This window comes from Enterobacter sp. Li2LvB3 (genome assembly GCF_056156645.1).
On record NZ_JBSICG010000010.1, the window covers coordinates 113,173 to 162,463 of the forward strand.

Below are 49,291 nucleotides of genomic sequence, written 5' to 3' on the forward strand. Positions count from 1 at the left end.
GCTCGGCTGTACCCAGAAAGCAGGGGCAAGTCAGGTGGTCGACGTGCTGCGCTATGGCGAACGCCTGAAAACCCACGGTCTGAACCTGCTTAGCGCACCGGGTAACGATGCGGTGGCAACCAGCGCGCTGGCCGGATCAGGCTGCCACATGGTGCTGTTCAGTACTGGCCGTGGTACACCGTACGGCGGTTTTGTGCCAACGGTGAAAATTGCCACCAACAGCGAGCTGGCGGCGAAGAAAAAACACTGGATCGACTTTGATGCCGGCCAGCTGATCCACGGCAAAGCGATGCCGCAGCTGCTGAATGAATTCGTTGATACCATCGTGGATTTCGCTAACGGCAAGCAGACCTGTAACGAGAAAAACGACTTCCGCGAGCTGGCTATCTTCAAAAGCGGCGTCACGTTGTAAGTCATCATGCTTTAAATCCGAAACGGCGTTTCATATAATGAAGCGCCGTTTCTTTTTGTTTGAACACAGGACTCCTTCATGAGCGCGTATTGGCTGGCCCAGGGTGTTGGCGTCATCGCCTTTCTGATTGGTATCACCACTTTTATCAATCGTGACGAGCGGAAATTCAAAATCCAGCTTTCGGTTTACAGCGCCGTTATTGGCGTGCACTTCTTCCTGATGGGCGCATTTCCGGCAGGCTCAAGCGCCATGCTCAACACTGTACGTACGCTCATTACTCTGCGTACCCGCAGCCTGTGGGTGATGGCGGTGTTTATTGTGCTGACGGGGGGAATTGGGCTGGCGAAGTTTCATCATCCGATCGAGTTGCTACCGGTAATTGGTACCATTGTCAGTACCTGGGCGTTGTTTCGCAGTAAGGGCCTGACGATGCGCTGCGTTATCTGGTGTTCAACCTGCTGCTGGGTGATCCACAATTTCTGGCTTGGGTCGATTGGCGGGACGTTAATCGAAGGCAGTTTTCTTATCATGAACGGGCTGAACATCATTCGTTTCTGGCGAATGCAGCAGCGCGGTATCGATCCGTTTAAAGTGGAAAACCAGGTGCAGGAAGATAGCCCCTCCGTCCGCTGACGGAAGGGCTGACAGATTAGCTACGCAGGGCGTTTTTCGCTAAGCGCGCGTCTTCCGCCTGACAGGCAGCTGCGGTGAACAGGACATCGGTTGATGAGTTCAGCGCAGTCTCGCAGGAGTCCTGCAACACGCCGATAATGAAGCCTACGGCGACGACCTGCATTGCAATTTCATTCGGGATACCGAACATATTACAGGCCAGTGGGATCAGCAGCAGTGAACCGCCAGCCACACCTGATGCGCCACATGCGCAAAGTGATGCCACCACGCTCAACAGCAGCGCCGTTGGCAGATCCACCGGAATACCCAGTGTATGCACCGCTGCCAGTGACAGTACGGTAATCGTAATCGCTGCGCCCGCCATATTCACGGTAGCGCCCAGCGGAATCGACACGGAATAGGTATCGCGGTCCAGGTTCAGCTTCTCAGCCAGCGCCATGTTAACCGGAATATTTGCCGCAGAGCTGCGGGTGAAGAAGGCGTACACGCCGCTCTCGCGCAGGCAGGTCAGCACCAGCGGGTATGGGTTACGACGGATCTGCCAGAATACCAGCAGCGGGTTAATCACCAGCGCCACCAGCAGCATACAGCCTACCAGGACGACCAGCAGCTGCGCGTAGCCCCACAACGCGTCAAAACCGGTGGTAGCCAGCGTGGAGGAGACCAGGCCGAAAATCCCGATAGGCGCAAAACGAATCACCAGTTTCACCATAAAGGTCACGGCATTGGACATATCGTTGACCAGGTTTTTCGTGGTGTCGTTACCGTGACGCAGCGCAAAGCCCAGACCAATCGCCCAGACCAGGATGCCAATGTAGTTTCCACCCATCAGCGCCGTGACAGGGTTAGAAACCATGCTCATCAGCAGACCGCGAAGCACTTCTACAATCCCGGATGGCGGTGTGATATCACCGGCGGCGCTGGTCAGATGCAGCGTGGACGGGAACAGGAAGCTAAACACAACGGCAGTTAATGCAGCAGAGAAGGTTCCCAGAAGATACAGGAACAGAATAGGGCGAATGTTGGTTTTTTGTCCGTGCTGGTGATTCGCGATGGAGGCCATGACCAGCATCAGAACCAGTACCGGGGCAACGGCTTTGAGTGCGCCCACGAAGAGGGTGCCGAGCAGCCCGGTGGCTTCAGCGGCGGGTTTGGATACCATTGCCAGCAGGATCCCCAAAACCAGACCAACCAGAATTTGCTTGACGAGGCTGCCTTGCATCAGACGTTGAAGCAGGCCAGATGATTGTGTAGTCATCGTTGTTCCTTAAGTGAAATTGCGTTCCATCCCAGATGTGCTCTAAGTCACATTTATGTCCGGATGTAAGTAAATGTTTGCCTGGTCGAGTATAGGGAAAGTGGCCGAGGAGGGAAGCGTAAAATGCTGGATTTTACGTGTTGCGTCATGTTTTTTAACTATTGATTAACGGGAGTGCCCGGTAAGCACAGCGCCACCGGGCAAAACGCACTACACCTGCTGCTTCTTATCGTGCTGGCGATTAACCCAGGTATTGATAATCAGCGTCACGAACAGAATGCCAAACACCACTCCGAGCGAAATGGCGATCGGGATATGGTAGAAATCGACAATCAGCATCTTGATACCGATAAACACCAGGATCACCGACAGGCCGTATTTCAGCATCGAGAAGCGCTCTGCCGCGCCCGCCAGCAGGAAGTACATCGCACGCAGGCCAAGGATCGCGAACAGGTTAGAGGTCAGCACAATGAACGGGTCAGTGGTCACCGCGAAGATAGCCGGAATACTGTCTACCGCGAAAATAACGTCGCTCAGCTCAACCAGAATCAGTACCAGCAGCAACGGTGTGGCAAACATCAGACCGTTTTTTCGCACGAAGAAGTGTTCGCTCTCGATCTTGTCCGTCATGCGCAGATGTCCACGGATCCACTTCACCAGCGGGCGATCGCCAATGGCGGAGCCGTCTTCTTTCGCCAGCGCCATTTTGATCCCGGTGAACAGCAGGAAGGCGCCGAAGACATACAGCAGCCATTCGAACTGGGTTATCAGCCAGCTGCCGGCAAAGATCATGATGGTACGCAGAACGATCGCCCCCAGCACGCCGTATACCAGTACGCGGCGTTGCAGTGCGGCAGGAACGGCGAAGTAACTGAATAGCATCAGCCAGACGAAGACGTTATCCACGGCCAGCGCTTTTTCAATCAAATAACCCGTGAGGAACGCCAGCGCCTGAGGATCGGCAACCGCGCGGCCTTCGGTTGAGGCCAGATACCACCAAAAGGCGGCACAAAAGAGAAGAGAGAGGGTAACCCATACCAGCGACCAAACGGCAGCCTGTTTCATGGTCATGCCATGTGCGCCACGACGTCCCTGCAAAAAGAGGTCTATCGCCAGCATGATAAGCACGACGATCGCGAATCCGCCCCACAACATTGGAGTGCCGACAGAATGCATACTATTTTCCTTACACATAAAAAACAAAAACGGCCATGGTCAGAAGACGATAGCCGTTAGCTTTTTATGCATAGACCTCGCCTTCCGGCAAGGTCTCACTTACAACTAAAAAGCCATGCTTTTCAGTTGCCCGGCGACCGGATGCGATTTTGCACGCATCGTAATGACGATCCACCGGCGAAGAAGTTACTCCCCTTTGCGGGTAACAAAATATGTCAGACCATCGGTTTCGTCAATGGTGTGCATGATTTCATTACACAGCTTTACGCGATCGCTTTTGCGCTCACTTCGTCTGCCGGGAACACCACGCCAGTCTGACGGCGGATCTCCGTTTGCAGCTTCGCCGTGGTGCGGCTTACCGAAAGCCCAGGGTGATTCACTTCATTATTTTCTACCAGCCGTGCAAAGACCTCTGCCTCATAGAGCATAGTGTTAATATGCTGTGGTTGCGTCAGCTCTTGCGCTTTCCCGCCGCGCGGCACGAAGCTCACTTTCTGACATTCAGAGATCTTCTCAATCACCAGCGATCCGGCTTCACCCTGAATTTCGCTCGGCAGCACCGAATCACTCACTTTAGAGTGTTGCAGCGTGACGCTGAAATCACCGTAGTCCAGCACCACGACACCGTGTGCATCTACGCCGCTTTCCAGCAGGCTGGCCGTGGCGGTTACGCTGTGCGGCTCACCCCACAGCGCCACTGCCGAGGCCAGACAGTAAAAGCCAATATCCATAATCGACCCGTTCGAGAAGGCCGGATTAAAGGTATTCGGGTTTTCGCCGTCCAGGTAGCGCTGGTAGCGCGACGAGTACTGGCAGTAGTTGATGAAAGCCTTACGCACGTTGCCAAGCTTCGGCAGGGACTGCTGCAACAGCAGGAAGTTCGGCAGGCTGGCGGTTTTGAACGCTTCGAACAGCACCACCTGATTTTCACGCGCCAGGGCGATAGCGGCTTCTACTTCCTGAATATTGGAGGCCAGCGGCTTCTCGCAAATCACATGTTTTTTATGGCTGAGGAACAGCTTCGTTTGCGGAAAGTGCAGGGAGTTAGGGCTGGCGATATAGACCGCATCAATGGCATCACTTTGGGCCATCTCATCAAGCGAAGTGAACAGGTGTTCGACCAGATAATCATTCGCGAAGATCTGCGCCTGCTCAAGGCTGCGGGAATAGACTGCGGTGAGCTTATATTTGCCGGTTTCGTGGGCGGCGTCGACGAACTGGCGTGTGATCCAGTTCGTACCAATGACTGCGAAACGTATCATAAACGTTTACGTACTCCGTAGCTGGGAACCTTTAGCCACTGTAGCACGGGATTATTGCAAAACCAGTGCGCTATTGCGCATTACCATTTAACGATAAATGCGTAAGCCACAGGCGGGTATCAAACTCGAACTGGTGGTACTGCGGCTCCATGTGGCAGCACAGGGAATAGAACGCCTTGTCGTGCTCTTTCTCCTTCAGGTGCGCCAGTTCATGCACTACGATCATCCGCAGAAATGCTTCTGGCGCGTTACGGAACACGGTCGCCACACGGATCTCGGCTTTCGCCTTCAGCTTGCCACCCTGTACGCGGGAGATGGCAGTATGCAGACCGAGCGCGTTTTTCAGCACGTGGATCTTGTTGTCGTACATCACCTTATTGATCGGCGGCGCACTCTTCAGGTACCGGTTTTTAAGATCCTGCGTATACTGCCAGAGCGCTTTATCGGTCGCGAAATCATGGGTGCCCGGGTAGCGTTTTTCCAGCACCGTGCCCAGCTTTTGCTCGGCAATCAGGCTGCGAACCTGAGAAAGTAAATGCTCCGGGTAGCCCTGGAGATAAGTAAGTTGGTTCATCAACGCCCCAAATCGATAATAAAACGTTATACTCACGCACCCTTTTTAGGGATACGCCGAAATTTTACCATTCAGGAGGGCCGATGAGCCACTTAGACAACGGTTTCCGTTCACTCAACCTTAAACGTTTCCCGGAAACGGACGACGTCAACCCGCTTATGGCGTGGGAAGCGGCGGATGAATATCTGCTGCAACAGTTGGATGATACTGAAATCAGCGGCCCGGTTCTGATCCTGAATGATGCGTTTGGCGCGCTGAGCTGTGCTCTGGCGGAACACACTCCTTACAGCATCGGTGATTCCTACTTAAGCGAGCTGGCGACGCGTGAAAACCTGCGCCACAACGACCTCGAAGAATCCAGCGTGAAGTTTCTCGACAGCACCGCGGATTACCCGCAGGCGCCGGGTGTGGTGCTGATCAAAGTGCCAAAAACCATGGCGTTGCTGGAACAACAGCTGCGCGCGTTGCGTACAGTTGTCACCCCAGAAACCCGTATTATCGCGGGTGCTAAAGCGCGTGATATTCACACCTCGACGCTGGAATTGTTCGAGAAAGTGCTCGGCCCAACCACCACCACGCTGGCGTGGAAAAAAGCGCGCCTGATCAACTGTACCTTCAGTGCGCCGGAACTGGCTGACGCACCAGAAACGCTGAGCTGGAAACTGGAAGGAACCGACTGGACCATCCACAACCACGCGAACGTTTTCTCCCGCACCGGTCTGGATATCGGCGCACGTTTCTTTATTGAAAATCTGCCGGAAAACCTGGAAGGTGAGATTGTTGACCTGGGTTGTGGTAACGGGGTGATTGGCCTGACGCTGCTGGCGAAGAACCCGGAAGCCAGCGTGGTGTTTAGCGATGAATCGCCAATGGCGGTGGCTTCCAGTCGTCTGAACGTGGAAACCAACATGCCAGAGGCGCTGGATCGCTGCGAGTTTATGATCAACAACGCACTGTCGGGCGTGGAGCCTTTCCGTTTCAACGCGGTACTGTGTAACCCACCGTTCCACCAGAAACACGCCCTGACGGATAACGTCGCCTGGGAGATGTTCCACCACGCGCGTCGTTGCCTGAAAATTAACGGCGAGCTGTATATTGTGGCTAACCGTCACCTGGACTACTTCCACAAGCTGAAGAAGATTTTCGGTAACTGCACCACGATTGCCACCAACAACAAGTTCGTGGTGCTGAAAGCGGTTAAGCTGGGGCGTCGTCGTTAAGATTGGGTATGTGCGGCCTGATGCCCTCACCCCAACCCTCTCCCACAGGGAGAGGGAGCAAACACTAAAAACGGCAACGGGGTTGCCGTTTTGCTTTTACCCTGGCCACCGGGCAAAAATCAAATCTCTAATGCCAACTTCGTCCCCTGTGCAATCGCACGTCGTGCATCCAGCTCCATCGCCACATCACACCCGCCAATCAGGTGCACCGTTTTACCTGCTTCACGCAGCGGATCGGCCAGATCGCGTTTCGGCTCCTGTCCGGCACATAAAATGATGTTGTCCACGCGCAGCAGTTGCGGTTCACCGCCGATCAGCACGTGCAGCCCCTCGTCGTCGATCTTCTGGTAACTGACCGCAGGGATCATCTTCACGCCGCGCGACAACAGCGTGGCACGGTGGATCCAGCCCGTCGTTTTGCCCAGTCCTTCGCCCGGCTTACTGGCTTTACGCTGCAACATCACAATCTGGCGCGGGCTTTTTGGCAGCTGTGGGTCTTCAGGCCGTAAACCGCCAGCCTGACTCAGGCTGGTGTCGATACCCCATTCCACACAAAACTCAGCAATATTCTGGCTGGTAGCTTCACCCGGCTGGCTTAAATACATCGCCGTATCAAAGCCGATCCCACCGCAGCCGATAATGGCAACGTTCTCCCCAACCGGGGTTTTATCGCGCAATACGTCGAGGTAGTTCAGCACTTTAGGGTGATCAATACCCTCGATAGCCGGCGTGCGCGGGGCGATCCCGCTTGCAAGGATGATCTCGTCGAAATCAGTCAGATCCGCTGCATTTACAAACTGATTTAACCGCAGATCCACACCCGTCAGTTCGAGCATCCGGCGGTAGTAACGCAGGGTTTCGTAGAACTCCTCTTTGCCGGGGATCTGTTTGGCGATATTAAACTGCCCGCCTATCTCACTTGCTGCATCAAATAGCGTTACGCTGTGCCCGCGTGAAGCGGCATTGACGGCAAATGCCAGCCCCGCAGGGCCCGCGCCAACCACCGCCAGACGCTTTGTATTGCTCGCCGGGATCACCGGCATTTTGGTTTCGTGGCAGGCGCGCGGGTTGACCAGGCAAGAGGTCACTTTGCCGACGAAGATCTGATCCAGGCAGGCCTGGTTGCAGCCGATGCAGGTATTGATCTCATCTGCGCGGCCACTTTGCGCTTTGGACAGTAGTTCGGCGTCGGCCAGGAACGGACGTGCCATCGATACCATATCGGCATCACCCCGGTTCAGAAGGTCGTCCGCCACCTGAGGATCGTTAATGCGGTTGGTGGTCACCAGTGGGATCGACACTTTGCCTTTCAGCTTGCGCGTCACCCAACTGAATGCCGCGCGGGGCACCGGTGTGGCGATGGTGGGAATACGCGCCTCGTGCCAGCCGATCCCTGTGTTGATGATGGTTGCGCCAGCCGCTTCAATGGCCTGGGCCAGCTGTACGGTTTCTTCGAAGGTGCCGCCACCTTCCACCAGGTCGAGCATCGACAGGCGGAAGACGATGATAAAATCAGCGCCTGCACGTTCGCGCACGGCGCGTACCACTTCGATGGCAAAACGCATCCGGCGTGCGTAATCGCCACCCCATTCGTCGTCCCGCTGGTTAGTACGGGCCGCCAGGAATTCGTTAATCAGATACCCTTCAGAGCCCATCACTTCTACGCCGTCGTAGCCCGCTTCCCGCGCCAGTGCGGCGCAGCGGGCGAAGTCGTCAATCAGCGTCAGGATCTCGTCGTGGCTAAGGGCGTGCGGTTTGAAACGGTTGATGGGGGCCTGAATGGCCGAGGGTGCCACCAGTTTCGGCTGGTAGCTGTAACGGCCCGTATGCAGAATTTGCAGGGCGATTTTCCCACCCTCTTTGTGCACCGCATCGGTCACAATGCGGTGATGCGGCAGCTGGCTGGCATCGTTCAGCACGGCCCCGCCTTCCATACCCACACCTGATGGGGCGGGTGCTACGCCACCGGTGACAATCAACGCCACACCATGACGCGCACGTTCGGCATAAAACGCAGCCAGACGCTCAGCGCCGTCGGGATGTTCTTCCAGACCGGTATGCATCGAGCCCATTAACACGCGGTTTTTGAGCGTTGTGAACCCCAGATCAAGGGGGGCGAATAACGACGGGTAGCGGCTCATACTCTCTTCCAGTGTAAAATTATTGTTATGTGGTCGGATGAGTTACTAATTTAGCCAGCGGAGAGTAAAAGGGAAAAGGGGAATGCAGTGATTGTGATGGGAATCAAATAATGCCCCTCACCCTAACCCTCTTCCCAAAGGGGAGAGGGGACTGGTCGGTGCTGTCTTAAAGTATTGGCTCGATCTGGTTTTCTCCCTCGCCCCTCTGGGGAGAGGGCCGGGGTGAGGGGGATGTCCGCACCAGCCCCGGAGCCTGCCACATGGACGTGGTCAGCCCGCTGTCGACCAGCCCAAGCTGGTCGGCGTAGACTGCCTGCCATTTTTGCATCATGCCGTCGTACAGCTCGCGGTGTTCCGGGTTTGGCGTAAATTCCCGGCTCCATTTCACCAGCCGTTCTCCGGTGGATGCCATATCCGCAAACAGGCCCGCGCCCGTTCCGGCGGCTATTGCGCAGCCCAGCGCCGTGGCCTCTTTGACCTCTGGCACACGCACCGGCAACCCGGTAACATCGCTTAAGATCTGGCTCCACAACGCACCTTTTGCACCACCGCCTGCAAAGACCAGGCTTTCAAATTTCACGCCGGAAAATTGCGAAATCTGCGCCAGGTTGCAGGCCGAGACAATCGCGGCGTTCTCTTCCAGGGCACGGAACAGCGTGGCTTTGTTGCACTTTTCCGGATCGATGGAGAGGTTAATAAACGACGGTGCAGCGTGATACCACTGCTTAAAATGCATCGCATCGGAGAAAATTGGCATCACGCCGTGCGAACCTGCCGGAACGCGAGCCGCCATCTCTTCCAGCAAAGAGTAAGTATCTATGCCCATTCGCCCGGCAATCAGTTTTTCTTCTGCGCAGAAGGCATCACGGAACCAGCGCATGGTTAATCCGGTGAAGAAACTGATGGATTCCGCCTGCGCCATGCCGGGGATTACGTGGGGGTTAACCCGGATATTCATATCGGGATCGGTGCGTACCTGCGGCAAATTCACCACTTGCTGCCAGAAGGTACCGCCCAGCACCGCCGTTTGCCCGGCGCGCACCACACCCAAACCCAGACACCCCAGCTGCACATCGCCACCGCCCATCACCACCGGGGTGCCTTCGCGCAGGCCACTTTGCTGAGCTGCTGCCCCGGTAACTGCGCCCAGCAGCGTGCCCGTCTCTTTCACCGGGGAGAGGATATCGGCGCGCAGCCCGGCCATATCCAGCAGTGTCGGACGCCAGTCGCGGCTGAAGAGATCGAGCATTCCGGTGGTGCCCGCATTGGAGGGATCTACCGCCAGTTCGCCGGATAGCTTCGCCGCCAGCCAGTCGCTGATCATGGTAATGGTGGCGGCCTTACGGTAAATATCCGGACGATGGTGGGCCAGCCACAGCAGGCGCGGCATGGCGCTGAGCGCCAGCGTCTGCCCGGAAACATCGTACACTTCGGATTCAAAGCGGTAGTCGTGGATCTCTTTGAGTTCGGCCACCTCGCGGCTGGCGCGGGCGTCGACGTTGGCGCAGGCCCAGATAGCCTCGCCGTTGCGGTCATACAACACAATGCCTTCACGCATTGAGCAGCAGGCGACCGACTGGATATCGGCGGCGCTCAGGTGCGCGCGCTCCAGCGCCTGATGGATACACTGGCAGGCCAGCCGCCAGTTGGTGTCGAGGTCAAACTCCATCGATCCCGGCACGTTCTCCACGCTCAGGTGTTTCCACTCGGCCTGGCCGACGGCAATCTGGTTGCCCTGCAAATCGAAAATAACGGCGCGAACGCTGCCTGTCCCTGCATCTAACGCTAAAAGGTAACTCATGAGTTTGCCTCGTTGTTAGCGCGGGAAAGGCAGGCTCTCAGTTCGCCAGAGCCAGCACCGCGCGGGCTGTCGTCTCTTCCGTCACCAGGCCATTGATACGGCGACCTTTGAGTGCGGCATAAATCGCATCGGCTTTCTCTTCACCTCCGGCCACGCCAACGATGGTGGGTAACTGCGCCAGCTCATCGAGCGTTACGCCCAGTAATTCACGGTGGATCTCCAGTTCGTCTACGCATTCCCCTTCGGCATTGAGGAAGTAACCCAGGATATCGCCCACGGCACCCTTGCGGGCATACATCAACTGTTCGCCTTCACTGATATAGCCGGAACGTAAAATAGTGGCATCGCGGCGCTGGTTCACCGCGCCAATTCCCACCACGGCAACATCGGCTGCGGTAGCGGCGAGGATCACATCCCGTACGCTGGTTTCGCGTTTTAAAATTCCGGCCACTTCGGCGGACGAAACGCGAAGCGGTGCCGGGATCATACTGACGCTACAGGCTGCATCCAGCTGACCGATGCCGGTCATATATGGACCCACGCCGCCCGAAAGCGTGACCAGGCGGATCTGCTGCGAGCTAATAAAACCGCTTAAGTGTTGCAGGCAGCTCATGGTGGTTTCACCAAACCCAACCGCCAGCAGCTGCCCAGGCTCCAGCACACCCATTAACGACTGCGCCGCGCCAATGCCTAACCGCACGTTCATTGGAGGGGTATTCAGGGCAGGTAACACCCGCACCAGCTTCAGGCCAAAGTGCCGCTGTAGCTCGGTTTCCAGTGCCAGACATCCTTCATAGCGGGAATTTATCTGGACGCGGATGACTCCCGACTGACGCCCTTTTTCCAGCAGGCGCGATATCTTCAGACGGGGCAGGCCAAGTCGCTCGCCAATATCGTTCTGGGTCAGGCCGTCGTGGTAATAGCACCAGGCGACGCGTGCCACCAGTTCTTCTTCCGCCAGTGCAAGCCCTGCAAACCGGCCTTCTTCAGCAATGCGTTTATCGCCCATATTTGAACTCTTATAAAAATTTAGATCATATGTTCGTGATGGCGCGGGCGGAAAGTGTGAGCCACGCGGCAAAACGGATCTTTTAGATTGTTTCTGGTTTATCTGGATCTTAATCGATAAAACTGTGATCCCTGCACGGTTGTAAATATAGTTCACCGTCTACGCTTTTGAACATTATTAATTCTAAAAATCATTTGTTCAATAGCGGAGTGATGATGACCCCACTTATCGAAGCACGTGATATCTGCAAACAGTTTTCCGGCGTGCCGGTGCTAAAAGGTATTGATTTCACGCTACTTGCGGGCCAGGTTCATGCTCTGATGGGGGGAAACGGCGCGGGAAAATCGACGCTGATGAAAATTATCGCCGGGGTAGAGACACCGGACAGCGGTGAACTTTCAGTCGCCGGGCAGTCATTTGCGCGCCTGAAGCCCGGGCAGGCGCACAAGCTCGGTATCTATCTTGTCCCCCAGGAGCCGATGCTGTTTCCGAATCTGACGGTACGGGAAAACATCCTTTTCCGTCTGCCCCGCGAAAACGATCTGGATAAAAAACTTACGGATAAACTCCGGCAGCTGCAGTGCCAGATCAACCTGGATACCACCGCCAGCACGCTGGAAGTGGCGGATCAACAGATGGTGGAGATCCTGCGCGGGTTAATGCGCAATGCGACGATCCTGATCCTTGATGAGCCAACGGCTTCGTTAACCCCAGGGGAAACCGACCGGCTGTTTCGCCAGATCCGTGCGTTGCAGGATCTGGGGGTTGGCATTGTGTTTATCTCGCATAAATTGCCAGAGATCCGCCAGCTGGCGAGCCATGTTTCAGTGATGCGCGACGGCGCCATTGTGCTCAGCGGTGAAACGTCGCACTACGACGATAACGCTCTCATTGGCGCGATGACGCCGGTCAGCCGCGATAAAGAATTAAGTGACACCCAAAAGCTGTGGCTGGCGCTGCCGGGGAACCGGCGCACCCAGGCGCAGGATTTTCCGGTTTTGCGGGTTGAAACGCTGACCGGGGAAGGGTTTATCGACCTCAGTCTTGAGATTTACGCTGGCGAAATTGTCGGCCTGGCCGGGCTGGTGGGCTCCGGGCGCACCGAGTTCGCCGAAACCCTCTATGGCCTTCGCCCGGTACGCGCGGGGCGCGTCTGGCTGGAAAACCAGGATATCAGCAGCGATTCAGTATTTTCGCGGCTGGATAAGGGGCTGGTGTATCTGCCGGAAGACCGACAGGTATCCGGGTTGTTCCTGGATGCACCCGTTCGCTGGAACACGGTCGCCCTGAATGAGCCGTCAATCTGGCAGCAGCGCAAGCGCGAAGCGGCGGTGGTGGAGCGTTATCACCGGGCGCTGGGGATCAAACTCAACGATGCGGATCAGACTGTGCGGATGCTCTCCGGTGGCAATCAGCAAAAGGTTTTGCTGGCGCGCTGTCTGGAGGCAAACCCGTTGCTGCTGATTGTGGATGAACCCACGCGCGGCGTGGATGTCTCGGCACGAGCTGACATCTATCAGCTGATTAAAAGCGTGGCGGCGCAAAACGTCGCGGTGCTGATGATCTCAAGCGATCTCGACGAATTCCCCGGGCTTGCTGACCGGGTGCTGGTGATGCATCAAGGGATGCTCAGCGGGGAGCTGCCACGTCACGCCGTCAGCCTCGACAAAATGATGTCGCTGGCCTTCGGAGGATAATCATGAAGATGTTACTGAGAAACCGTGAGCTTAGCGCGCTGCTGGCTATCCTGGCGCTGTTTGCCGTGCTGGTGGCCCTTAACCCGGCCTATTTCAGTTTTCAGACCCTGGGAATGATCTTCGCCAGCTCGCAAATTCTGATCCTGCTGGCGCTGGGCGCGGCGATGGTGATGCTGACCCGCAATATTGATGTCTCTGTGGGATCTACAGTGGGCTTGTGCGCCATTGCCGTGGGGGTCGCGCTCAACAGCGGTTACAGCCTGCCGGTAGCGATGCTGTTTGCGCTGATCATTGGCGCACTGGCAGGGGCATTTAACGGTTTTCTGGTTGTCGGGCTACGCATCCCGGCGATTGTCGCCACGCTCGGTACGCTGGGGTTATATCGCGGCGGAATGCTGCTGTGGACCGGCGGTAAGTGGATAGAAGGGTTGCCGTCGAGCCTGAAATCACTCTCCGAGCCTGTGGTTATCGGGATCTCACCGATAGGGTTTGGCGTGCTGATTCTGGCAGGCGTTGGGGCATGGATCTTCTCGCGCACCCTGTTTGGCCGGGATTTTTACGCCGTGGGCGATAACCTTGCTGCTGCGCGCCAGCTTGGCGTGGCGGTGAACCGCACCAGGATGATTGCCTTCACGCTGAACGGCGTACTGGCGGCCTGCGCGGGGATCGTCTTTGCCTCGCAGATTGGCTTTGTACCGAACCAGACCGGCAGTGGGCTGGAGATGAAAGCCATTGCCGCCTGCGTGCTTGGCGGGATTTCGCTGTTGGGCGGCACTGGCACGCTCCTTGGCGCATTCCTCGGTGCCTTCTTCCTGACCCAAATCGACACCGTGCTGGTGCTGTTTAAACTGCCCGCCTGGTGGAATGACTTTATCGCCGGGCTGGTGCTGCTGGGGGTGCTTGTGCTCGACGGGCGTCTGCGTCAGGCCCTGGCACGTCATCAGCGGGCGCTGAAATACAACCGCTTCCAGCCGGGTAACCGGGGGGGAAAGCACGTCGCTCCGTTCCCAAAACGCAAAAAAGAGGTGGCGTAGATGAAGCTTAACTGGGAAAACGCGCTGCTGATCCTGCTGGTGCTCGAAATCCTGCTTTTCGGTGCCATCAACCCACGGATGCTGGATATCAACATGCTGCTGTTCAGCACCAGCGATTTTATCTGCATCGGCATTGTGGCCCTGCCGCTGACGCTGGTGATTATCAGCGGCGGGATCGATATTTCGCTCGGCTCGATCATTGGGCTGTGCGCCATTGCGCTGGGGGTGATGATGCAGGCCGGCTGGCCAATGCCGGTGGCTATTCCGCTGACTCTGCTGCTGGGTCTGCTGTGCGGCCTGGTTAACGCCGCATTAATCCACTACACCGGCATCAGCCCGCTGGTGATCACCCTTGGCACACTGTACCTCTACGGCGGCGGGGCGCTGCTGCTTTCCGGTATGGCGGGGGCAACGGGTTATGAAGGGATTGGCGGTTTCCCGGACAGCTTTACCGCCTTCGCCAACCTTACGTTGTTAGGGTTACCGGTTCCGCTGGTGCTGTTCGCGCTGATTACGGTCTTTTTCTGGCTGATTACTCACCGGGGGCGCTTTGGCCGCCACCTGTTTCTGATTGGGCAGAACCCACGTGCGGCGCGTTATGCGGCGCTGTCAGTCAACGGGATGCCATACGCGCTTTATGGCCTGGTGGGTGTGGCCTCGGCAATCGCCGCCCTGGTGATGGTTTCTTACTTTGGCTCGGCGCGCTCGGATCTGGGGCGTGATTTGTTAATGCCTGCTCTCACTGCCGCGGTGCTCGGCGGAGCCAACATCTACGGGGGGTCAGGTTCGGTTTTGGGTACAGCACTGGCGGCGCTGCTGGTGGGGTATCTGCAACAGGGTTTACAGATGGTCGGCATCCCCAACCAGGTGTCGAGCGCGCTGTCAGGGGCGCTGTTGGTTGTGGTGGTGATGGGACGTTCGCTGAGTCTGCACCGTGAATGGGTGCGATCTCTCTTCACAAAACTACCCGGAGCGTAAGATGAAAACAAAACTGATAGTCCTGGCGATGGCGCTTAGCGTGGCGTCTGCGCAGGCGGCAGACCGCATTGCCTTTATTCCTAAGCTGGTGGGCGTTGGCTTCTTTACCAGCGGGGGTAACGGTGCAAAAGAGGCGGGCAAAGACCTCGGTGCAGAGGTCACATACGACGGCCCGACTGAGCCAAGCGTCTCCGGCCAGGTGCAGCTTATCAATAACTTCGTCAACCAGGGCTATAACGCCATTATCGTCTCCGCCGTGTCGCCAGACGGGCTTTGCCCGGCGCTCAAGCGCGCAATGCAGCGCGGCGTTAAGGTACTGACCTGGGATTCCGACACCAAACCTGAGTGCCGCAGTATCTACATCAACCAGGGAACCCCGGAACAGCTCGGCGGCCTGCTGGTAGAAATGGCTGGCAAGCAAGTGACCAAACCGAATGCCAAAGTGGCGTTCTTCTACTCAAGCCCGACCGTCACCGACCAGAACCAGTGGGTGAAAGAGGCCAAAGCCAAAATCGAGAAAGAGCACCCTCAGTGGCAAATTGTGACCACACAGTTTGGCTATAACGATGCCACTAAGTCCTTGCAAACTGCTGAGGGGATCTTAAAAGCCTACCCGGATCTGGATGCGATCATCGCCCCGGACGCCAACGCGCTGCCAGCGGCGGCACAGGCGGCGGAAAACCTCAAGCGTGAAGGGGTGGCCATTGTCGGGTTCAGCACCCCGAACGTGATGCGTCCGTACGTGGAGCGTGGCACGGTGAAAGCCTTCGGTCTGTGGGATGTGGTTCAGCAGGGCAAAATTGCGGTCAATGTCGCCGATCATTTGCTGAAAAAAGGCGATCTTAACGTTGGCGACAGCGTGGATGTAAAAGACATCGGGGCGCTGAAGGTCGAGCCCAACAGCGTGCAGGGTTATCAGTATGAGGCGAAAGGCAACGGTATCGTGCTGCTGCCAGAGCGCGTGGTATTCACCAAAGAGAACATCAACAAATACGATTTCTGACGGGGGAGCACATGGCTGATTTAGACGACATCAAAGACGGCAAGGATTTTGGCATCGGCACACCGCAGCAGAACGTGCCATTCACCCTGAAGGGTTGCGGCTCGCTGGACTGGGGAATGCAGTCGAGGCTGGCGCGGATCTTTAACCCGAAAAGCAACCGCACGGTGATGCTGGCCTTTGACCACGGCTATTTCCAGGGGCCGACCACCGGCCTTGAGCGTATCGATCTCTCTATTGCGCCGTTGTTTGGCGAAACTGACGTGCTGATGTGTACTCGCGGCATTCTGCGCAGTCAGGTGCCTGCTGCCACTAACAAGCCGGTTGTGCTGCGCGCTTCTGGCGGTAACTCGATTCTGGGTGAGTTGTCCAACGAGTGTGTGGCAGTGGCGATGGAAGATGCCCTGCGCCTGAACGTCTGCGCGGTGGCGGCGCAGGTATACATCGGCAGTGAGTTTGAGCATCAGTCGATCAACAACATCATCAGGCTGGTGGACGCGGGTGCGCGCTACGGCGTGCCTACGCTGGCGGTGACGGGAGTCGGCAAAGAGATGGCGCGCGACGCGCGTTATTTCTCGCTCGCCAGCCGTATCGCCGCCGAAATGGGGGCGCAGTTCGTCAAAACCTATTATGTGGATGAAGGCTTTGAAAAAGTGACCGCCAGCTGCCCTGTGCCGATCGTCATCGCCGGGGGCAAAAAGCTGCCGGAGCACGAGGCGCTGGAGATGTGCTGGCGGGCAATCGACCAGGGCGCATCTGGCGTGGATATGGGGCGCAATATCTTCCAGTCCAGCGCGCCGCTGGCAATGCTGAAAGCGGTGAAGAAAGTGGTTCACGAGAACATGAACGCGCGGGAAGCGTTCCAGTTCTGGCAGGAAGAGAAACAGGGAGAAGCAAAATGAACGTGACGTTAGTGGAGATCAACATCAAGCCTGAACGGGTGGACGAATTTCTGGAGGTGTTTCGCGCCAACCACGAAGGCGCGATTCAGGAGCCGGGGAACCTGCGTTTTGATGTACTGCAGGACCCACGCGTGAAAACCCGGTTCTTTATCTATGAGGCCTACAAGGACGAAGAGGCGGTGTTGGCCCATAAGAAAACGCCGCACTACCTGGCGTGCGTGGATAAGCTTGAGGCGTTGATGTCAGAGCCGCGTAAGAAACGCAGTTTTGTGGGGTTGTTACCGGCGTAATGCTTTTTGTAGACCGGGTAAGCGCAAGCGATTCAGGAATAAAATAACAACGCCCCCTCCCAGGAGAGGGCGTTGCGTTTACGCCTCTTCCACACTGACCCGCATCGCGGCCAGCGCTTTACGCGCCGCTTTCAGCACCAGCTCACACTGTTCAATGGTGAGCGTCAGCGGCGGTTCAACACGGATGGTTTTTGAGTTGTTGAGCGTACCAGCCACCAGTACCCGCTGGCGGAACATCTCGCTTGCGAAGCTGTAGCCGGTTTCGTTATCGACAAACTCAATTGCCATCAGCATCCCTTTGCCGCGTGCTTCCTGCACCAGGTCAGGATATTCACGACCCAGCTGGCGGAAGCCATCCAGCAGCATGTCGCCTTTCTGCTCCGCCTGCGCAGGCAGGTTTTGCTCAAGCAGCACGTTGATGGTGGCCAGTGCTGCCGCACAGGAGAGCGGGTTACCGCCGAAGGTGGTGGTGTGCAGGAATGGGTTATCAAACAACACCGAGAACACCTCTTCGGTAGCAACTGTGGCACCAATCGGCATCACACCGCCGCCGAGCGCTTTCGCAAGGCACAGGATGTCTGGCTGCACGTTTTCATGCTCGCAGGCAAACATCTTGCCAGTGCGGCCCATGCCGGTCTGCACTTCGTCAAGAATAAGCAGAGCACCAAACTCATCGCACAGCTGACGCACGGCAGGCAGATAGCCCGGCGGTGGCAGGATCACGCCGCCTTCACCCTGAATTGGCTCCAGGATCACCGCCGCTACGTCGTCGCCGGTTTTACGGCACTCGCTTAGCATGGTGCGCATAGCGTTAATGTCGCCAAATGGCACATGGCGGAAGCCAGGCAGCAGCGGCATGAACGGTTTGCGGAAGGTGGATTTCGCGGTCGCGGACAGTGAGCCTAACGACTTACCGTGGAATGCGCCACTGGTGGCAATAAAGGTGAATTTGCCGCGCGGCGACTGGTACGCTTTGGCGAGTTTCAGCGCCGCTTCGACCGATTCCGTGCCGCTATTACTAAAGAAGCTGTATTTCAGTTTGCCGGGCGTTAAGGCCGCCAGCGTTTTCGCCAGCATGGCGCGAAGTGGGTCGAGCAGTTCCTGGCTATGAAGAGGTTGTTTCGCGAGTTGATTCTGTACGGCGGAAACCACAACTGGATTACGGTGCCCCACGTTGAAAATGCCAAAACCACCCAGGCAATCTATAAATTCCTGTCCCTGGGTGTCGACAAGCGTGTTCAGACTTCCCGCTTGCCACTCTACGGCTCCGTAATCCCCGCCGGCGGTAACAGATTTGCGATACTCCAAAAACCCAGGATTTACATGCTCTTTAAAGTAATCGATGACCTCTCGGTTAAGTTGTTTCATCTCCTCATGATCAAGCGTTCGCTTCTCAATGAGATTCAATGCGTGCGCGGTACAGGCAAGAGCCGAGGCGCTGGAAGGTAACCTGTTCAAAATGTGCTCCCGGGGATCGCGTATCACATGATACTGCGTTAAGTATTGCAGGGATTACGCCACTTCAGCTGACTTAACGAAAATCGGGATAAACGCCAGGTTAAATTTATGTTGCGCAATATTTAATCATGCCGAAATAAGCGAGACGGGATTAAGCGACAGAGAGAAGGCCGATGTTTTAGCGACCTGTTTTGTCAATTGCACCTGGGTGGTGCATGGCGTGCTTCTTTAGTGGGCATTAACAGGTCATGCTTCAGGAGTAATTTCCTGACGAAAGTATTTTAAATCAATTAATTAGAAAAACGTACAGAAAGTGCGGTTTAACCTGGATTTGCGATCTCAATCAAATTTAACAACTAAAGATAAACTGTTTACCGCCGAAAAAAGATTAAGCCACAAAATTAACATTCAAATAACCTGCAAGGGATGCTCATAATGTCCTCTCCATCCTATGTCACCCAGAACGAATATCCTCTGGACGATGACACCACCTTAATGTCGACCACCGACCTGCACAGCTACATGACCCATACCAACGACACCTTTGTTCAGGTGAGTGGGTATTCACTCAAGGAACTGCTGGCACAGCCACATAATCTGGTGCGCCACCCGGACATGCCAAAAGCGGCCTTTGCCGATATGTGGTACACGCTACAAAAGGGTGAGCCGTGGAGCGGGATTGTCAAAAACCGCCGTAAAAATGGCGACCACTATTGGGTGCGCGCAAACGCGGTGCCGATGGTGCGTCACGGCCAGGTCACAGGGTATATGTCGATTCGCACCAAAGCGACGGCTGAAGAGATTGCCACCGTGGAGCCTTTATATCAGGCACTGAATGACGGGCGCTGCAACAAGCGGATCCACAAAGGGCTGGTGGTACGCAAAAGCTGGCTTGGCAAACTGCCTGCAATGCCGCTGCGCTGGCGGGTACGCAGTGTGATGGCGGTGCTGTTTGCGGTAATGGCGGCAACACTTTGGGCAACATCCGCAGGCTGGGCATCCTTCGTGGCGGCGGCTGTCGTAATGCTGCTGGGGACCCTGCTGTTTGAGCAGCAAATTGTCCGCCCGGTAGAAAACGTGGCGCGTCAGGCTTTGAAGGTCGCAACCGGGGATCGCAACACCGTGCAGCACCTTAATCGCAGCGATGAGCTGGGGCTGACTTTACGGGCGGTGGGGCAACTTGGGTTGATGTGCCGCTGGTTGATTAATGACGTATCAAGCCAGGTGGTCAGCGTGCGCAATGGCAGCGACAGGCTGGCGCAGGGCAATGAGGATCTCAACGACCGCACGCGCCAGACCGTCACCAACGTGCAGCAGACGGTGGCGACAATGAACCAGATGGCGGCCTCGGTACAAAGCAATTCTGAAACGGCCGCCGAAGTGGATAAGCTTTCCATGGCCGCCAGCAGTGCGGCAACCGAAGGCGGAAATGCGATGCAGACTGTGGTGAAAACCATGGACGATATCGCTGACAGCACTCAGCGGATCGGCTCGATTACCTCGCTTATCAACGACATTGCGTTCCAGACTAATATTCTGGCGTTGAACGCGGCGGTAGAGGCAGCAAGAGCGGGCGAGCAGGGTAAAGGCTTTGCGGTGGTGGCAGGCGAAGTTCGCCACCTGGCCAGCCGAAGCGCCAATGCGGCCAACGATATTCGTAAGCTTATTGATGCCAGCGCCAGCAAGGTACAGTCGGGCTCCGACCAGGTTCACGCCGCAGGCCGCACGATGGACGATATCGTGGAGCAGGTGAAGAACGTGACTCAGCTAATCGCGCAGATTAGCCATTCGACCTCTGAGCAGGCAACCGGGCTATCGGAGCTGACCCGCGCAGTGGCTGAGCTGGACAGTATTACCCAGAAAAATGCCGACCTGGTAGAAGAGAGCGCGCAGATCTCCGCCATGGTTAAACACCGTGCCGGGCGCCTGGAAGACGCGGTGACTGTGCTGCATTGAGTCAGTAATGTTCCAGAAAAGCCGTTTATTTCGTCCGGGATAAACGGCTTTATTATTTCCGTTATTTGTAATTACTATTACGAATTAATGTTAAATATATATTAAATAACTAAATAAATTATCTCAGCTATTTATCCCTGCCTAAGTCAGTTTTCCACGATACTGTTTCAGAAATCGTCCTTGTGTTGGTTGTATAACGATCAATGCGCCAATATTAATAGTTAACGCCTATCCATCATGTCGGTTATTGAATAAAAAAACGATCAAAGTCATAAAGTTAGGTGATTAGTTACCGATAACGGAGAACGTCTGAGAAATAATCACATCGATGGAGTAAATATGTTCTTACATGACGTAAAGATCGGCACGAAATTATTTCTGGCGTTTGGATTCTTTATTGTGTTGATGGTGGTAAGTGCAACCTTGTCTCTGCTGAGCCTGAACCGGGCCAACAACGGGATGCACACCATCATCACCAATGATTATCCGACCACGGTAAAAGCAAACGAGTTAATCGATAACTTCCAGGAATTTATTAGCACTCAGCAGCTCATGTTGCTGGATGAGCAGGGCAAGTACACCGCGCAGTCCCAGCAGCGCCTGAAAGAGATCAGTGAACATATCACGGTTATCCTGGGCGACCTGAATAACGAACTGCACGATCGAAAATCTCAGCAGGTTCTGGCCGATATTCGCGGGGTGCGCCAACAGTATCTCGACTCCCGCTACCGCATTTTGCAGGCCGTACAGAACAACGATCGCGCAGGTGCCATTCAGGAGATGATGACCAACACCATCAACCTGCAAAAGGCCTACAAGGATAAAGTGAAGGAGCTTATCAGCGTTCAAAACGGCCAGATGCAAAGCGCCGGCGCGCAGGTGAATAGTGATTTCAGAAGCAACCGTCTGTGGCTGATTATTATCACACTGTTCAGCGTGGGCGCTGGCAGCCTGATTGGCTGGTACATTGTCCGCTCGATTACCCGTCCACTGGGTACCGCGGTAGCATTTGCCGAAGCGATTGCACAAGGTGACCTGACGCGCAATATCACCTCTCACGGTAACGATGAAACCGGCCATCTGCTCAATGCGCTGATGGAGATGAAAACCCGCTTGCAGGAGATAGTGCAGCAGGTGCAGACCGGCTCAGAAAACATTTCCAGCGCTGCCGCGCAGATTGTCGCCGGTAACCAGGATTTAGCCGCACGCACAGAAGAGCAGGCCAGCTCTGTAGAACAGACTGCGGCATCGATGGAGCAAATCACGGCAACGGTAAAAAATACCGCATCACATACCGGGGAAGCGACCAACCTCTCTGCCGATGCGGCCATGGTGGTAAAAAACAACGGCGAGATGATGAAGCAGGTGACCAGCAAAATGCGCCTGATTAACGAAACGTCGAACCGGATGTCCGACATTATCGACCTGATCGACGCCATTGCCTTCCAGACCAATATTCTGGCGCTGAATGCAGCAGTGGAAGCAGCGCGTGCGGGTGAGCACGGTCGTGGCTTTGCTGTGGTCGCCGGTGAAGTGCGCCAGCTGGCACAGAAGAGCGCCTCTTCTGCCAGTGAGATCCGCCAGCTGATTGAGAGCTCAACCAGCCAGACGCAGGACGGGATGAACCTGGTAGAGAAAGCCAGTGGGCTTATCAACGGCATGGTCGGCAACGTGGAAGAGATGGACGTCATCCTGCGGGAGATCCGTCAGGCAAGCCATGAGCAGACTGAAGGTATTTCGCAGATTAACAGTGCGATTGGCCTGATTGACGCCACCACTCAGCAGAACTCGGCGCTGGTGGAGGAGTCTGTCGCGGCGGCTGCATCGCTTAACGAGCAAGCGACGCAACTGAAAGAGTTGGTAAAAGTCTTCCGCGTGAACGAGTACGCACCGGCTTAATCCAGCTGGGAGATCTCCAGCGCCGCGCGGTCGATAACGCCGATGATCTGCTTAAGCTGCGCGTCGCTGAGCTCTCCCTGATTGACCCTGAGGTCCAGCACGGCCTTGAAGTTATCCAGAGCCCGCTTCATCTGCGGGTTTTTTCGCAACTGGAAGCCAACACAGCGGGCTTTGATCCGCAGCTGAATGTTCTCCAGATGTTCCAGATTTTCATCCAGCCAGTGTTGCCCGGTCAGGGTAATGGCAATCTTTTTGCGCCCGGTTTCTTCTTCCGTAATGGTGATAAAGGTCTGATCCTGCAAGAAATCGAGGGTCGGGTAGATGACGCCTGGACTCGGGGTATAGTTCCCCTGAGTCATGTTCTCAATCTCTTTTATCAGCTCGTAACCGTGGCTCGCATTGCGGGTCAGAATATCCAGAATCACCAACCGCAGTTCGCCGTGGCCGAAAAATCGCTGGCGGCGTCCACCGCCTTCATGTGCGTGTCGCATCGTATCTCCTTAAATTGATATATCTAATTTATATCTAAGTATATCTTAATAGCAATGTCGTCATCATAATGTTTGTTAATGTATTGATTGTATTGGCATTTTAATTGTACTTCTTGTCTGGTGTTAACTATATCAAAAAATATCTTGCAATCCTGATTGTTAGCAATCATTATCATTTGCAGTTTAATTTAGATATATCGTATTCACATCAGGAAGGCATAAAAATGGCATCTACCCGCTACCCACAACGCGTCCGTAACGACCTGCGCTTTCGCGAGCTGACTGTGCTCCGCGTTGAGCGTGTCGCGGCTGGCTTCCAGCGCATCGTCTTAGGCGGAGACGCCCTGGAGGGCTTTAGCTCCAGAGGTTTCGACGATCACAGCAAAGTCTTTTTCCCTGAGCCTGGGGCGACGTTTGTTCCACCAGTAGTGACCGAAGAAGGGATCGACTGGGGCGAAGGCGTGCGCCCGCAGGCGCGTGACTACACACCGCTGTACGATGAAGCGCGTCATGAACTGGTTTACGATTTCTTTATTCATGATGGCGGGGTTGCCAGCAACTGGGCGCTACAGGCGAAAGTGGGCGACAAACTCACTATTGGCGGCCCTCGCGGTTCACTGGTGGTCGCGGAGGATTACGCCTGGCAGTTGTATGTGTGCGATGAATCCGGGATGCCTGCGTTGCGTCGCCGTTTAGAAGCGATAGCCAGACTGCCGGTGCGCCCAGACGTTCATGCCGTTGTGACCATTGGCGATGCGTCTTACAAGGATTATCTGGCGCATCTGAGTGAGTTCAACATCACCTGGGTCGTCGGGCATAGCGAGCAGGCGGTGGCAGACCAGCTGGCGGCGATTAACGTGCCCGCAGAGGATTACTTTATCTGGTTAACCGGGGAAGGGAAGGTGGTGAAAAGCCTGAGTCGCCAGTTTGAAAATGACGAGATTGATCAGCAATTAGTGCGTGCCAGCGCGTACTGGCACGCCAAATAATTACGCGGCGGTATCCAGCTGCGCTTCGCTTACCTGATGTTCGAGCGAGGCGCGAACATCATGCAGGGCTTTCTCCTGCTGGATAAAGTAAGCTTCCATATTGTTCAGGGACGAGACCAGCAGCCAGGACTCTTCTTTTTCCAGCTCGGCCAACTCGTTCACTAAGGTGTCGATTTGCTCGCGTACCTGCGCCATTTTTTTGCGGATACGCTCCAGATCGTTCAGACGGTCGCTTGCCATCAGCGGCTCAAAGCCCTGTTGCAGGCGAGCAACCAGAGAGCGAATGGCTTTCACGTCTCCACGTTGTTTGGCCTGATTCAGCTGCACCATCATGGTGTTGGCTTCTTCTTTCAGATCGTCTGCTACCAGATCCGGGTGGCACAGCTTGCTTGCCTGACGCCAGAGCCGTTTTAGCTCGTTCTGATCTTCTTCGGAGAGGTTTTTCCCTTTCCGCAGACGTACCTCGGCATCATGGTGTTGTTCACGGTATTTTTCATACTCGTTATTGGCATTATCCCGCGCCTGACGTGCGGGCTCCTCTTCACGCGTTAACCCGCTTTCCAGCTCCAGTGCTTCGGCCAGCAGATTTGCAATCAGGTTGCTTTGCTGCTGAAGATGTTTGCGTGCTTCCGCAGCCTGCACGGAATCCGCAGGCAGATCGCGCCAGCGCTGAGTCAGTGTTGCTAACACCTCTACTGCCTGCGCCATATACTGCTGGCAACGGCGGTAGTCCTCTTCGCGGCGACGTGCCTCCGCCTGTTGACGACGCAGATTCAACTCGGCAAGTGTTTTACGCAGGGCGAGGATCTGCTGCATCAAAGGCCCGAGGCGGGAGAAATAGAGATCGTTGAACTCATCAAGCTGCTGCACGCGCGCGTTGCGACGATCAATAAGATCACGCAGACGTTCTTCCAGTGCTTTTAGCTCCAGCTTGCTGGCCGCCACTTGCGGATCGCGCCACTGGGTGATCGCCCGCTGGTTTTGTAACCAGGTGGTGATAGCCGCGATGGCGGCGGTGTAATTCTTCTGCTCAAGCGCCACGACGATTGCCTGTAGCTCATCGCCAAACGCTTCATTTTTCAGGCGTGCCAGCTGACTAAAGATGATGTCGTCATCTTCCAGTTCAATGGCATTTTTAATGATTTCTAGCCGTTTGATCGGTGTGCTCATGATGCCTTTCGCTTTGGGGCTTAAGTATTTGAGTTAAGGTTAGTTGTTGTAAACGCTACAGGAAATAATACACACGGATGATGATCGGCGCGATGGGGGATTTCTTTAGTTTTTAGGGTTTTTGACGGTGAGTGAGAGGTTTGTTGTTTTTCTGGTACGGGGCACACTGTTTGTAGGATCAGCAATAGGGCTGTCCAACCGTTTGATAACTAAAAACTAACCGCAGATAAACGCTTTATCCGAACGTAACGCATCTGGCGCTCTGGAAAGCACTGTTGCTGCCTGTGAGCAATACCTCCAGAAAAACAAAGGGCCGGAGATTTCTCTCCAGCCCTTGCTGTATCTGGTGGCCCCTGCTGGACTTGAACCAGCGACCAAGCGATTATGAGTTTTAGGTGATATATATCACTATTATTACTTTTCCTTGAAAAACATGCATTTAACTCCCTCCAAAAAATCACATATTGACCTATTTTTAACCATTATTCACTATCTCAGGTATCCCCGGGGTATCCCCGGATTTTTAGGCAAGGAAAAATGCGTACATTCAGGTTCACCAAATCGGCATTGCTCGATCTGGAAACGCCAGAAGAGGGTAAGCGCGCCGAATACTCCGACAGCATGATTAACGGGCTAAGACTGCGTATCACCTCCGGCGGTAAAAAAAGCTTTTGTGTGGTCAGAAAGCGGGACGGAAAATTTTTCCGGGTGACGCTGGGTAAATTTCCTGATCTCACCGTTGACCAGGCGAGGGAACTGGCAGCCAGAACGCTGGGCGAGGTGGCGATAACCAGAAACAACCCGAACGAACAGCGGAGAGAGGAAAAGAATAAATCCATCACGTTCGGGGAGGCACTGGCGGAGTACATTAAATCCCGCGCCCAGCGTATAAAGAAAACGACGGCCGGCCAGTACCAGGGGATACTCACCAACTTTTCCGGAGACTGGCTTAAAACGCCGCTGGCGGCGATTGACCGCGAACGGGTAGAGGCCAGGCACAAAGCAATCACCGATGGTGGCGTCTGGTTCGGTGATAAGCCTCAGCGCGCCGGCGTGGCGACTGGCAGCAAAGCGCAGGCTGATTTGTGGGCGCGGGTTTTGCGGGCGGTGTACCGGTATTCACACGATCACTACCGTGATGGTGACGGCAATCGTCTGCTGCCCGACCCGCCAACCATGGTGCTGAGCACGAAACGGAAATGGCACGGTACGACGCGAAAGACTACCCGCATACGTAATAACGAGCTGTCACGCTGGCTGGCCGCCGTGGACACCGTTCGCCAGCACTCCACCAGCATAAGGGATGATTTTGCCGTATCGGTCTGTGACGCGCTCGACGTTGCGTTATTTACGGGGTTACGCCGCTCAGAGGTTTTCGGCCTGGAGTGGCCGCGCGTAAATATGTCCGGTCGCTATTTCTGGATAGACGAAACGAAGAACGGCGACCCACTGGAGCTGCCGATCACTGACACTCTTTACGCCATCTTTGAGAGACGAGCTGCAGCTCGCAGCGACAATAACCCGTATGTGTTCCCATCATCGCAAGGCGGTATTATTTCCGACCCTCGCAGGGTGATAGAGCAGATAAGCCAGGCGACCGCGCAGAACGGCGCACAGACACCAATATCATTCACCTGCCACGACGCGCGGCGCACGTTCGGCAGCGTGGCGGAGCTGGTGGGCGTCGGATCGTACATCCTCAAGCGACTGATGAACCATAAGACCATGCGCAGCGCCGACGTCACGCAGGGATATTTGCATTTCTCCGCCGACGAGCTGCAGGAACCGGCCAAAAAGATAGAGCGCGCCATCCTGGAACACGCCGGGTTAGTACAAAAGTCTGGTGGGCTGGATAACCAGCTGTTAGCGGTAATGGGAACAATGTCCGAAGAAGAAAAGCGCAGGATGCTTTTTGATATCCTCAACCTTCAGACTAATGAGAAAAAAGCATGAAGAAAAAATTACCTGAACGTCTTTATTATCCGATACCTGAAGCCGCTCAATATCTTGGTTGTTCAGTGCGTGATGTGTTCCATCTTTGTGCAACCGGTTCTTTGAATTTATCTGTTTACATTCGAGATATTTCGGCAAAGAACGTTGGTCAAATGGTATTTAATCCTGATGGGTTTATCGAAACAGAGTATTTTGAAGGTTTTATTGAGCGTTTTAAAACTCGTAGATGGCAGGATTTGAGTTTTGAAGGGACAATGATTAATGGCATTCATCATGAAATGATTAAGCATGACGACTTAGAGTTTTTTGAGCGTGCTGAAGGTTATGAGTTTGACAGTCAGTGTTTAGTGGTCGACAGTCTCGAAGGTTTTTTTTGGGTTAATTGGTATGACTGTTTTTCTTTGGAGTTATCGAGTGATGATTTCATAAATGTATCTTCATTACAGACCCCAAGCTACATTTCTGACAGTGTAGATATCTATTTTACTCAAGGGTTGAAAATAAATAAAGGGGCGCTACTTATAATGTCTAGGGATATTAATAATATACATAATGATGAAATAATTAATCTTGGTGAAAAAATTGAGCACCCAAGAACACTAAATAGAAAGGGCCAGATTATCCCGGCACTATTAAAGATGATTCCTGAATTTAATGGCTTTGATATAGATAAAGAATCAGTAAGCAGGATAACTGATATTTTAGAGGCTACCGCGTCGGAAAAAGGTATCGTGTTAAATTTGCCTGATAAAAATACAATGGCTCGGTATTTGGGTAGGAGGTGAATTCACTTCTTAGGTATTGTGAATTCACCCACAAAGAGTTAAAGACCCGCAATAATCCTCACTGTTGTTACCTATAAACCACGGTGAGGCATCATGACTACCAATACCACGCAAGACCAGAAAACCCCGCAGGACCAAAAGTTTACCCGCCCAGAAGCTGCGGATTACCTCGGCGTAGCGCCGCGAACCCTGGCGAACTGGCACTGCTCAGGCCGGGTAAAAATTCCCTTCTACAAGGTCGGACGTAAAAAAACCATCTACCTGAAATCGGATCTGGATGCGTACCTGGCATCGGTTCGCCAGTCGGTTTAACGGGGGGGCGTATGACGAAAAGAAAAAGCGCCCCGTTTCCGGAGCGCTCTAATGGGGACGGTGGATACTGCGCCAACGAAACCACCAGCACCGATATTATCCTTGCTGGTGGGGCTATGCAATCCGTAGACACGATGTCCACCAGCGGATCATTGCCGGTGATTGAATGGTGTGGCGTTCGCGTGGTGACGACCGACACCCTGGCTCAGGGCTACGGCGTACCAGAAGTAAATATTCGCAACAACCTCACCAGGAACCGTGATCGCTTTATCGAGGATGTGCATATTTTCACCCTTAGCGGCGTACCGCTAAAGGCTTTCATGAACCAGGTAACCGAAAGTTACTCGGTTAATAAACACACAACATCACTTACCCTCTGGACGGAACGCGGCGCGGCCCGTATGTCGAAAATTATCGACAGCGATCAGGCGTGGGAATTTTTTGAAAAGATGGAAGAAAGCTATTTTGCCCACCGGCGCAACGCTTTACCGGGTACGCCTGATTTTTCCGATCCGGTGGCGGCTGCCAGAGCATGGGCCGACGCTTACGAGGAGCAGAGGCGATTAACTGGTTACGCCCAGCGTCAGGCGAAATATATCGACCATCTGGAGAACCTGTTTAGTGAAGGGCTGACGCCGGTACAGTTTTGCAAACGCCTGAATGGCGTTAACACCAGCAAGGTAAACTCCTGGCTGATGGAAAAAAACTGGTTGTATGACGACACGCCAAATGGCCATCGCGCAACGTGGCGGGTGTTGTCTTATGCGCGCGACATGTACCTCACTGAAGCGTCAAGAACCATCACGCCAAACCAGGGCGCCACCTTTGAGACATTCAGGCCGGTGCTACTGAAAAAGGGCGCTGTGTGGATTTACCGGCATTACCTCAAAGGCGATCTACCCATGAAAACGGACTGGAACGGGGAATACACCCACGATAAAGAGCTTGCGGAGCTGGCATCCTTCAGGGCGTCAGCATAACGGGGTGGTAAGCAATGCGCTTGATTTATTTGGTTTCGTCCATTTTGCGGGAGTGCCTGAGGCAGGCGGCGCTGTGGAGATGATTTTTAAAAATCAGTTCGGGAACAGCGTTTACTGCAGATCGCGATTTCGTTGTGGGTGGTTGGTGTATCGGGAAGTGTTGGCTAAAACGCGCTCAAAACTGATTTTCAATAATCAATCAGCGCTGTGCAGACGTGATAGTTTTCACGTACTCGATAACATATTGAATTTGATGGGTTGCCGGAAACAGCGGTAAGCGCTGCCACGTCAAAAAATCTGACGGAGTAAAAAAAAATGACCAGAAAAAATAATGCCCCTTGCGGGGAGGGATTCGCTCAACCTGAAAACGAGCAGCAGCTTAATTTTGCCGATTTAATCCCGGTTATTTCCGGCGCTATCGGTCGCCAGCCTACCAGCACAGTAGATGCTAAAGCGCTGCATGAAGCATTAGGTGCGAGGCGTGTCTTTGCTAGCTGGTTTAATGCCCGCGTTGCCCAGTTTGGATTTGTCAAAGGCACTGATTTTGAGCAATTAACACCGGAACGGGTGGAAATCATCAAAGCTGGCCGCCCGGAAATTGATTATGCAGTCTCTGTGGATATGGCTAAGCATCTGGCAATGGTGGAACGAACCGCGCAGGGCCGCGCCGTTCGCCGTTACTTCATCCAGTGCGAAGAGCAGTTACAGAGAGAATTACCAGAAAAGGCGGCGGCATTGCGCCGGGATCTGAAAGCCCGATTAACTGCTGCCAATTACTTTAAGCCGATGTGCGCAGCGCTGGAGGCTTATCGAACCGACCAGGGAAAAACCACACAGCACCACCATTACACCACTGAAAGCAACATGCTGGCGCGTATCGTTCTGGATGGAATGACCGCTAAGCAGTGGGCGCAGGCGAACTGGATCACAGGAGATCCCCGCGACCATATGAGCGTGGAACAGCTCGATCATCTGTCTTACCTGGAACTGACGAATATCACGCTGATTGAGCTGGCGCAGGACTACCACCAGCGTAAAGCTGAATTAGTGCGCCTGTCACAGCGCTGTTTAGCCCGTCAGCGAGGGTGTGAGTATGCGTAACCATGTTTCAGTGCATAACAGCAGAATGCCGCTGGTGGAGTGTCAGGGGCGGCGTGCTGTCACGTTCTCTAATGTGGGCGTGGTCCACCAGCACGGCTGGAAGGGTGGCGCGGCAAAAAACGGCTGTACACCGACACCGGAGAGAACGCCTATTCAGCGGAATATTTCACTGAAAAATGAGGGTGGCGCCTGTGTACGGAAAGCACAATATAGCGGCGTTTTTCTTATCCCGGATGAATCAGGATGTTTGCTGGTGGTATGCGGGAAGTGCGGCGAACCGCCAAATAAAAAGGGCGCGGTTTCTGGCCACGCCCTTTGGTTATGTGCCAGTGCGGATCACTCCTCTGGCGTTTCTGCTTTTGGCTTACGGCGCTGTATTTCAGATCGCGCCACGTCTACCAGGCGCTTAATCTCCTCTCCGGCGCTGGTACCAATTGCCTCTACCTGTTCAAGAGCATCGAGGGAGGACAGCAGCGGGTTTTCCGTTGCGCCGTCTGTCTGCCGTCTGGCTATCTCGCTACGCATAGCGGTAACGATGAATCCGGCGTTGCTTTCGTCGGGATGCTTAACGGATTCCATACCCTCCATTACATCATGGGGGACTCGGACAGTGGTTAACTGTGATTTGGCATTTTTGCGGTTCGCCATCGTTGTACACCTATTCGGGAAAACTGTATTTCACTATACAGGAATTAATGAGGTACACAATATCTTGACCTGTACCTCATTTAATTTTAATGTGTACCTCATTATGTTTTTTAGTGTACCTCAGAATCATAAAAGACAACGCCCCGCCAGTGCTGGAACACGGGAAGGGCGTCTAACCACAAACGCAATGGAGAGTAACTCAATGGCTGCAGCCAATATTAACACAGAGCGACGCCCGGCATTCACCTGGCTATTCCTGGGGCAGCCGAAGGGCGAGGAGAGGACGGGGCAACCTGTCACCCTGCGCACTCTGGCAGATACCGAAGAGGCAGCGCGTGACGCGTTTCCGTCGTGGGATCTGACGTTCGCCGCGAAGATTCGCACCGATTGTCCGTTAACCCGTCATTGGGTTGACCGGGATAACTGCATTCTCTGGTCTGTCATGGGGACTGGCGGCCACCAGCAAGAAAACAGCCATGGTGATCGCGCCAATCTCACACAGGAGCAGCGCCATGAATGGATTAAATGAATTAGAAGCACTTGAAGCAATCCGCTCTTTCGGGCGCTGTGAAGTCGTTTTTATTGGCCCGTATTCTTATCTGGTAACACCAATTCCGGAAGGTGCGATCCTGGTGACGAAAGAGGCGCACGAAGAAAATAAAGCCTTTTTTTCAGGTGAAAAAACTTTTCAGTAAGGAATAAACATCATGGCAATGAAAATTAATCAGGCTAAGCCTGAGGGCCGCTCTCAGCCAAAAATCGAGACTCACAGCCGCTGGAAAGACAACTACGGCGAAAAAATCACGGTTAAACGTGTGGAATTTGGCCGTATTACTTACGTCAGGGACGGTTATGACCGTGAATGCGTCTGCTCTGAGTATCGTTTCCGATCTGAATTTCGCCACCTGGCTGAAGAGACGAAAAAAAGCCGGGAGGAGGCCAGGGAAAAGGCGCGAATTCGCATTGCGGATATTCGCCACACGCTGCCGCTGAGCGTTGGTTCTGACGGATGGGATAAGGGGCTGAAATGAAAAACGCACCGAACGTTAAAGCACTGCCGAAAGAAAAATACACCGAAGCGATTATTTTCGCCGGGTCAGATGCATTTTCCCACGCCAAAGGCTGGGAGGAGGGGTTGGGTAAAGCGATTGCGGAAGACCGGACGCCGCCGATTTACCTCGGGTCAAAGCAACTGGCTGAGCTGGAAAAGCTGCGCATCGTTGACGACGGGCGGCGTGCGGCGCGTGTTTACCTGGCCGGTGCTATCGAACAGGCACAGATTAATGCTATTGCCGGAAAGCTGGCGCTGGCCGGTGTGCAGGACGCGAAGCTGTATAAGGGCATCCCCGACCAGCAGCCGGAGGACTGGCGGGAGTATCTGGAGCGGATCAGACGCGGGGAAAGTGTAGTGGTTAATCTGCCCGTGGTTAACCGACAGTCTGGTGTGTCACCGGCACTGAACCAGATGGGGCCCAGCCAGCGCGGGGACGTTCTGGCGGCGCACTACGGTAACGATCTGGCGATTGACAGCGATTCTGACACCGTTCACCACTATAACGGCGTGGTCTGGCAGCCGGTGCAGGATAAAGAGCTGCAACGGGTGATGGCGCGGATTTTTATTGATTCGGAGATCGCCTATTCACCGGCCAGCGTAAAAAACGCCGTGGATGCTATGAAACTGAGTCTGCCGCAGATGGAAGCGGCGGCGCGTCACCTGATTGGTTTCCGTAACGGCGTGTTTGACTCCCGCGCCGGTGCATTCCGGGCGCATGACAAAAATGACTGGCTGCTGGTCGCCAGTGAGGTGGATTTCTGCCAGGCGGCAGCGGGTGAAACGCTCGGGACCCACGCGCCGAACTTCTGGAGCTGGCTGCAGCATTCCACGGCCCGAAATACCAGAAAGGCGGATCGTCTTCTGGCGGCGCTGTTTATGGTGCTGGCGAACCGGTACGACTGGCAGCTTTTTCTGGAGGTCTCCGGGCCGGGCGGCAGCGGTAAGAGCGTGATGGCGGAAATCTGTACCATGCTGGCAGGGAAAGGTAACACGGTATCGGCGAGCATGGCCGCGCTGGAAAACCCGCGAGAGCGGGCGCTGGTGGTTGGCTATTCTCTGATTATCCTCCCGGATATGACCCGTTACGCTGGGGATGGGGCGGGCATCAAAGCGATAACGGGCGGTGACCGGGTATCAATTGACCCGAAGCACAAAGCCCCGTATTCGATCCGCATCCCCGCGGTGGTGCTGGCCGTCAATAACAACGCTATGACGTTCAGCGACCGCAGCGGGGGGATCTCCCGCCGTCGGGTAATTTTCAATTTCTCTGAGGTGGTGAGTGAGGAACAGCGCGATCCAATGCTGGTGGAAAAAATTGAAGGTGAATTGCCGGTGATTATCCGCTACCTGTTGACCCGATTCGCAGACCAGAACGCCGCGCGGCAACTGCTGGCCGAACAGCGCAAATCAGAGGAGGCTTTAGCCATTAAGCGTGAGGGTGATTCGCTGGTGGACTTCTGCGGCTACCTGATGGCGTCGATGGGGTGTAACGGGATGTTCGTTGGTAGCGCCAACGTTGCACCGTTTAACCCCCGTTATTTCCTGTATCACGCATATCTGGCTTACATGCAGGGCAATGGCCTGTCCAAACCCGTCTCCTTGAGCCGGTTCGGTTCCGATATGCCTGGCGCAATGTCTGAGTACGGCAGGCTGTACGAGAAGAAAAAAACAAAGAAGGGCATACAGACCAACGTGACGTTACATGATGATGCCGAAGAGTGGTTACCCAGAGCGACGGGTGGAGCGCAGGATTAACACTGCCATTTTTTAAAATCCACCAGCTAAAGAAAAATTATCTTAATGGTAAAAGTGTTCACCAGTATTCACCTTGTTAAAAAGTATATGTAAATCATAAGGTAAAGTGGTGAACACTTATCTTTAAAGTATTCACCAAGTATTCACCAGTATTCACCTTTGTATGTTTTTTGTTCTGAGGTGAACAGTCAGGGTGAACAGTGGTGATTACTTTTTATGGTCAGTGTTTACCGCCTAACGTAATGATATTTAATGTGAAAATGGCAGTGGTGAACAGGGTGAACACTTTTTTATATAAAGTAATTTTTCTGGCAGAGAAAACGGCATGTTAAGCGCGCCGACATTGAACCAACATAATTGCGACAAAAGAAGGATTTCAGAGGATGAATGAAAGCGTATCTATCAACGAAGCCAGAAAGCTAACAGACGACCTGGCGGAAGAACTGGAAAGAAAGGGCCTCTGGCGTCGCGCAGGGACACGCTGGCTTGAGGTTATGTTCTGCCTAACCAGAGCGACAAAGCGCGCGCAGCGGCAGCGATACGCCGGAATAATTGCCAGAGAATGCTTAACGGCATAAAACCTCCTGAGCGCCAGGTGGAGGGCTAACACCAGCTCAGGTGGGGGCTATACCGAAATCATGCAACAACACAACAACACAGAAGGGTAAACATCATGCTGATGAGCAAAGCAGCTTATGCAAAACACCGTGGCGTAAGCCGCCAGACGGTTTATGACTGGATAGCTAAGGGTGAGCTGGTTATGTCGGGTGGTAAAGTTGATGTGGACGCTACAAAGCAGAAACAGGCCGCAGGGAAGGAAGGTAAGAGAGAATATGATGAAGAATCTCCCATAAGGATATCGGAAAAATGTGCGGTGATTAGTCAGGGTGATAGTTCTGCATTAGAAATCAAATATGAGCCATTTTCTGCTACTGCAGAAGAAGCAAAGGCCATTGTGCTGGCGCTGGATGATATATACCCACCGGCAGAAAGCTATGCAGAATTACAGGGACGTATCCACGATGCGGCAGACGCTTTAGGTCTGGAACTAAGACTGATGGAAACAGAAGATGGTGAGCATGTTTGCGGGCTGGAGTTTTATGATCCGGAGCGGGATTGCATCGCATGTAAATTTAATTCGCCATTTTATGAGCTGGAGACCTTAACGTTTTTTCGCTGGCTGATCACTGAGAAACAACTAGGTGATTTGGATAATGCCACAAAAGCGGGACTGGCTGCATTATCAGAGCCATTCGTTTATGAGGTGAAAGCTATCTACGAAGAGCGGGCCGCACAGGACGACGAGTAACATCGCAGCCAGTATTTGAAAACGTCAACCAACCTCCGAAACGAAACGGAAAGGTTGACACTTTACACTCTGGGATCCGGAAAGTGTCAACCACCCCAAAACCCTTGCTATCACTAGGTTTCATAGGGTAGGTGTGGGCGGGTTGATAACATTTGATAAGGTTTTCGGCGTGAATTCCGCAAAACTGTCAGGTGAGGTGTATAGGAATGTCAAGGTTAGGCGTCAGGCCGATATACAGATTTATACAGGGGGTGCGCTCAGAACTGTCAACCCGCTTCCTAAGTTTTCCTAAGATTTTCGCGCCAGAGTGTAAACCCCGATGTTAAGTTTTGTTAAGGTTTGACCGTGAGAGTGTCAACCTGGCGAATTCAAAGAATGGCGGTGAGGTTCGATATCCACTACGCCAGCCAGAGCAAATAACCCCATCGCGGAGAAAGCGAATATGAAACCTGAATACCTGGCTGAAATTGCTGCAGCGTGCATAAGGGCAGACGGCGGCACTGTGTCACACTTCCAGACCCGGGAACTGGAGCGCATGATTGCCAGCCGGCAGGCGAGCCGTGAGCGGTTTATTCAGAAGGTCAGATCGCCGACGTTTGAATGGAAAAAGCCAGCGCCGCGGCGATAGTGTTATGCATGCATGAATTAACCCCGACTCCTGCACCCTTCTGAGGTCAAAAATAATGGAAAGAGAAAGTATCTGGGCCCGGCGCCAGAAACTGGCGAATGTGGCCGCTGATAAATATTACGCAGAAACCACCAGCGCAGAGCGCTGGGCTGCCCGGATCGGTCTTCTGAAAACCTTTGTCACCAGCGAGACGGTGCCGCCGGATACGCAGGGCGCTATTTTTGATGAACTGGCGCAGCTGGAAGAGCAGTTACCCTCCGTCAGTGGCGCGGGTTTTATGGCGGTACAACGTCAGCTTAAGCGCATTGAGGACAGGATTTATCCGGTCATACGCAAGGAGGCGTTCGATCTGTTCGACGAGCAGAGAAAGAACCATCCTGATTTGTCACTGGTCGATATCATACGTTCACTGGCCGCCGATGAAATACGAGATTACCGGGAGCGCCATCCGGAAATTACAGGCAGTCAGATGGTTAAGCAGCTGAATGTGTACTCTCCGCGTTTTGAGGTGCTGAACTGCTATGCGCAGCAGCTGAAGCAGGGTGGCGGTTGGGGAATAAATTTTAGCTGGAAGCCGTCTCTGCTTCCTGGTGGCCTGTAAATGGCGGGGATCCGCGAAACCGGCACCGGCAGCCGGTTAAGATACGTGGTCAGCTTCCAGGACGAGGCGACAGGGCGAAACGCTGCCTCCCGGTTTCGCACCCTGGACGCCGCCGCGCTGTTTTTCTGGCAGGTGGAAACGTCCGCCCACCAGCTTATACCTGTGGTTACGGGAATGGAGAGGGTAAGCCGGTGGCCCCTGAAAAAAGTGATCTGGTACTGGCTCGGGTATCAGTATCACCGGGTGGAAAACAACCGTCTGTCACTGGCGAGTTATCTCCAGTATCGCCAGCACCTCACCGGGATGCCGGAAGAACTGCTCCAGGTGACGGCCTGCGGGCTGACGCCACGCCACCTGGCAGAGCTCACGGCGACGCAGAAAAAATACCTTCGCTTTGCGTTTGGCCTGCTGGTGGAAAATCACTGGCTAACGGTGAATCCGGTAGGAAAGCTTCCCGGTCGCGCCCGTCGCTGGATCGAACTGCCTGAACGGGAAATGCTTCTCAGAATGCTTGATGAAGCCAGACACCGCGAAAAACTGGCCGTGTTGCTGGGGGCGGTGTGTGGTCTGAGACCCGGTGAGCTGGTGTCACTGCGTTACAGTGATGTGAGCCTGGAAAAAATCATCATCAGGCGGCACCTTACACCGCAGGGAGAGCGAGAAGGGACTAAGCGCGGGCCAGGGCGGGAAATGGATATGCCGGCAGAGGTGTGGGCGCTGCTGGATAAAAGCCTGCTGGGAACGCAGCGACCGGTCATTGCCGGCAGGAATGGCAGGAGGCTGAGCCTGAACTACAGCAAGCAGGGAAATATTCGCCAGCTGTTGAGGCGTCATAACATCCGGCGCTATTACGATTTGCGCCATTTTGCCATAACCAACCTGTTAAGACGCGGGGCAACAATGGCTGACGCGGCGGAATTTGCCGGCCACTCCGATCCCTCCGTGACCGCGAGAGTGTACACGCATTTTATGAGGCAGAGACGACCGCTTACAGGCAGTCTTGGCGATGAGTAAGCTTAAATAAGCCTAAAAGGATTAAAGTCAGTAACCATGCGGGTTTGTGACGGGAAAAATTCAAACTCCCGATTTCTGGATAATGCCGCATTTTTTCAGTGTTTTTTTAGTGTTTTTGGCAGAGTGCGGAGAAATGAGGCGTGGTGCGGGGTACAGCGCATTTTTCTGCGGCATATCCCGGGTTGGAACCCGCATTCTACCGTGATTATTATGTCGCGTACTTTTTGCGAAAGCGTGACACCCTGCCAGATTTTTTCTGGCGCTGATTTTGACAGGGGAATTTGTATGGCTGAAACGGCGTTCAGACTGAAGGGGATATGGTGGAGTGCAGAGGCATTTACGGCTGCATTGCGGGAAATTGCCGGACTGCACCGGACGTTAACCGGCAGGCGAGTGGCGTTTCATTTCGGCGTGACGGAAAAAGCGGTGCGTGACCTGCAAAAACGCAGTCCGCTGGCCGCCGGCATTATCCGGACGGTGACGGCAGAGTGCGGCAGGCAGCAGGGCAGGCCGGCGCGGTACAGGGCCTTTTTACCCCGGCAGGAATTACCCTCCGGAGAAATGGCCGACCTGTTTAACGCCGCCAGCAAGGAACGGGATCGGCAGCGGGAGATCCGGCGGACAAAATCCAGACGGCAGAAAGCGGCCGCCAGACATTTCAGGGCCAGCATGCGTGTGCAGCGGCACCGGGCCGTTCAGGCCTGCCGTACGGCGTCCATGACCCAGGCAGAAGCCGCCGCGCAGCTGGTGGTATCGCTCAGCACGGTAAAGCGGTACTGGCCCCGGGAACTGCCGGGAAGGCAGGACAGGCGCACAGGGAGGCCGCCCCTGAGCAGCACGGAAAAGATGATCCGCAGTATTAAAGCGCTGAATCCACGCTGCAGGACGCCCGCCCTGCACGCCGCCAAGCTTCTGGAGGCGGAAGGAAAACGCGTTCCTGATGCGTTGCGCCTGCTGCTGCAGAAAGAGCTGCAGAGCCCCTGAAGCCGCGATGAACCAACATTTACCCGCCTGAACCAACCTTTTGCGAGCAGTTGGACCTTGAACGAACACGCATATCTTTGCAGGTAGTAGATGCCAACTCTAATGAGGCTATCGCCCGTAACAGACGATGTATCGATGTTCGAACGGAGAGCCCCACAGATGCTGGTGAGCTATTGCAGAAAAAAATAGTAACCAATGTTACCTGTAGCGCATTTTAAGGTGTGGCGTCGGAATGTTTTTTTAGTACTATAACTAAGGTTATTGAACCACTTGTTCGAACGTTATGGGTAAGGGAGGCGAAATGCTTACTTGTTATGACGTCGCCAACTACTTTCTGACTAAAGGCGAAGAAGCTGGCGATCCTATCTCGAATCTTAAACTCCAAAAACTGGCTTACTACGCCCAGGGATTTTCCTTGGCTCTTCTTCAAAAACCACTGTTTGAAGAAAAAATTGAAGCCTGGATGCATGGTCCTGTTGTTCCGGATCTCTATCATGCGTTCAAAGAGTACGGGACAAACAATCTGCCGGTCCCGGGTGAGGTAGATTACTCCCGCTATTCTGCCGATGAGCTTGAATTGCTGGGTGAGGTCTTTAATGTCTATGGGCAGTTCTCAGCGTGGAAATTGCGTAACATGAGTCACGAAGAAGCACCATGGCAGAGCGTCTATGTGGAAGGGGAAGCCAGCAGGGAAATTCCTCACGGTGTTATGGCGGAGTTTTTTAAAACGCTGGTGCATTAATCCATGGGAAAAATTCAGGGGCGGCTTAAGCAGCGAGATCGTGACGCTTCTGCGACTGTGGGGATGTCTCCTGAAGACAAAGCAAAGGCCATTGATCGCAGCCCTCCTGAATTTTCGTTCCGTTATCTTCAAAAAGGTTTTTGTGTTGATTGCTGTGAGCAAAAGGAAAAGGCTGCGTTAACTGACAAGCTTTTCCGGTTGAGCCAACTTTCATGGGCGGATATCCGTCAGCAGGACCGGCATAAGCTCGGATACGAAAAAATCTCCCGTAACTCAATCAAGGCGGCCATCCCCGCGCATGTTACCGAAGACGTGGAACTTATTGCATTCCGCTTCTGTAGTAAGGCACCCATGGTAGGTTACAAGCGCGATGCTACGTTTTACGTTCTGTGGCTGGACAGGGCATTTACGCTTTATAACCATTCCTGACACGTTCCCATACTGACTATCTGAAACCTCGCTATAGGACTACCACCAGTATCAGACTCGTAACAGATTGCCGAATTATACAGGTGTAAAATTGGCTTTTCTGTATCGGTTCATTTTGTTGCATACCAATGGACAGGAGGGCGAGGATCAATCCCTGAGCCTTTCGTTTTGCGGTACGGCCCGCTTCATCGAATTTTTACACCCGCGAAAATAAAAAATTGGGGTGAGGTGGTGTGAACGGTCATAAATTAACCATAAGTCACTATGTTTACCGTTTGAAAGTATCCCCGAAGTATCCCCGGAAAAAACAAAGGGCCAGCGCATTTAGCGCCAGCCCTTGCGGTGTCTGGTGGCCCCTGCTGGACTTGAACCAGCGACCAAGCGATTATGAGTCGCCTGCTCTAACCACTGAGCTAAGGGGCCGTGGCGGTGAATTATAAAGTAACTCCCCGCAGCAATCCAGCCATTCGCACCTGCCTGCTGTTTTTATAAACAACGCATAATCAATCCTTTATACTTCCACGATGATGTATCGATCGGGAGTAAATATGATCAACGATATTCTTGCCCCTGGCCTGCGGGTGGTGTTCTGCGGTATTAACCCCGGTAAGTCCTCGGCGCACACCGGTTTTCACTTTGCCCATCCGGGCAATCGCTTCTGGAAGGTTATCCATCAGGCGGGGTTTACCGACAGGTTGCTGAAGCCTGAAGAGGAACAGCATCTGCTGGATACGCGTTGCGGGATAACCATGCTGGTCGAGCGGCCAACAGTACAGGCAACCGAAGTGAATCTGCACGAACTGCGCAGTGGCGGGCGTGAACTGATTAAAAAGATTGAAGACTACCAGCCAGCGGCGCTGGCGATCCTCGGTAAGCAGGCTTATGAGCAGGCATTTAGCCAGCGCGGAACACAGTGGGGTAAACAACGCATCACTATCGGCGTTACGCAGGTGTGGGTGTTGCCAAACCCGAGTGGGTTGAACAGGGCGACGCTGGATAAGTTGGTTGAGGCGTATCGCGAACTTGATGAAGCGTTGGTTGTGCGCGGACTGTAACTGCCGGAGCCTCAGGCTCCGGCGTCACTATCAGAACTCGAATCGAGCGCCCATGTTGTAGCGGCGTCCTTCCAGGATGGAAGACTGGTTATAGGACGTTTTGTAAATCGGGTTCACGTCGAACAGGTTATAAACCCCGGCCATCAGCGTGATGCTCTTACTGAGATGGTAGCGGGCACCTAAATCGACCAGCGCATAGGCCTCGGTTGAGGTTGATTTACCGGTGTTTGGCGTATTACTGCGCCAACTGCTGGTGGTCCACAGCTCCAGGTCATTGAGCGCATTCCACGTCAGTGACAAGTTGGCCATACTGCCTGGGAATTCGTTCAGCGCTTCTCCCTTATACTGACCGCTTTTTTGCTCGCTGTGGGTGTACGTATAGTTTGCGTTAGCCTTCAGCCCAGGCGTGACCTGCCAGTCGGCGTTCAGCTCCAGACCATAGATTTCCGCATCGCTGACGTTGAAATACTGGGACACTTCTTCAGCTTCATAACCGTTGTAAATACACTTCTGCGTGGCGGTTGCGGTACAGATGGTGTAGTCGCTGATCTTGTCTTTAAATTTGGTGAAGAACACGGTGGCATCCAGCGCCAGCGTATCCTGCTGCCAGTAGACGCCCAGCTCGGTGTTAACGCTTTGCTCTGGCTTCAGGTCATCGTTACCGATCCCAATGTACGAGTAAGGATAAGAGCCATAGACGCTGGTGAAGCCTTCGTTGTTCTCACGCAGGTCAGGTTTTTTATACCCCGCCGATACACCACCTTTCAGCGCCCAGCTTTCATCAATGGTCCAGTTCCCGTAGAGCTTAGGCGTCACGTGGTAACCAAAGTAGCTGTCGTGATCGAGACGCGCCGAGGTGGTCAGAGTGAAGTCTGGCACCATCATCCACGCGTCTTCGGCAAACACGGCCCAGCCGTTGCGGCTGATCTCGCTGACCGGCGTGATCCCCGGAACCTCTTTGTCGGCGATGCCGAACGTATCATCCAGCTCGTTGCGGGTGAAGTTGATCCCAAGCGTCAGCTTATGATCGCCGAGATTAAAGGTGTTTGCGCTGTTGGCTTCATAGTTTTTCTGTTTGATAAACTGCGAGCTCATTCCCGGGACGCGGTATTCGGTTTTGGCGCTCTCGTAGCTGATGAAGTTCTTCACTTCCACCAGGTCGTCGCCGTACCACGCGTGCTGGGATAACGACGCGGCATCTCGGTCGAAGTCCCATTGCCAGGCTTTATCGTTGTGTGATTTTACCTGATGCCCTTTGACGACGTTCAAATCCCACAGCTGGGTGTCGGTCGGGGCCATATTAATGGTGGCGTCCAGGTTGCCAGCCTGGTGCTTAACGAAGCGCTCATCGTTCTGGCTGTCATCGTCACGGCGATCAAGATAATCCGCCGCCACGCTCACGCCGAGTTTGCCAGGAATGACCGGCCCCATCAAAAAGGCATTGGTCTGGTTGGTGTTGCCGTACTCGCTTTTCTCCTGAAGGAAGTAGTTATCCTCCAGCACCCCGGTCCATTTATCCAGGTTGTAGCCTTTTTTGGTGATGACGTTCACCACGCCGCCAATGGAGTCTGAACCATACAGGGAGGACATTGGCCCACGGATCACCTCTATGCGTTCGATAGCCGCAAGCGGTGGCAGGAATGCTGCTTCGGTACCGATATGGTGGCCGTAAGGGCGGGACTCGCGGGTTCCTTGTTTGATGCCGTTGACCATATAGGAGGTATACGTGGAGTCCATGCCGCGCATCTGCACATCGCCGGTGGCAAGGCTCCCGTTACCGTTCCCAACTAATACACCGGGCATCTCACGCAACGCTTCAGTCACATTCTGGTTCGAACGGGTGTTCAGCTCTTTCTCGCCGACAACGGAGATGGTCGCCGGTGCTTCGCGGCGCTCCTGAGCGAAACCGGTGGCGGTGACCACCATCTGATCTTCATTAGCGGGTGTTGTCTCTTCGGCGAAAACGGCCGCAGGAAGGCTGGCGAGGGCGAGCGAAATCGCCAGCGCCGTACGTGTCTGGTTAATCACAAAGCAATCCTCAGAATTGGGTTAAATCGAGTTTGAGCACATAGTCAGCCTGGGTGGCTTTTTCATCCTGCTTCACGCTGACAAACAGCGTTTTGCCGTCAGGAGAAAGCGCCATGCTGTTTGGCATGGCGGCCGTTTTGACGGTGTGTTTCAGGCTGTAGGTGTCGGCATCGATAACGCTAATCTGACGTGCATTGCGATGGGTGACGTACACTTCGTTGCGCGCCGGGTTGTAGACGGCGGCAATGGAGTTCGGCGTTGGAACCCGGTGAAGGATCTTGCCGGAATCGAGCTGAACAACCAATACGTCCCTGGTGTTGCTATCGGTGATAAAACCCACCCCTTTGGCGGCGTTCAGCGCGATGTTGAGGAAGTAATGGTTAGGCTCAGACGGATCGACCTTCACGCGGGAGATTGCCTGAGAGGTTTTGCCATCCAGGGTGATCAGCTCGCCTTTTCCGGTCACGGCGTAAACCTTGTTGCCTGCCTCATCAACGGCAAAGCCGACCGGATCCATCCCTTTCAGGGTATGCGCAAGCTTCTGGTTTTGCGTGTCGACAACCCACAGCGTGCCTTTGCCTTCACTGCCAATACCAGAGACGTAGAGCCGCTGATGTTTCTTGTCGAGAACCACTTCACGGACATGGGCCTGATTCTCTGAATCGGCGAGCTGGAGGGTTTTCAGTTCTTTGTGGGTGCGGGTGTCCAGCAGGGAAACGGAGCCATCCAGCGCATTACCCAACCAGAGAATATGATTTTGCTCATCCAGCGAGACGGCAAAAGGGCGGCGCTGGGTGGCGATCCGCGTGTTCATTTTCAGGGAGTCAGCGGCGAGCTGAAAAACGTCCCCGGTCGTTTTGTCCTTATCGAAAGAGGGGGCGGACGCGGCATAAACTGCTTTTTGACCAGCATCATAAGCCAGCTCGTAAACGCCGTGCCCCAGCGGTTGGGAGGCGAACCGATCCTCTGAGAAGTCCTTTGCAAAGGCGGGGCCCGCCTGAAGTGCCAGAGAAATGAAGAGCGCACAGAGAGATTGATTTTTTAATGTTTTGAAATTCATGTAATTTTTCTTTACAGTAGTTTACGAAAAGAAAAATGATAATGAAAATAAATATCATTTACAATTTCATCTGTGATTTTGGCCCCTACCAATTTTTGTACTCTGAGCGGAAAACCCCAAAAAAAAAGCTCCCCGGAGGGAGCTTTTTCATCGAGGACCGATTAGTCGTCCAGGAAGCTACGCAGCACTTCAGAGCGGCTCGGATGGCGCAGTTTACGCAGCGCCTTCGCTTCGATCTGACGGATACGTTCACGGGTAACGTCGAACTGTTTACCCACTTCTTCCAGCGTGTGGTCGGTGTTCATGTCGATACCGAAACGCATACGCAGAACTTTTGCTTCACGGGCGGTCAGGCCAGCCAGAACATCGTGCGTTGCGGCACGCAGGCTCTCGGTGGTCGCAGAGTCCAGTGGCAGCTCGAGGGTGGTATCCTCGATGAAATCACCCAGATGCGAATCTTCATCGTCGCCGATTGGCGTTTCCATGGAGATAGGCTCTTTGGCAATCTTCAGCACTTTACGGATCTTGTCTTCCGGCATCAGCATACGTTCAGCCAGCTCTTCTGGCGATGGCTCGCGGCCCATCTCTTGCAGCATCTGGCGGGAGATACGGTTGAGTTTGTTAATCGTCTCAATCATATGCACCGGAATACGGATGGTGCGCGCCTGATCCGCGATAGAGCGGGTGATAGCCTGACGGATCCACCAGGTTGCGTAGGTGGAGAACTTGTAACCACGACGGTATTCAAATTTATCTACCGCTTTCATCAGACCGATGTTGCCTTCCTGAATAAGATCCAGGAATTGCAGACCACGGTTGGTGTATTTCTTAGCGATAGAGATAACCAGACGTAAGTTTGCTTCAACCATCTCTTTTTTCGCACGACGGGCTTTCGCTTCACCGATAGACATACGACGGTTGATATCTTTCACCTGCTCGATGGTCAGGCCGGTTTCTTCTTCAATTTGCTGCAGTTTCTGAAGCCCGCGATGCACGTCTTCTTTCACGTCATGCAGTTTTTCAGACCACGGCTTGTTCATCGCGATAGCGGCGTTGAACCAGGTTTCGCTGGTTTCGTTGCCGGTGAAGAGCGTGATGAAGTTCTTCTTCGGCATCTTGCACTGTTCAACACACAGTTTCATGATGATACGTTCCTGGGTACGCACGCGGTCCATCATGACGCGCATACTGTTTACCAGGTAGTCGAACTGTTTTGGCACCAGACGGAACTGTTTGAATACTTCAGACAGTTTCAGGATCTCTTCCTGAGCAGCGGCGTGGCTACGGCCTTTTGCTTTGATGGTGTCACGGGTCAGTTCGTACTGGGTACGCAGTTCACCGAACTTCTCACGAGCCAGCTCAGGGTCGATGCTGTTGTCGTCATCGCTGCTGTCGTCGTCTTCCTCTTCATCTTCGTCTTCGTCGTCATCCATCTCTTCCTGAGACAGTTCAGAACCGACGTGTGTAGCGGTTGGCGCCAGATCTTCTTCAGCGTTCGGGTCAACAAAACCGGTGATCAGATCAGACAGGCGCGCTTCTTCAGCTTCAACGCGGTCATACTGTTCCAGCAGATACGTGATCGCTTCCGGGTATTCGGCAACGGAACACTGAACCTGGTTGATCCCGTCTTCGATGCGCTTAGCGATGTCGATTTCGCCTTCGCGGGTCAGCAGTTCAACGGTGCCCATTTCGCGCATGTACATGCGGACCGGGTCAGTGGTGCGCCCGATTTCAGATTCCACGCTGGACAGTACCTGTGCAGCAGCTTCTTCCGCATCTTCGTCAGTGTTGTTGGAGTTTTCAGCCAGCAACAGATCATCGGCATCCGGTGCTTCTTCCATCACCTGAATGCCCATGTCATTGATCATTTGGATGATGTCTTCGATCTGATCTGAATCGACGATATCTTCCGGCAGATGGTCATTGACCTCGGCATAGGTCAGATAGCCTTGCTCCTTACCACGTTGGACAAGAAGTTTCAGCTGTGACTGCGGGTTTTGCTCCATAAGACGGTATCCACACTTAATTCGTTTGATTGGTGTTGGCGATGGTGCTGCCAACCTTTAAAGCGAGGGCGTACTTATATTTGTGCCGCTGCCTCTCAGTGCGGCTGCCGGGGGCTCCCCGATCGATATTCGGCACTTAAGCCGTTAAATTCATTTTTTTTCCAGGGCTTGTCTGATTTCCCAGAACTCCCTGCGTTCTTCACTGCTTAAACCGTGAGTGCGATCGCGAGCTATCAACTCTTCCTGTCGCTGTTCAAGCATTGAATCAAAAATTCGGTTTAGCGTGTCGGTGAACATTTTTTCAACATTCTCATCCTTTATATCGTTCCAGGCTGAGAGTTTTTCAAGTGTTGAGTATTCACTTGTCCCGCGGTAGTTCTCTAAAAGCTGACCCGTATTCAGGCCTGGCTGGGCTACACAAAGACTCACCAGCTCGTTGAACAGGCTGAGTCCAGGTAGCTTGCTCTGCACCAGCCCATGCAAGGGTGGCACCAGCGGTGCCAGATTCGGGTTTTGCACCAGCAGTCCTATAAGTATACGCATAGGAGTTTGTTTTATCTGCTGAGTGGGACGTACGACACCACTTTCTGCCTGTTTTGGCATTAAACGATCAAGTTGGCCGTCATCAAAAATGCCCAACTTCAGACCCAGCGTCTGGCGCAGCTGAATACGGTGCGCATCGCCAGGGACCTGACTGATAAGCGGCAGCGCCAGCGCTGCCAGCTGCGTACTGCCATCTGGTGAGCTCAAATCGACCTGCGGCAACAGACTATTAAACAGAAACATGGAGAGCGGCTGAGCCTGCTCCATCCGTGCTTCAAACGCCTCTTTGCCTTCTTTACGCACCAGCGTATCCGGGTCTTCACCGTCGGGCAGAAACATAAAGCGTAGCTGACGACCGTCCGTCATGTAAGGCATTGCCGTTTCAAGCGCACGCCATGCGGCATCTCGTCCTGCACGGTCGCCGTCGTAACAACAAATAACGTTATTCGTTGCCCGGAATAACATGTGCATATGATCGGCTGTGGTCGATGTTCCTAGCGAAGCAACGGCATAATGAATACCGTATTGCGCCAGGGCGACAACATCCATATATCCTTCGACAACCAACAGTCGTTGTGGCTCAGCTTGATGCTGCTGCGCTTCATAAAGGCCATACAGCTGGCGACCCTTATGGAAAATATCGGTTTCCGGGGAGTTAAGGTATTTCGGCGTATCGTTACCCAGTACGCGGCCACCGAATCCAATAACCCGGCCCCGTTTGTCGCGAATCGGGAACATCACGCGATTGCGGAAACGGTCGTAAGTTCTTCCCTGGTCGTTGTTGACCAGCATTCCGGCATCGAGCAGCAGCTTCCTGTTGTCGACATTACCACCGAAACGTTTTAACGCGTTGTCCCAGCCTGGCGGAGCAAAACCAATAGCGAACTGCTGAACAATCTCGGCGCTTAGACCGCGTTGCTCCAGATACTGACGTGCAGGCTCGGCATTGGGTTGGGTGAAGGATTGCTGATAAAAATCATTTAACCCCTCCATTAACTGATAGAGATTTTGCCTTTGATGGCGTTCTATCTGACTCAGGCCAGTTCCGGCTTCATACGGCACTTCAAGGTTGTGCATCGCCGCCAGCTCTTCGACGGTTTCAACGAACTCGAGCTTGTCGTAATTCATTAAAAAATCGACGGCATTACCGTGAGCGCCACAGCCGAAGCAGTGGTAAAACTGTTTTTCACCGTTTACGGTGAAAGAGGGGGTTTTTTCGTTATGGAACGGACAGCACGCATGGTAGTTCTTGCCCTGCTTTTTGAGCTTTACCCGCGCGTCGATGAGATCGACGATGTCGGTTCTGGCAAGCAGATCATTGATGAAAACGCGTGGGATTCTTCCGGCCATATGCCCCAAAAATTTAAGCGACTTATAAACGAAAACAAGCCGCGCATTCCTTCCGGAAGCACGGCCTTACGACTATTACTCTGTCTGTCAATTGAGGACCGCAGCCCTCAACAGATTAGTACAGACGAGTACGGCGTGCGTTTTCGCGAGCCAGTTTCTTCGCGTGACGTTTCACAGCAGAAGCTTTAGCGCGTTTACGTTCGGTCGTTGGTTTTTCATAGAACTCACGACGACGAACTTCCGCCAGAACACCTGCTTTTTCGCATGAACGTTTGAAGCGACGCAGTGCTACGTCGAACGGCTCGTTTTCACGTACTTTAATTACCGGCATGTAACTCTCACCTTTAATAAATTCGGTTTGCCGCTGGCATCAACGCCAGCTTATTTCAAAATGGTGCGGAATTTTACTGCAAATGCTGCTGCTTTGTAAAGCACCGATGCGATTTTGAAAGGGACTTTAATAAGGGTGAGGAGTATACACGAGCCTTCTTCCTGGGGCGAACAAAGTTTTACATCAACCCGCCCAGGCTCTACACTGCGCGGTATTGAAATGAGGTAAAACAAGTCATGCGTGTACTGGGTATAGAAACATCCTGCGATGAAACCGGCATCGCGATTTACGACGACGAAAAAGGGCTGCTTGCCAACCAACTGTATAGTCAGGTGAAACTCCATGCTGATTACGGTGGTGTCGTGCCTGAACTGGCCTCTCGTGACCACGTACGTAAAACGGTTCCTTTGATTCAGGCGGCGTTGAAAGAAGCCGGATTGAGCGCAAAAGAGATCGATGCAGTTGCCTATACAGCAGGCCCGGGTCTGGTCGGCGCGCTGCTGGTTGGGGCCACGGTCGGGCGTTCTCTGGCGTTCGCGTGGGATGTTCCGGCGATTCCGGTGCACCATATGGAAGGGCATTTGCTGGCGCCAATGCTGGAAGATAACCCACCTGAATTCCCGTTTGTGGCACTGCTGGTTTCTGGTGGCCATACCCAGCTGATTAGCGTGACGGGAATTGGCAAATACGAACTGCTGGGCGAGTCTATCGACGACGCGGCCGGTGAAGCGTTCGATAAAACCGCCAAACTGCTTGGACTGGATTACCCGGGCGGCCCGATGCTATCGAAAATGGCATCGCAGGGCACCGAAGGGCGTTTTGTCTTCCCGCGTCCGATGACCGATCGCCCGGGGCTGGATTTCAGCTTCTCTGGCCTGAAAACCTTCGCGGCCAATACCATTCGCAATAACGAAAACGACGAGCAGACTCGCGCTGATATCGCCCGCGCGTTTGAAGATGCAGTGGTAGATACACTGATGATCAAATGCAAACGTGCACTGGATCAGACCGGCTTTAAGCGTCTGGTGATGGCGGGTGGCGTGAGCGCTAACCGTACCCTGCGCGCGAAGCTTGCAGAGATGATGCAAAAACGTCGCGGTGAAGTGTTCTACGCGCGTCCGGAGTTTTGTACTGACAACGGCGCGATGATTGCTTACGCCGGGATGGTGCGTCTGAATGCGGGCGCAACGTCTGACCTGAGCGTGTCCGTACGTCCGCGCTGGCCGCTGGCAGAATTGCCAGAGGCGTAAGTTTTTTTGCCGGGCGGCACTTC

Annotated in this window: 46 protein-coding genes and 1 tRNA gene (1 of these 47 cut by a window edge); 30 read left to right on the forward strand and 17 right to left on the reverse strand. The window is 53.9% G+C overall.

The window, feature by feature from the left end; all coding sequences use genetic code 11:
• Both ACS603_RS10470 and ACS603_RS10475 read left to right on the forward strand, forming a co-directional pair.
• On the forward strand, nucleotides 1–412 hold the 3' end of the coding sequence (locus ACS603_RS10470; RefSeq protein WP_474944190.1) for a UxaA family hydrolase. Its footprint begins 1,076 nt before the window's first position; only the last 412 of its 1,488 coding nucleotides appear in the window; the start codon falls outside the window, past its left edge; it ends in the stop codon at nucleotides 410–412.
• Nucleotides 413–490: 78 nt separating this feature from the next.
• The gene (locus ACS603_RS10475; protein WP_446491551.1) at nucleotides 491–1,045 is read left to right on the forward strand and encodes a YgjV family protein; all 555 of its coding nucleotides are present in this window, start codon (nucleotides 491–493) and stop codon (nucleotides 1,043–1,045) included.
• 16 nt (nucleotides 1,046–1,061) lie between these two features.
• On the opposite strand, the gene sstT is transcribed toward ACS603_RS10475, so the two are convergent.
• From sstT to ACS603_RS10495, 4 genes are all read right to left on the reverse strand, one after another.
• Nucleotides 1,062–2,303: a serine/threonine transporter SstT gene (gene sstT / locus ACS603_RS10480; RefSeq protein ID WP_182062551.1), complete on the reverse strand. Its 1,242-nt coding sequence runs from the start codon at nucleotides 2,301–2,303 to the stop codon at nucleotides 1,062–1,064.
• 210 nt (nucleotides 2,304–2,513) lie between these two features.
• On the reverse strand, nucleotides 2,514–3,479 hold the full coding sequence (locus ACS603_RS10485; protein WP_182062550.1) for a TerC family protein: 966 nt from the start codon (nucleotides 3,477–3,479) through the stop codon (nucleotides 2,514–2,516).
• A gap of 263 nt (nucleotides 3,480–3,742) precedes the next feature.
• Nucleotides 3,743–4,741 (reverse strand): Gfo/Idh/MocA family protein, encoded by a 999-nt coding sequence (locus tag ACS603_RS10490; protein WP_474944191.1) that lies wholly within the window; start codon nucleotides 4,739–4,741, stop codon nucleotides 3,743–3,745.
• Nucleotides 4,742–4,811: 70 nt separating this feature from the next.
• The gene (locus tag ACS603_RS10495) at nucleotides 4,812–5,315 is read right to left on the reverse strand and encodes a YgjP-like metallopeptidase domain-containing protein (RefSeq protein WP_474944192.1); all 504 of its coding nucleotides are present in this window, start codon (nucleotides 5,313–5,315) and stop codon (nucleotides 4,812–4,814) included.
• Nucleotides 5,316–5,398: 83 nt separating this feature from the next.
• On the opposite strand from ACS603_RS10495, the gene rlmG reads away from it, so the two are divergent.
• Nucleotides 5,399–6,535 (forward strand): 23S rRNA (guanine(1835)-N(2))-methyltransferase RlmG, encoded by a 1,137-nt coding sequence (gene rlmG / locus ACS603_RS10500; protein ID WP_182062547.1) that lies wholly within the window; start codon nucleotides 5,399–5,401, stop codon nucleotides 6,533–6,535.
• 119 nt (nucleotides 6,536–6,654) lie between these two features.
• On the opposite strand, the gene ACS603_RS10505 is transcribed toward rlmG, so the two are convergent.
• The 3 genes from ACS603_RS10505 to lsrR form a co-directional block, all read right to left on the reverse strand.
• Nucleotides 6,655–8,676: an oxidoreductase gene (locus ACS603_RS10505; protein ID WP_474944193.1), complete on the reverse strand. Its 2,022-nt coding sequence runs from the start codon at nucleotides 8,674–8,676 to the stop codon at nucleotides 6,655–6,657.
• Between the two features lie 166 nt (nucleotides 8,677–8,842).
• Complete coding sequence (gene lsrK / locus ACS603_RS10510) at nucleotides 8,843–10,477, reverse strand: autoinducer-2 kinase (protein WP_474944194.1); 1,635 nt, start codon at nucleotides 10,475–10,477, stop codon at nucleotides 8,843–8,845.
• A 37-nt stretch (nucleotides 10,478–10,514) separates the two neighbouring features.
• Nucleotides 10,515–11,486, reverse strand: a complete 972-nt coding sequence (lsrR, locus tag ACS603_RS10515) for a transcriptional regulator LsrR (protein WP_315686892.1) — start codon at nucleotides 11,484–11,486, stop codon at nucleotides 10,515–10,517.
• Between the two features lie 215 nt (nucleotides 11,487–11,701).
• Between lsrR and lsrA the strand changes: the two genes are divergently transcribed.
• Genes lsrA through lsrG form a run of 6 tightly spaced genes read left to right on the forward strand, consistent with a single transcriptional unit; the run spans nucleotide 11,702 to nucleotide 17,387 of the window.
• Nucleotides 11,702–13,183 carry an autoinducer 2 ABC transporter ATP-binding protein LsrA gene (gene lsrA, locus ACS603_RS10520; RefSeq protein WP_474944221.1) on the forward strand — a complete coding sequence of 494 codons (1,482 nt, stop codon included), beginning with the start codon at nucleotides 11,702–11,704 and terminating at the stop codon, nucleotides 13,181–13,183.
• Nucleotides 13,184–13,185: 2 nt separating this feature from the next.
• Entirely contained in the window at nucleotides 13,186–14,217 is a 1,032-nt protein-coding gene (gene lsrC / locus ACS603_RS10525; protein ID WP_474944195.1) for an autoinducer 2 ABC transporter permease LsrC, read from the forward strand.
• Entirely contained in the window at nucleotides 14,218–15,195 is a 978-nt protein-coding gene (gene lsrD / locus ACS603_RS10530; protein ID WP_474944196.1) for an autoinducer 2 ABC transporter permease LsrD, read from the forward strand.
• Nucleotide 15,196: 1 nt separating this feature from the next.
• The gene (gene lsrB, locus ACS603_RS10535) at nucleotides 15,197–16,198 is read left to right on the forward strand and encodes an autoinducer 2 ABC transporter substrate-binding protein LsrB (RefSeq protein WP_182062541.1); all 1,002 of its coding nucleotides are present in this window, start codon (nucleotides 15,197–15,199) and stop codon (nucleotides 16,196–16,198) included.
• Between the two features lie 11 nt (nucleotides 16,199–16,209).
• Nucleotides 16,210–17,097 carry a 3-hydroxy-5-phosphonooxypentane-2,4-dione thiolase gene (gene lsrF, locus ACS603_RS10540; protein WP_182062540.1) on the forward strand — a complete coding sequence of 296 codons (888 nt, stop codon included), beginning with the start codon at nucleotides 16,210–16,212 and terminating at the stop codon, nucleotides 17,095–17,097.
• Nucleotides 17,094–17,387, forward strand: coding sequence for a (4S)-4-hydroxy-5-phosphonooxypentane-2,3-dione isomerase (lsrG, locus tag ACS603_RS10545; RefSeq protein WP_166717989.1), 294 nt, complete (start codon nucleotides 17,094–17,096; stop codon nucleotides 17,385–17,387). The genes lsrF and lsrG overlap by 4 nt, the downstream gene beginning before the upstream one ends.
• A gap of 78 nt (nucleotides 17,388–17,465) precedes the next feature.
• Here the strand turns inward: lsrG and ygjG are convergent, their stop codons facing one another.
• A complete protein-coding gene (ygjG, locus tag ACS603_RS10550; RefSeq protein ID WP_182062539.1) occupies nucleotides 17,466–18,845 on the reverse strand; it encodes a putrescine aminotransferase in 1,380 nt (459 codons plus the stop codon).
• A 435-nt stretch (nucleotides 18,846–19,280) separates the two neighbouring features.
• Between ygjG and ACS603_RS10555 the strand changes: the two genes are divergently transcribed.
• Together ACS603_RS10555 and ACS603_RS10560 are read left to right on the forward strand one after the other, a co-directional pair.
• Nucleotides 19,281–20,801 carry a methyl-accepting chemotaxis protein gene (locus ACS603_RS10555; RefSeq protein ID WP_315686887.1) on the forward strand — a complete coding sequence of 507 codons (1,521 nt, stop codon included), beginning with the start codon at nucleotides 19,281–19,283 and terminating at the stop codon, nucleotides 20,799–20,801.
• Nucleotides 20,802–21,140: 339 nt separating this feature from the next.
• A complete protein-coding gene (locus ACS603_RS10560) occupies nucleotides 21,141–22,700 on the forward strand; it encodes a methyl-accepting chemotaxis protein (RefSeq protein WP_182062537.1) in 1,560 nt (519 codons plus the stop codon).
• Here the strand turns inward: ACS603_RS10560 and ACS603_RS10565 are convergent.
• Nucleotides 22,697–23,191, reverse strand: a complete 495-nt coding sequence (locus ACS603_RS10565; RefSeq protein WP_474944197.1) for a PadR family transcriptional regulator — start codon at nucleotides 23,189–23,191, stop codon at nucleotides 22,697–22,699. The two genes, ACS603_RS10560 and ACS603_RS10565, sit on opposite strands and share 4 nt — an antisense overlap.
• Nucleotides 23,192–23,415: 224 nt before the next feature.
• On the opposite strand from ACS603_RS10565, the gene ACS603_RS10570 reads away from it, so the two are divergent.
• On the forward strand, nucleotides 23,416–24,180 hold the full coding sequence (locus tag ACS603_RS10570; RefSeq protein WP_474944198.1) for a siderophore-interacting protein: 765 nt from the start codon (nucleotides 23,416–23,418) through the stop codon (nucleotides 24,178–24,180).
• On the opposite strand, the gene ACS603_RS10575 is transcribed toward ACS603_RS10570, so the two are convergent.
• Nucleotides 24,181–25,350, reverse strand: coding sequence for a DNA repair protein (locus tag ACS603_RS10575; RefSeq protein ID WP_446491537.1), 1,170 nt, complete (start codon nucleotides 25,348–25,350; stop codon nucleotides 24,181–24,183).
• 537 nt (nucleotides 25,351–25,887) lie between these two features.
• Between ACS603_RS10575 and ACS603_RS10580 the strand changes: the two genes are divergently transcribed.
• From ACS603_RS10580 to ACS603_RS10600, 5 genes are all read left to right on the forward strand, one after another.
• On the forward strand, nucleotides 25,888–27,303 hold the full coding sequence (locus ACS603_RS10580; RefSeq protein ID WP_474944199.1) for a tyrosine-type recombinase/integrase: 1,416 nt from the start codon (nucleotides 25,888–25,890) through the stop codon (nucleotides 27,301–27,303).
• Entirely contained in the window at nucleotides 27,300–28,088 is a 789-nt protein-coding gene (locus ACS603_RS10585; RefSeq protein WP_474944200.1) for a hypothetical protein, read from the forward strand. The genes ACS603_RS10580 and ACS603_RS10585 overlap by 4 nt, the downstream gene beginning before the upstream one ends.
• Nucleotides 28,089–28,181: 93 nt before the next feature.
• Nucleotides 28,182–28,400 (forward strand): helix-turn-helix domain-containing protein, encoded by a 219-nt coding sequence (locus ACS603_RS10590; protein WP_474944201.1) that lies wholly within the window; start codon nucleotides 28,182–28,184, stop codon nucleotides 28,398–28,400.
• An 11-nt stretch (nucleotides 28,401–28,411) separates the two neighbouring features.
• Nucleotides 28,412–29,380 (forward strand): ORF6N domain-containing protein, encoded by a 969-nt coding sequence (locus ACS603_RS10595; protein ID WP_474944202.1) that lies wholly within the window; start codon nucleotides 28,412–28,414, stop codon nucleotides 29,378–29,380.
• 315 nt (nucleotides 29,381–29,695) lie between these two features.
• The gene (locus ACS603_RS10600; protein ID WP_474944203.1) at nucleotides 29,696–30,481 is read left to right on the forward strand and encodes an antA/AntB antirepressor family protein; all 786 of its coding nucleotides are present in this window, start codon (nucleotides 29,696–29,698) and stop codon (nucleotides 30,479–30,481) included.
• A gap of 336 nt (nucleotides 30,482–30,817) precedes the next feature.
• Here ACS603_RS10600 and ACS603_RS10605 read toward each other — a convergent pair whose 3' ends face one another.
• Nucleotides 30,818–31,129, reverse strand: coding sequence for a YlcI/YnfO family protein (locus ACS603_RS10605; RefSeq protein ID WP_474944204.1), 312 nt, complete (start codon nucleotides 31,127–31,129; stop codon nucleotides 30,818–30,820).
• Nucleotides 31,130–31,331: 202 nt separating this feature from the next.
• Between ACS603_RS10605 and ACS603_RS10610 the strand changes: the two genes are divergently transcribed.
• From ACS603_RS10610 to ACS603_RS10660, 11 genes are all read left to right on the forward strand, one after another.
• Nucleotides 31,332–31,658 carry a host cell division inhibitor Icd-like protein gene (locus ACS603_RS10610; protein WP_474944205.1) on the forward strand — a complete coding sequence of 109 codons (327 nt, stop codon included), beginning with the start codon at nucleotides 31,332–31,334 and terminating at the stop codon, nucleotides 31,656–31,658.
• The gene (locus tag ACS603_RS10615; protein WP_474944206.1) at nucleotides 31,642–31,824 is read left to right on the forward strand and encodes a hypothetical protein; all 183 of its coding nucleotides are present in this window, start codon (nucleotides 31,642–31,644) and stop codon (nucleotides 31,822–31,824) included. Before ACS603_RS10610 ends, ACS603_RS10615 begins: the two co-directional genes overlap by 17 nt.
• A 12-nt stretch (nucleotides 31,825–31,836) precedes the next feature.
• Nucleotides 31,837–32,160: a DUF4222 domain-containing protein gene (locus tag ACS603_RS10620; RefSeq protein WP_474944207.1), complete on the forward strand. Its 324-nt coding sequence runs from the start codon at nucleotides 31,837–31,839 to the stop codon at nucleotides 32,158–32,160.
• On the forward strand, nucleotides 32,157–33,938 hold the full coding sequence (locus tag ACS603_RS10625; RefSeq protein ID WP_474944208.1) for a DNA primase family protein: 1,782 nt from the start codon (nucleotides 32,157–32,159) through the stop codon (nucleotides 33,936–33,938). The genes ACS603_RS10620 and ACS603_RS10625 overlap by 4 nt, the downstream gene beginning before the upstream one ends.
• Nucleotides 33,939–34,321: 383 nt before the next feature.
• Nucleotides 34,322–34,516 (forward strand): PerC family transcriptional regulator, encoded by a 195-nt coding sequence (locus ACS603_RS10630; protein ID WP_474944209.1) that lies wholly within the window; start codon nucleotides 34,322–34,324, stop codon nucleotides 34,514–34,516.
• Between the two features lie 95 nt (nucleotides 34,517–34,611).
• On the forward strand, nucleotides 34,612–35,247 hold the full coding sequence (locus ACS603_RS10635) for a hypothetical protein (RefSeq protein WP_474944210.1): 636 nt from the start codon (nucleotides 34,612–34,614) through the stop codon (nucleotides 35,245–35,247).
• 683 nt (nucleotides 35,248–35,930) lie between these two features.
• Nucleotides 35,931–36,476 (forward strand): hypothetical protein, encoded by a 546-nt coding sequence (locus ACS603_RS10640; protein WP_474944211.1) that lies wholly within the window; start codon nucleotides 35,931–35,933, stop codon nucleotides 36,474–36,476.
• Entirely contained in the window at nucleotides 36,477–37,490 is a 1,014-nt protein-coding gene (locus ACS603_RS10645) for a tyrosine-type recombinase/integrase (RefSeq protein ID WP_474944212.1), read from the forward strand.
• Between the two features lie 285 nt (nucleotides 37,491–37,775).
• Nucleotides 37,776–38,474 (forward strand): hypothetical protein, encoded by a 699-nt coding sequence (locus ACS603_RS10650; protein ID WP_474944213.1) that lies wholly within the window; start codon nucleotides 37,776–37,778, stop codon nucleotides 38,472–38,474.
• Between the two features lie 301 nt (nucleotides 38,475–38,775).
• Nucleotides 38,776–39,216, forward strand: coding sequence for a Panacea domain-containing protein (locus ACS603_RS10655; protein ID WP_474944214.1), 441 nt, complete (start codon nucleotides 38,776–38,778; stop codon nucleotides 39,214–39,216).
• Nucleotides 39,217–39,219: 3 nt separating this feature from the next.
• Nucleotides 39,220–39,645, forward strand: a complete 426-nt coding sequence (locus tag ACS603_RS10660) for a hypothetical protein (protein ID WP_474944215.1) — start codon at nucleotides 39,220–39,222, stop codon at nucleotides 39,643–39,645.
• 347 nt (nucleotides 39,646–39,992) lie between these two features.
• On the opposite strand, the gene ACS603_RS10665 is transcribed toward ACS603_RS10660, so the two are convergent.
• Nucleotides 39,993–40,068 (reverse strand) — tRNA-Ile (locus ACS603_RS10665).
• Between the two features lie 125 nt (nucleotides 40,069–40,193).
• Here ACS603_RS10665 and mug point away from each other — a divergent pair.
• Complete coding sequence (mug, locus tag ACS603_RS10670) at nucleotides 40,194–40,700, forward strand: G/U mismatch-specific DNA glycosylase (RefSeq protein ID WP_259832111.1); 507 nt, start codon at nucleotides 40,194–40,196, stop codon at nucleotides 40,698–40,700.
• A 30-nt stretch (nucleotides 40,701–40,730) separates the two neighbouring features.
• Here mug and ACS603_RS10675 read toward each other — a convergent pair whose 3' ends face one another.
• The 5 genes from ACS603_RS10675 to rpsU form a co-directional block, all read right to left on the reverse strand.
• Nucleotides 40,731–42,728 (reverse strand): TonB-dependent receptor domain-containing protein, encoded by a 1,998-nt coding sequence (locus ACS603_RS10675; RefSeq protein WP_474944216.1) that lies wholly within the window; start codon nucleotides 42,726–42,728, stop codon nucleotides 40,731–40,733.
• A 10-nt stretch (nucleotides 42,729–42,738) separates the two neighbouring features.
• The gene (gene yncE / locus ACS603_RS10680) at nucleotides 42,739–43,788 is read right to left on the reverse strand and encodes a 7-bladed beta-propeller protein YncE (RefSeq protein WP_474944217.1); all 1,050 of its coding nucleotides are present in this window, start codon (nucleotides 43,786–43,788) and stop codon (nucleotides 42,739–42,741) included.
• A 161-nt stretch (nucleotides 43,789–43,949) separates the two neighbouring features.
• Nucleotides 43,950–45,794 carry an RNA polymerase sigma factor RpoD gene (gene rpoD / locus ACS603_RS10685; RefSeq protein WP_182062508.1) on the reverse strand — a complete coding sequence of 615 codons (1,845 nt, stop codon included), beginning with the start codon at nucleotides 45,792–45,794 and terminating at the stop codon, nucleotides 43,950–43,952.
• Nucleotides 45,795–45,944: 150 nt separating this feature from the next.
• The gene (dnaG, locus tag ACS603_RS10690; protein ID WP_315686879.1) at nucleotides 45,945–47,687 is read right to left on the reverse strand and encodes a DNA primase; all 1,743 of its coding nucleotides are present in this window, start codon (nucleotides 47,685–47,687) and stop codon (nucleotides 45,945–45,947) included.
• 115 nt (nucleotides 47,688–47,802) lie between these two features.
• On the reverse strand, nucleotides 47,803–48,018 hold the full coding sequence (gene rpsU / locus ACS603_RS10695) for a 30S ribosomal protein S21 (protein WP_001144069.1): 216 nt from the start codon (nucleotides 48,016–48,018) through the stop codon (nucleotides 47,803–47,805).
• Between the two features lie 236 nt (nucleotides 48,019–48,254).
• On the opposite strand from rpsU, the gene tsaD reads away from it, so the two are divergent.
• Nucleotides 48,255–49,268, forward strand: coding sequence for a tRNA (adenosine(37)-N6)-threonylcarbamoyltransferase complex transferase subunit TsaD (gene tsaD, locus ACS603_RS10700; protein ID WP_182062506.1), 1,014 nt, complete (start codon nucleotides 48,255–48,257; stop codon nucleotides 49,266–49,268).
• Nucleotides 49,269–49,291 lie beyond the last annotated feature (23 nt).

Bases quoted from the DNA above. Each gene is read 5' to 3' on its own strand.
- ACS603_RS10475 (WP_446491551.1), top strand. From the start codon at position 491: ATGAGCGCGTATTGGCTGGCCCAGGGTGTTGGCGTCATCGCCTTTCTG.
- sstT (WP_182062551.1), bottom strand. From the start codon at position 2,303: ATGACTACACAATCATCTGGCCTGCTTCAACGTCTGATGCAAGGCAGC.
- ACS603_RS10485 (WP_182062550.1), bottom strand. From the start codon at position 3,479: ATGCATTCTGTCGGCACTCCAATGTTGTGGGGCGGATTCGCGATCGTC.
- ACS603_RS10490 (WP_474944191.1), bottom strand. From the start codon at position 4,741: ATGATACGTTTCGCAGTCATTGGTACGAACTGGATCACACGCCAGTTC.
- ACS603_RS10495 (WP_474944192.1), bottom strand. From the start codon at position 5,315: ATGAACCAACTTACTTATCTCCAGGGCTACCCGGAGCATTTACTTTCT.
- rlmG (WP_182062547.1), top strand. From the start codon at position 5,399: ATGAGCCACTTAGACAACGGTTTCCGTTCACTCAACCTTAAACGTTTC.
- ACS603_RS10505 (WP_474944193.1), bottom strand. From the start codon at position 8,676: ATGAGCCGCTACCCGTCGTTATTCGCCCCCCTTGATCTGGGGTTCACA.
- lsrK (WP_474944194.1), bottom strand. From the start codon at position 10,477: ATGAGTTACCTTTTAGCGTTAGATGCAGGGACAGGCAGCGTTCGCGCC.
- lsrR (WP_315686892.1), bottom strand. From the start codon at position 11,486: ATGGGCGATAAACGCATTGCTGAAGAAGGCCGGTTTGCAGGGCTTGCA.
- lsrA (WP_474944221.1), top strand. From the start codon at position 11,702: ATGACCCCACTTATCGAAGCACGTGATATCTGCAAACAGTTTTCCGGC.
- lsrC (WP_474944195.1), top strand. From the start codon at position 13,186: ATGAAGATGTTACTGAGAAACCGTGAGCTTAGCGCGCTGCTGGCTATC.
- lsrD (WP_474944196.1), top strand. From the start codon at position 14,218: ATGAAGCTTAACTGGGAAAACGCGCTGCTGATCCTGCTGGTGCTCGAA.
- lsrB (WP_182062541.1), top strand. From the start codon at position 15,197: ATGAAAACAAAACTGATAGTCCTGGCGATGGCGCTTAGCGTGGCGTCT.
- lsrF (WP_182062540.1), top strand. From the start codon at position 16,210: ATGGCTGATTTAGACGACATCAAAGACGGCAAGGATTTTGGCATCGGC.
- lsrG (WP_166717989.1), top strand. From the start codon at position 17,094: ATGAACGTGACGTTAGTGGAGATCAACATCAAGCCTGAACGGGTGGAC.
- ACS603_RS10555 (WP_315686887.1), top strand. From the start codon at position 19,281: ATGTCCTCTCCATCCTATGTCACCCAGAACGAATATCCTCTGGACGAT.
- ACS603_RS10560 (WP_182062537.1), top strand. From the start codon at position 21,141: ATGTTCTTACATGACGTAAAGATCGGCACGAAATTATTTCTGGCGTTT.
- ACS603_RS10565 (WP_474944197.1), bottom strand. From the start codon at position 23,191: ATGCGACACGCACATGAAGGCGGTGGACGCCGCCAGCGATTTTTCGGC.
- ACS603_RS10570 (WP_474944198.1), top strand. From the start codon at position 23,416: ATGGCATCTACCCGCTACCCACAACGCGTCCGTAACGACCTGCGCTTT.
- ACS603_RS10575 (WP_446491537.1), bottom strand. From the start codon at position 25,350: ATGAGCACACCGATCAAACGGCTAGAAATCATTAAAAATGCCATTGAA.
- ACS603_RS10580 (WP_474944199.1), top strand. From the start codon at position 25,888: ATGCGTACATTCAGGTTCACCAAATCGGCATTGCTCGATCTGGAAACG.
- ACS603_RS10585 (WP_474944200.1), top strand. From the start codon at position 27,300: ATGAAGAAAAAATTACCTGAACGTCTTTATTATCCGATACCTGAAGCC.
- ACS603_RS10590 (WP_474944201.1), top strand. From the start codon at position 28,182: ATGACTACCAATACCACGCAAGACCAGAAAACCCCGCAGGACCAAAAG.
- ACS603_RS10595 (WP_474944202.1), top strand. From the start codon at position 28,412: ATGACGAAAAGAAAAAGCGCCCCGTTTCCGGAGCGCTCTAATGGGGAC.
- ACS603_RS10600 (WP_474944203.1), top strand. From the start codon at position 29,696: ATGACCAGAAAAAATAATGCCCCTTGCGGGGAGGGATTCGCTCAACCT.
- ACS603_RS10605 (WP_474944204.1), bottom strand. From the start codon at position 31,129: ATGGCGAACCGCAAAAATGCCAAATCACAGTTAACCACTGTCCGAGTC.
- ACS603_RS10610 (WP_474944205.1), top strand. From the start codon at position 31,332: ATGGCTGCAGCCAATATTAACACAGAGCGACGCCCGGCATTCACCTGG.
- ACS603_RS10615 (WP_474944206.1), top strand. From the start codon at position 31,642: ATGAATGGATTAAATGAATTAGAAGCACTTGAAGCAATCCGCTCTTTC.
- ACS603_RS10620 (WP_474944207.1), top strand. From the start codon at position 31,837: ATGGCAATGAAAATTAATCAGGCTAAGCCTGAGGGCCGCTCTCAGCCA.
- ACS603_RS10625 (WP_474944208.1), top strand. From the start codon at position 32,157: ATGAAAAACGCACCGAACGTTAAAGCACTGCCGAAAGAAAAATACACC.
- ACS603_RS10630 (WP_474944209.1), top strand. From the start codon at position 34,322: ATGAATGAAAGCGTATCTATCAACGAAGCCAGAAAGCTAACAGACGAC.
- ACS603_RS10635 (WP_474944210.1), top strand. From the start codon at position 34,612: ATGCTGATGAGCAAAGCAGCTTATGCAAAACACCGTGGCGTAAGCCGC.
- ACS603_RS10640 (WP_474944211.1), top strand. From the start codon at position 35,931: ATGGAAAGAGAAAGTATCTGGGCCCGGCGCCAGAAACTGGCGAATGTG.
- ACS603_RS10645 (WP_474944212.1), top strand. From the start codon at position 36,477: ATGGCGGGGATCCGCGAAACCGGCACCGGCAGCCGGTTAAGATACGTG.
- ACS603_RS10650 (WP_474944213.1), top strand. From the start codon at position 37,776: ATGGCTGAAACGGCGTTCAGACTGAAGGGGATATGGTGGAGTGCAGAG.
- ACS603_RS10655 (WP_474944214.1), top strand. From the start codon at position 38,776: ATGCTTACTTGTTATGACGTCGCCAACTACTTTCTGACTAAAGGCGAA.
- ACS603_RS10660 (WP_474944215.1), top strand. From the start codon at position 39,220: ATGGGAAAAATTCAGGGGCGGCTTAAGCAGCGAGATCGTGACGCTTCT.
- mug (WP_259832111.1), top strand. From the start codon at position 40,194: ATGATCAACGATATTCTTGCCCCTGGCCTGCGGGTGGTGTTCTGCGGT.
- yncE (WP_474944217.1), bottom strand. From the start codon at position 43,788: ATGAATTTCAAAACATTAAAAAATCAATCTCTCTGTGCGCTCTTCATT.
- rpoD (WP_182062508.1), bottom strand. From the start codon at position 45,794: ATGGAGCAAAACCCGCAGTCACAGCTGAAACTTCTTGTCCAACGTGGT.
- dnaG (WP_315686879.1), bottom strand. From the start codon at position 47,687: ATGGCCGGAAGAATCCCACGCGTTTTCATCAATGATCTGCTTGCCAGA.
- rpsU (WP_001144069.1), bottom strand. From the start codon at position 48,018: ATGCCGGTAATTAAAGTACGTGAAAACGAGCCGTTCGACGTAGCACTG.
- tsaD (WP_182062506.1), top strand. From the start codon at position 48,255: ATGCGTGTACTGGGTATAGAAACATCCTGCGATGAAACCGGCATCGCG.